Source organism: Mycolicibacterium sp. XJ879 (assembly GCF_053483935.1).
Map to the genome: position 1 here is coordinate 1 of NZ_JBEFTH010000016.1, position 56,282 is coordinate 56,282.

The 56,282-nt window shown below is 67.7% G+C and carries 52 protein-coding genes, 1 tRNA gene and 3 pseudogenes (1 of these 56 running past the window's edge); 27 read left to right on the forward strand and 29 right to left on the reverse strand.

The features are described from left to right. Positions 1–452: 452 nt before the first annotated feature. A complete protein-coding gene (locus ABQF13_RS23285) occupies positions 453–1,139 on the reverse strand; it encodes an envelope biogenesis lipoprotein LpqN (protein WP_448395169.1) in 687 nt (228 codons plus the stop codon). 62 nt (positions 1,140–1,201) lie between these two features. Further along, positions 1,202–1,459 (reverse strand): helix-turn-helix domain-containing protein, encoded by a 258-nt coding sequence (locus ABQF13_RS23290; protein ID WP_448395170.1) that lies wholly within the window; start codon positions 1,457–1,459, stop codon positions 1,202–1,204. Positions 1,460–1,553: 94 nt separating this feature from the next. On the opposite strand from ABQF13_RS23290, the pseudogene map reads away from it, so the two are divergent. After that, a pseudogene (map, locus tag ABQF13_RS23295) lies at positions 1,554–2,263 on the forward strand (type I methionyl aminopeptidase). On the opposite strand, the gene ABQF13_RS23300 reads toward map, so the two are convergent. Beyond that, positions 2,229–2,864, reverse strand: coding sequence for an SAM-dependent methyltransferase (locus ABQF13_RS23300; RefSeq protein ID WP_448395171.1), 636 nt, complete (start codon positions 2,862–2,864; stop codon positions 2,229–2,231). The pseudogene map and the gene ABQF13_RS23300 overlap by 35 nt on opposite strands. After that, positions 2,851–3,807 carry an NAD(P)/FAD-dependent oxidoreductase gene (locus ABQF13_RS23305; protein ID WP_448395172.1) on the reverse strand — a complete coding sequence of 319 codons (957 nt, stop codon included), beginning with the start codon at positions 3,805–3,807 and terminating at the stop codon, positions 2,851–2,853. The genes ABQF13_RS23300 and ABQF13_RS23305 overlap by 14 nt, the downstream gene beginning before the upstream one ends. Before the next feature lie 47 nt (positions 3,808–3,854). On the opposite strand from ABQF13_RS23305, the gene ABQF13_RS23310 reads away from it, so the two are divergent. Further along, positions 3,855–4,427: a type II toxin-antitoxin system RelB family anti-toxin gene (locus tag ABQF13_RS23310; protein WP_448395173.1), complete on the forward strand. Its 573-nt coding sequence runs from the start codon at positions 3,855–3,857 to the stop codon at positions 4,425–4,427. Here the strand turns inward: ABQF13_RS23310 and ABQF13_RS23315 are convergent. The 4 genes from ABQF13_RS23315 to cobC are packed head-to-tail and all read right to left on the reverse strand — an operon-like array spanning position 4,416 to position 8,329. Then, positions 4,416–5,513 (reverse strand): bifunctional RNase H/acid phosphatase, encoded by a 1,098-nt coding sequence (locus tag ABQF13_RS23315; protein ID WP_448395174.1) that lies wholly within the window; start codon positions 5,511–5,513, stop codon positions 4,416–4,418. The genes ABQF13_RS23310 and ABQF13_RS23315 overlap by 12 nt on opposite strands. Continuing rightward, positions 5,510–6,247, reverse strand: coding sequence for a zinc ribbon domain-containing protein (locus ABQF13_RS23320; protein ID WP_448395175.1), 738 nt, complete (start codon positions 6,245–6,247; stop codon positions 5,510–5,512). Before ABQF13_RS23320 ends, ABQF13_RS23315 begins: the two co-directional genes overlap by 4 nt. Then, positions 6,237–7,370: a Nif3-like dinuclear metal center hexameric protein gene (locus ABQF13_RS23325; protein ID WP_448395176.1), complete on the reverse strand. Its 1,134-nt coding sequence runs from the start codon at positions 7,368–7,370 to the stop codon at positions 6,237–6,239. The genes ABQF13_RS23320 and ABQF13_RS23325 overlap by 11 nt, the downstream gene beginning before the upstream one ends. Next, positions 7,367–8,329: an Rv2231c family histidinol phosphate aminotransferase CobC gene (gene cobC, locus ABQF13_RS23330; RefSeq protein WP_448395235.1), complete on the reverse strand. Its 963-nt coding sequence runs from the start codon at positions 8,327–8,329 to the stop codon at positions 7,367–7,369. The genes ABQF13_RS23325 and cobC overlap by 4 nt, the downstream gene beginning before the upstream one ends. 136 nt (positions 8,330–8,465) lie before the next feature. Between cobC and ABQF13_RS23335 the strand changes: the two genes are divergently transcribed. The 3 genes from ABQF13_RS23335 to ABQF13_RS23345 are packed head-to-tail and all read left to right on the forward strand — an operon-like array spanning position 8,466 to position 10,451. Then, positions 8,466–9,137, forward strand: a complete 672-nt coding sequence (locus ABQF13_RS23335; RefSeq protein WP_448395236.1) for an HAD-IA family hydrolase — start codon at positions 8,466–8,468, stop codon at positions 9,135–9,137. Beyond that, a complete protein-coding gene (locus ABQF13_RS23340) occupies positions 9,130–9,624 on the forward strand; it encodes a low molecular weight protein-tyrosine-phosphatase (RefSeq protein WP_448395177.1) in 495 nt (164 codons plus the stop codon). Before ABQF13_RS23335 ends, ABQF13_RS23340 begins: the two co-directional genes overlap by 8 nt. Further along, on the forward strand, positions 9,624–10,451 hold the full coding sequence (locus ABQF13_RS23345) for an SURF1 family cytochrome oxidase biogenesis protein (protein WP_448395178.1): 828 nt from the start codon (positions 9,624–9,626) through the stop codon (positions 10,449–10,451). Before ABQF13_RS23340 ends, ABQF13_RS23345 begins: the two co-directional genes overlap by 1 nt. Here ABQF13_RS23345 and ABQF13_RS23350 read toward each other — a convergent pair. Then, positions 10,433–11,389, reverse strand: a complete 957-nt coding sequence (locus ABQF13_RS23350) for a cobalamin biosynthesis protein (RefSeq protein WP_448395179.1) — start codon at positions 11,387–11,389, stop codon at positions 10,433–10,435. The two genes, ABQF13_RS23345 and ABQF13_RS23350, sit on opposite strands and share 19 nt — an antisense overlap. 36 nt (positions 11,390–11,425) lie before the next feature. Between ABQF13_RS23350 and ABQF13_RS23355 the strand changes: the two genes are divergently transcribed. Continuing rightward, positions 11,426–12,253 carry an oxygenase MpaB family protein gene (locus tag ABQF13_RS23355; protein ID WP_448395180.1) on the forward strand — a complete coding sequence of 276 codons (828 nt, stop codon included), beginning with the start codon at positions 11,426–11,428 and terminating at the stop codon, positions 12,251–12,253. A gap of 115 nt (positions 12,254–12,368) precedes the next feature. Beyond that, entirely contained in the window at positions 12,369–14,141 is a 1,773-nt protein-coding gene (locus ABQF13_RS23360; protein WP_448395181.1) for a M4 family metallopeptidase, read from the forward strand. Between the two features lie 13 nt (positions 14,142–14,154). On the opposite strand, the gene ABQF13_RS23365 is transcribed toward ABQF13_RS23360, so the two are convergent. From ABQF13_RS23365 to ABQF13_RS23380, 4 genes are all read right to left on the reverse strand, one after another. Beyond that, positions 14,155–14,229: transfer RNA gene (locus ABQF13_RS23365), tRNA-Val, on the reverse strand. Between the two features lie 42 nt (positions 14,230–14,271). Then, positions 14,272–14,736: a peroxiredoxin gene (locus ABQF13_RS23370; RefSeq protein ID WP_448395182.1), complete on the reverse strand. Its 465-nt coding sequence runs from the start codon at positions 14,734–14,736 to the stop codon at positions 14,272–14,274. A 2-nt stretch (positions 14,737–14,738) separates the two neighbouring features. After that, positions 14,739–15,164, reverse strand: coding sequence for a DUF3052 domain-containing protein (locus ABQF13_RS23375; RefSeq protein ID WP_448395183.1), 426 nt, complete (start codon positions 15,162–15,164; stop codon positions 14,739–14,741). Between the two features lie 115 nt (positions 15,165–15,279). Next, a complete protein-coding gene (locus tag ABQF13_RS23380; RefSeq protein ID WP_448395184.1) occupies positions 15,280–15,855 on the reverse strand; it encodes an Rv2240c family protein in 576 nt (191 codons plus the stop codon). A gap of 158 nt (positions 15,856–16,013) precedes the next feature. On the opposite strand from ABQF13_RS23380, the gene aceE reads away from it, so the two are divergent. The 7 genes from aceE to ABQF13_RS23415 all read left to right on the forward strand — a co-directional run bounded on the left by aceE (position 16,014) and on the right by ABQF13_RS23415 (position 25,599). After that, on the forward strand, positions 16,014–18,803 hold the full coding sequence (aceE, locus tag ABQF13_RS23385; protein ID WP_448395185.1) for a pyruvate dehydrogenase (acetyl-transferring), homodimeric type: 2,790 nt from the start codon (positions 16,014–16,016) through the stop codon (positions 18,801–18,803). 47 nt (positions 18,804–18,850) lie between these two features. Then, positions 18,851–20,128 (forward strand): PucR family transcriptional regulator, encoded by a 1,278-nt coding sequence (locus ABQF13_RS23390; RefSeq protein WP_448395186.1) that lies wholly within the window; start codon positions 18,851–18,853, stop codon positions 20,126–20,128. Positions 20,129–20,264: 136 nt separating this feature from the next. Then, positions 20,265–21,188 carry an ACP S-malonyltransferase gene (locus ABQF13_RS23395; protein WP_448395187.1) on the forward strand — a complete coding sequence of 308 codons (924 nt, stop codon included), beginning with the start codon at positions 20,265–20,267 and terminating at the stop codon, positions 21,186–21,188. A gap of 90 nt (positions 21,189–21,278) precedes the next feature. Next, positions 21,279–21,578, forward strand: a complete 300-nt coding sequence (acpM, locus tag ABQF13_RS23400) for a meromycolate extension acyl carrier protein AcpM (protein ID WP_069404904.1) — start codon at positions 21,279–21,281, stop codon at positions 21,576–21,578. After that, positions 21,575–22,825, forward strand: coding sequence for a 3-oxoacyl-ACP synthase KasA (gene kasA, locus ABQF13_RS23405; protein ID WP_448395188.1), 1,251 nt, complete (start codon positions 21,575–21,577; stop codon positions 22,823–22,825). Before acpM ends, kasA begins: the two co-directional genes overlap by 4 nt. 27 nt (positions 22,826–22,852) lie before the next feature. Beyond that, positions 22,853–24,124, forward strand: a complete 1,272-nt coding sequence (gene kasB / locus ABQF13_RS23410; protein WP_448395189.1) for a 3-oxoacyl-ACP synthase KasB — start codon at positions 22,853–22,855, stop codon at positions 24,122–24,124. Between the two features lie 53 nt (positions 24,125–24,177). Then, on the forward strand, positions 24,178–25,599 hold the full coding sequence (locus ABQF13_RS23415; protein WP_448395190.1) for an acyl-CoA carboxylase subunit beta: 1,422 nt from the start codon (positions 24,178–24,180) through the stop codon (positions 25,597–25,599). 39 nt (positions 25,600–25,638) lie between these two features. Here the strand turns inward: ABQF13_RS23415 and ABQF13_RS23420 are convergent, their stop codons facing one another. Together ABQF13_RS23420 and ABQF13_RS23425 are read right to left on the reverse strand one after the other, a co-directional pair. Beyond that, positions 25,639–27,189 (reverse strand): glycerol-3-phosphate dehydrogenase/oxidase, encoded by a 1,551-nt coding sequence (locus ABQF13_RS23420; protein ID WP_448395191.1) that lies wholly within the window; start codon positions 27,187–27,189, stop codon positions 25,639–25,641. Further along, a complete protein-coding gene (locus ABQF13_RS23425) occupies positions 27,186–27,755 on the reverse strand; it encodes a TetR/AcrR family transcriptional regulator (protein WP_448395192.1) in 570 nt (189 codons plus the stop codon). Before ABQF13_RS23425 ends, ABQF13_RS23420 begins: the two co-directional genes overlap by 4 nt. A gap of 50 nt (positions 27,756–27,805) precedes the next feature. On the opposite strand from ABQF13_RS23425, the gene ABQF13_RS23430 reads away from it, so the two are divergent. After that, positions 27,806–29,386 carry an FAD-binding oxidoreductase gene (locus ABQF13_RS23430; RefSeq protein WP_448395237.1) on the forward strand — a complete coding sequence of 527 codons (1,581 nt, stop codon included), beginning with the start codon at positions 27,806–27,808 and terminating at the stop codon, positions 29,384–29,386. After that, positions 29,383–30,282: a diacylglycerol kinase gene (locus ABQF13_RS23435; RefSeq protein WP_448395193.1), complete on the forward strand. Its 900-nt coding sequence runs from the start codon at positions 29,383–29,385 to the stop codon at positions 30,280–30,282. Before ABQF13_RS23430 ends, ABQF13_RS23435 begins: the two co-directional genes overlap by 4 nt. 13 nt (positions 30,283–30,295) lie before the next feature. Here ABQF13_RS23435 and ABQF13_RS23440 read toward each other — a convergent pair whose 3' ends face one another. From ABQF13_RS23440 to ABQF13_RS23465, 6 genes are all read right to left on the reverse strand, one after another. Next, on the reverse strand, positions 30,296–30,808 hold the full coding sequence (locus ABQF13_RS23440; protein WP_448395194.1) for a DUF3145 domain-containing protein: 513 nt from the start codon (positions 30,806–30,808) through the stop codon (positions 30,296–30,298). A 118-nt stretch (positions 30,809–30,926) separates the two neighbouring features. Beyond that, a complete protein-coding gene (locus ABQF13_RS23445) occupies positions 30,927–31,751 on the reverse strand; it encodes a serine hydrolase domain-containing protein (RefSeq protein ID WP_448395195.1) in 825 nt (274 codons plus the stop codon). A 10-nt stretch (positions 31,752–31,761) separates the two neighbouring features. Further along, positions 31,762–32,697 (reverse strand): homocysteine S-methyltransferase family protein, encoded by a 936-nt coding sequence (locus tag ABQF13_RS23450; protein WP_448395196.1) that lies wholly within the window; start codon positions 32,695–32,697, stop codon positions 31,762–31,764. Next, positions 32,694–33,770 carry a methyltransferase domain-containing protein gene (locus ABQF13_RS23455; protein WP_448395197.1) on the reverse strand — a complete coding sequence of 359 codons (1,077 nt, stop codon included), beginning with the start codon at positions 33,768–33,770 and terminating at the stop codon, positions 32,694–32,696. The genes ABQF13_RS23450 and ABQF13_RS23455 overlap by 4 nt, the downstream gene beginning before the upstream one ends. Positions 33,771–33,859: 89 nt before the next feature. Continuing rightward, entirely contained in the window at positions 33,860–35,479 is a 1,620-nt protein-coding gene (locus tag ABQF13_RS23460; protein WP_448395198.1) for a LuxR C-terminal-related transcriptional regulator, read from the reverse strand. Between the two features lie 25 nt (positions 35,480–35,504). Beyond that, positions 35,505–36,125: a dioxygenase family protein gene (locus ABQF13_RS23465; RefSeq protein ID WP_448395238.1), complete on the reverse strand. Its 621-nt coding sequence runs from the start codon at positions 36,123–36,125 to the stop codon at positions 35,505–35,507. Positions 36,126–36,194: 69 nt separating this feature from the next. Here ABQF13_RS23465 and ABQF13_RS23470 point away from each other — a divergent pair, with 69 nt between their 5' ends. Next, entirely contained in the window at positions 36,195–37,286 is a 1,092-nt protein-coding gene (locus ABQF13_RS23470) for an S-(hydroxymethyl)mycothiol dehydrogenase (RefSeq protein ID WP_448395199.1), read from the forward strand. A 25-nt stretch (positions 37,287–37,311) separates the two neighbouring features. Continuing rightward, complete coding sequence (locus tag ABQF13_RS23475) at positions 37,312–37,941, forward strand: MBL fold metallo-hydrolase (RefSeq protein WP_448395200.1); 630 nt, start codon at positions 37,312–37,314, stop codon at positions 37,939–37,941. On the opposite strand, the gene ABQF13_RS23480 is transcribed toward ABQF13_RS23475, so the two are convergent. Further along, positions 37,938–38,540 carry an SHOCT domain-containing protein gene (locus ABQF13_RS23480; protein ID WP_448395201.1) on the reverse strand — a complete coding sequence of 201 codons (603 nt, stop codon included), beginning with the start codon at positions 38,538–38,540 and terminating at the stop codon, positions 37,938–37,940. The genes ABQF13_RS23475 and ABQF13_RS23480 overlap by 4 nt on opposite strands. 76 nt (positions 38,541–38,616) lie before the next feature. Between ABQF13_RS23480 and ABQF13_RS23485 the strand changes: the two genes are divergently transcribed. Then, the gene (locus ABQF13_RS23485) at positions 38,617–39,705 is read left to right on the forward strand and encodes a class I SAM-dependent methyltransferase (RefSeq protein ID WP_448395239.1); all 1,089 of its coding nucleotides are present in this window, start codon (positions 38,617–38,619) and stop codon (positions 39,703–39,705) included. A 3-nt stretch (positions 39,706–39,708) separates the two neighbouring features. Here ABQF13_RS23485 and ABQF13_RS23490 read toward each other — a convergent pair whose 3' ends face one another. The 3 genes from ABQF13_RS23490 to ABQF13_RS23500 all read right to left on the reverse strand — a co-directional run bounded on the left by ABQF13_RS23490 (position 39,709) and on the right by ABQF13_RS23500 (position 43,251). Then, complete coding sequence (locus ABQF13_RS23490; protein WP_448395202.1) at positions 39,709–41,487, reverse strand: Hsp70 family protein; 1,779 nt, start codon at positions 41,485–41,487, stop codon at positions 39,709–39,711. 95 nt (positions 41,488–41,582) lie between these two features. Next, complete coding sequence (locus tag ABQF13_RS23495) at positions 41,583–42,671, reverse strand: glycoside hydrolase family 183 protein (RefSeq protein ID WP_448395240.1); 1,089 nt, start codon at positions 42,669–42,671, stop codon at positions 41,583–41,585. Between the two features lie 43 nt (positions 42,672–42,714). Further along, positions 42,715–43,251 (reverse strand): hypothetical protein, encoded by a 537-nt coding sequence (locus tag ABQF13_RS23500; RefSeq protein WP_448395203.1) that lies wholly within the window; start codon positions 43,249–43,251, stop codon positions 42,715–42,717. 110 nt (positions 43,252–43,361) lie between these two features. Between ABQF13_RS23500 and ABQF13_RS23505 the strand changes: the two genes are divergently transcribed. Genes ABQF13_RS23505 through ABQF13_RS23525 form a run of 5 tightly spaced genes read left to right on the forward strand, consistent with a single transcriptional unit; the run spans position 43,362 to position 49,097 of the window. Next, positions 43,362–44,891 (forward strand): ABC transporter substrate-binding protein, encoded by a 1,530-nt coding sequence (locus tag ABQF13_RS23505; RefSeq protein ID WP_448395204.1) that lies wholly within the window; start codon positions 43,362–43,364, stop codon positions 44,889–44,891. Next, complete coding sequence (locus ABQF13_RS23510) at positions 44,888–45,844, forward strand: ABC transporter permease (protein ID WP_448395205.1); 957 nt, start codon at positions 44,888–44,890, stop codon at positions 45,842–45,844. The genes ABQF13_RS23505 and ABQF13_RS23510 overlap by 4 nt, the downstream gene beginning before the upstream one ends. Then, complete coding sequence (locus tag ABQF13_RS23515; RefSeq protein ID WP_448395206.1) at positions 45,841–46,716, forward strand: ABC transporter permease; 876 nt, start codon at positions 45,841–45,843, stop codon at positions 46,714–46,716. Before ABQF13_RS23510 ends, ABQF13_RS23515 begins: the two co-directional genes overlap by 4 nt. Further along, positions 46,713–48,332, forward strand: coding sequence for a dipeptide ABC transporter ATP-binding protein (locus ABQF13_RS23520; RefSeq protein ID WP_448395207.1), 1,620 nt, complete (start codon positions 46,713–46,715; stop codon positions 48,330–48,332). The genes ABQF13_RS23515 and ABQF13_RS23520 overlap by 4 nt, the downstream gene beginning before the upstream one ends. Before the next feature lie 24 nt (positions 48,333–48,356). Continuing rightward, on the forward strand, positions 48,357–49,097 hold the full coding sequence (locus ABQF13_RS23525) for an SDR family NAD(P)-dependent oxidoreductase (protein WP_448395208.1): 741 nt from the start codon (positions 48,357–48,359) through the stop codon (positions 49,095–49,097). A gap of 59 nt (positions 49,098–49,156) precedes the next feature. On the opposite strand, the gene ABQF13_RS23530 is transcribed toward ABQF13_RS23525, so the two are convergent. The 4 genes from ABQF13_RS23530 to ABQF13_RS23545 form a co-directional block, all read right to left on the reverse strand. Beyond that, positions 49,157–50,800, reverse strand: coding sequence for a DUF7800 domain-containing protein (locus ABQF13_RS23530; protein WP_448395209.1), 1,644 nt, complete (start codon positions 50,798–50,800; stop codon positions 49,157–49,159). Between the two features lie 49 nt (positions 50,801–50,849). Continuing rightward, positions 50,850–52,490, reverse strand: coding sequence for a hypothetical protein (locus ABQF13_RS23535; RefSeq protein ID WP_448395210.1), 1,641 nt, complete (start codon positions 52,488–52,490; stop codon positions 50,850–50,852). Positions 52,491–52,693: 203 nt separating this feature from the next. After that, positions 52,694–52,879 (reverse strand): hypothetical protein, encoded by a 186-nt coding sequence (locus tag ABQF13_RS23540; protein WP_448395211.1) that lies wholly within the window; start codon positions 52,877–52,879, stop codon positions 52,694–52,696. A gap of 93 nt (positions 52,880–52,972) precedes the next feature. Then, on the reverse strand, positions 52,973–54,253 hold the full coding sequence (locus tag ABQF13_RS23545; RefSeq protein ID WP_448395212.1) for an acyl-CoA dehydrogenase family protein: 1,281 nt from the start codon (positions 54,251–54,253) through the stop codon (positions 52,973–52,975). 100 nt (positions 54,254–54,353) lie between these two features. Here ABQF13_RS23545 and ABQF13_RS23550 point away from each other — a divergent pair, with 100 nt between their 5' ends. The 3 genes and pseudogenes from ABQF13_RS23550 to ABQF13_RS23560 all read left to right on the forward strand — a co-directional run. Next, on the forward strand, positions 54,354–54,656 hold the full coding sequence (locus tag ABQF13_RS23550; protein WP_448395213.1) for a DUF732 domain-containing protein: 303 nt from the start codon (positions 54,354–54,356) through the stop codon (positions 54,654–54,656). Positions 54,657–54,736: 80 nt separating this feature from the next. Next, positions 54,737–55,597: pseudogene (locus ABQF13_RS23555) on the forward strand (transglycosylase SLT domain-containing protein); the annotation flags it as partial. Positions 55,598–55,714: 117 nt separating this feature from the next. Then, a pseudogene (locus tag ABQF13_RS23560) lies at positions 55,715–56,282 on the forward strand (DUF1460 domain-containing protein); its annotated part runs 44 nt beyond the window's last position; the annotation flags it as partial.

Below are 56,282 nucleotides of genomic sequence, written 5' to 3' on the forward strand. Positions count from 1 at the left end.
CCCGAAGCGAACATACGTTCGATCATGCCAGCGGCCTACGACGAATTTGCGGCCAAGATCGATGCGTCGGCGAGTGCAGCCGGGGTCAGCCGCGAGGCCAAGTCGAGCGCGGCGCAGGCCCCGGCGGAGGAGTGGGCTCGAGCGCTGCCCCCGGGCGAACCGAGTTCTCCCAGGCCGCGATGCATAGTCCGATCCTGCCCGGCTTACACCAGCCACCCGTCCCAGTAACGCCAAGTGTGTCCTGTGAATGCGGCCAGCAGATCCGGGTGCGCGGATCCCACTGCTCACCAGCCGTACACTGCGCTTGCGCGGCTGGCGCAGTGAGCAGAGACGATGCCATCAGCACGGCACTGCACACCGAGGCCAGCAGGAACCCTGCAGCCGTGGCTCGGATTTTCATATTGATGCTTCTCCATCGGTAAAGCGCGCCGCGTCGGTTCGGTGGTCGGCGGTCATTGCGGCAAGGTGATGGTCGTCTGTTCATTGATCACATCCGCGGCGTCGAGCACCACGTTCTGTTCGCTCGCGAGGCTGTCGCCATTCAGCTGCAGGACGAAAAGACCATCGGCTGCCGGCATGACGACCGTCTTTTGGGCGACGAATCGCTCCTGACCGTCGTTCATATAGGTGCCGGCGAATGAAATGGCGTCAAAGCCACCCAAAGCAGTTTTCTCCGGTTCTCCCAATGGCTTGAATTCGGCCATCTCCCGCAGCTGTTGAGGGGCGAGCTCGAGGATCTTCGCCGCGTCGACGTCTCCGGTGAGCTTGGAGGCAATCGCATACAAATCGGGCGGATTGTTGGGATCCGTCGGATGGTCGTAGAGGATGGCACCGTAGGCCCAGTCCGGCGTCGCGTCGCCGGCGTCGCGCCATTGCGGCGGAAGCGGGAAATCGACGTTCGGGGTTCCCGGCTCCCCAGGCTTGATCGGCGTTTCGGCAATATCGTTCTCGACGATGTAGTCGTTGATTGTGTCCGGCTCGTCGGCTGCTGGAGTCGTTGTGGTTGTAGCAGCAGTGGTTTCGGCCGACGTCGGCGTCGTCGTGGCTGCGGTGTCGGTGCTGGAACCACAGCCCACGAGCCCAAGGCTCAGAGTGACGGCAAAAAGTCCCGCCGTCGTCCCTATCGGTGGTTTCTTCATCGGCTCGCAATCTCCTACGGTCGCTTTGGCAAAACAAGGGAAACCAGAGTCTCGAGGTGAGCCTAAGGGCTGGGGCGCCGTTCGGCGGCTACATCGGCGAGCTCGTCCAGCGACAACGGAAGTACGCGGGCCAGGGCCGCGATGGTGGTGAACGCCGGCGTCGGCAGCCGGCCCGTCTCGATCTTGCGCAGTGTTTCCGGTGAAATCGCCGCCGCCTCAGCCACTTCCGCTAAGGTGCGATCGCCGCGGGCCTGCCGGAGCCGCTCGCCGATGCGCTTGCCGGCGGCCAGCTGCTCTGCGGTCAACGGGACACGGACCATGGGGCCAGCTTACCGCCTCCCCGGTATGAAAATACCGGCCACTCCCGCTAGGCTGGTATTTTCATACCGCTTACCTTGCAGAGGAGGGCCGCCGATGGTCGAGTTGAAGACACCGCGCGAAGTGGAAGCGATGGCCGTCACCGGCGCCTTCCTCGCCGAGCTGCTCGACGAACTCTCCGATCGCGCTCGCCCCGGCGTCAACCTGCTCGAGCTGGAAGACCGCGCACGAGCACTGATGGCCTATCGGTCAACGACGCTGTGCTGCACGGGCTGCCACACGATTACGTGCTGGCCGACGGTGACCTGCTCAGCATGGACATCGCGGTATCCATCGACGGCTGGGTCACCGACTGCGCGCGCAGCATCATCGTCGGCACTTCCCGACCCGAGGACCAACGACTCATCGAGGCCACCGAACAGGCCCTCTCGGCGGGTATCGCGGCGGCACTGCCCGGAAACCGGTTGGGCGACATCTCCGCGGCGATCGGTTCCGTGGCAGCAGATTACGGCTACCGCGTGAACACCGACTTCGGCGGCCACGGGCTCGGCCGCACCATGCACGAAGATCCGCATGTGCCCAACGTCGGTCGCGCGGGCCGTGGGCTCAAACTGCGTCCCGGCCTCACGCTCGCCGTCGAGCCGTGGTTCGCCGCCGGCACCGACAAGATCATCTACGACGCCGACGGTTGGACCCTGCGATCAGCCGATGGATCGCGCACCGCCCACAGCGAACACACCGTCGCGATCACCGACGGTCAACCGCTCGTCCTCACGCGTCGGAAGCGCGTCGCCGCAGCAGGATGATGTTGTCGACCAACGTGCCCGTTTCGCCGCTGGGACCCGACGCCTCCCGCTCGGCCGATTCAACCCGTAGCGACTCCCACTGCGCCTCAGGCAGATTCAGCGATGCGAACACCTCTTTGGCGCTGGGGAAGTCGTGGTGATGGTGCAGTTTCGACGCCCAGGGCGGCGGGCCGCCGTGGTCGACGATCAGCAGCAGTCCCTCGGGGCGGATCGCATCAGCCGCCCGTCGAAAGATCCGAGGACGATCGAGCGGGAGCGTGGAGTGCAGGAACTGCGCCGACACCAAATCGAATGTGCCGTCCGGAAACTGTTCCGGCAGGTCGGCTTGACGGAACTCGACGCGATCGCTGACTCCCCGCTCCTCGGCGTCGGCTACCGCGCGTTGCAGCGCGGTTTCGGAGATATCGACGCCTACGACGCGCCAACCGCGTTCAGCCAGCCACAGCGCGTCGCCACCCTCACCGCAGCCCAGATCCAGGGCTCGGCCGGGCTTTAGCGATTCAGCGACCTCGACGAGGCGGGCGTTGGCCCGTCCACTCCAGACCCGGTTACGTTCGCCGTAGTGCTCTTCCCAATGGGTTTTTGCGTCAGGCGTTGACATGTTGACTCCCTCCTGGAACAGCCAGACCGTGCTGGTCGGCGACAAGACTTTGCACCACTGCAGCCGCCGCCAATGAACCGCTTGCCACCGCGGCGGCCACTTGCGGCATCTGTGCGCTCAGGTCACCCGCCGCGAACACACCGGGTGCGGTGGTGCGGTACAACGCGTCCACCGCAACGGGATCGACAGAAATCGGTGTGGGGCCGCCGAATTCGACGCCCAATTGTTCAGCCAGCGCTGAGCGCTGATGAAGCGTCGTGGCCACCAGCATGCCCCTGCGCGCCAGCCGGGATCCGTCGGTGAATACGACGGCTGTCAATTCGCCGTTCTCCGAGGCGAGTTCGGCGACCCGCCGTTCGTCGACACCGACGTCGGCCGCGGACAGCCGAGTCTGGTCGGCGTCGTCGAGGTCGCTGGGCCCGTCGGTCAGCACCACGATATCGTCGCTCCAGCCGTGCAGCAGCAGCGCCGAATGGACCGCGCGTTCCCCGCGCCCCAACACCGCCAACGGCTGGTCCCGCACTTCCCAGCCGTGGCAGAACGGGCAGTGGAACACCGATCGTCCCCACAGTTGGGCCAGGCCGGGCAGATCGGGTGGGCGATAGTCCATGCCGCCGGCCAGCAGTATCCGACGCGCCCGTTCGCGTCGACCGTCAGCGAGTTGCACAACGAACTGGTCGTCGACCCGCTGTGCCGCGGTGACCTCACCGTCGCGAAGCTCGACGCTCGGATAGGCCGAGAGTTCACCGCGGCCCATGGCGTACAGCTCAGCAGGTGGGCGTCCGTCGTGGCCCAGCAGGCCTCCAATTCCGTGCGCGGGCAGATTGCTCTGAGACCCGGCGTCCACCAACAGCGTGCGCCGACGCGCCCGGCCAAGCACCAAACCGGCGCTCAGGCCGGCCGATCCGCCGCCCACGATCACGCAGTCCCATGTCGTATCCATGAAAACCACCTTGCAGACCTGCGGCCATAATGCCAAGCTCGTTTGCTATGGAGGCAAAAGTGGAGGAAAGCGTCGACGTCCGGGTACGACGCCGGCTGCGCGAACTGCGGACACAGCACGGGCTGACACTCGAAGACGTCGCTACCCGGTCCAATATCGACGTGTCGACGCTGAGCCGGCTGGAGTCGGGTAAGCGGCGGTTGGCGCTCGACCATCTCCCCCGCCTGGCCGCGGCGCTCTCGGTGAGTACCGACGAACTACTGCGCGAGCCCGAGGCGCCCGATCCGCGCGTACGGACCAGTTCTCACACCCACCACAACATCACATACTGGCCGCTGACCCGCCAGGCCGCGGGCGGCCTGCACGCCTACAAGATTCGGATCAGCGGGCGGCGCCGCACACCGCCCGACGAACTGCCCGTGCACGAAGGCCAGGATTGGATGTACGTGCTATCCGGGGAGCTGCGCTTGATCCTGGGTGCTCGTGATTTCATAGTCAAACCCGGTGAGGCAGTGGAATTCTCGACGTGGACACCGCACTGGTTCGGCGTGGTCGACGGACCCGTGGAAGCCATCACCATCTTCGGCCTGCACGGCGAACGTCTGCACCTACACGAGTGAGGTCAGATAGTCCGTCTGGTTGACCAGTCGTACGGATGCCGCACCGTCGGGATAGAACTCGGCCATCGACAACGACGCCAAATCCAGGTGCAGCCGGTAAAGGATGCTGGGTCCGGCATCCAGCGCCATCCGCAGCAGCGTCTTGATCGGTGTCACATGCGACACCACCAGCAGGGTCTGTCCGCCGTTCTCGGCGACGAGGCGGTTCTGGGCGCGGTGCACGCGTTGGGCCACGTTGTCGAAGCTCTCCCCGTCGGGCGGTGTCGCCGAGGTGTCCCGCAACCATCGCCGGTGAAGCTCCGGATCGCGCTGCGACGCTTCGACGAACGTCAGCCCTTCCCACGCGCCGAAGTCGGTTTCGATCAGGTCGTCGTCGACGACGACATCGAGGCCGAGGGCTTTGGCCGCCGCCGCTGCGGTGTCGTACGCACGTTGCAGCGGCGAGGTGACGACGGCGTCGACACCGCCTTTGTTCGCCAGGTACTGCGCGGCGAGTTCGGCCTGCCGGCGCCCGGCCTGGGTCAGCGCCGGGTTGCCGCGCCCGGAATAGCGTCGCTGCGCAGAGAAATCGGTCTGGCCGTGCCGAAGCAGCAGAAGCCGGGTCGGCTCACCGCGCGCACCGGTCCAACCTGCCGGGGACGTCTGCGTCGCGACGTTGGCTGGCGCCGTAGGGTTTTCGATTCCTGAGGCGGCATCCATCGCTTGGTTGGCCAACCGGTCGGCGTGTGAATTTTTCGCCCGCGGAATCCACTCGTAGCTGACGCGGTCGAACTGGGTCGACAGCGCCGTGGCCTGCTGGTGTAGCGGCGCCAGATCAGGATGCTTGACGCGCCACCGGCCCGCCATCTGCTCGACCACCAGCTTGGAGTCCATGTGGACCTCGACCTCGGAAGCGCCGAGTTCCGCAGCCTTCTCCAGACCCGCGATCAGCCCCCGGTACTCGGCGACGTTGTTGGTGGCGTGGCCGATCGCTTGCTTGCTTTCGGCGAGCATCGTGGCGCGGTCCTGCGACCACACGACCGTTCCGTAGCCCGCGGGTCCGGGGTTGCCGCGGGACCCGCCGTCGGCCTCGACGATGACCTTCACGCGCTCGTTCCGTTGAGCCGCAACAGGATCGCTCCGCACTCCGGGCAGCGCAGCACGTCATCTTCTGCTGCGGCGGAAATGCGTGCCAGTTCACCCTTGTCGATCTCGATCCGGCAGGCGCCGCAACGACGTCCCTGCAGAGGACCGGCGCCCGAGCCGCTGCGCTCCCGTTGGCGCTCGTACAACGCGGCCAGATCGGGATCCAACTGCGCGAGCAGTTCGTCTCGGCGCGAAAGGCTCTGGTGGCGCTGCTGGTCGATCTCGGTGCGGGCGTCGTCGCAGGCTTTCTGCACATCGCTTCGCTCGCTTTGCAGCTCATCGATCCTTGCCAGCGCGGCCGCCTGGTCGCGCTGCAGTTCTTCGCGCCGTTCCATCACTTCCAGCAGGGAGTCCTCCAGCGCGGTCTGCCGGCGCTCCAACGTCTGCAACTCGTGCTGCAACTCGGTGAGCTGTTTGGCGTCCACGCTGCCGTCGGCGAGCAGGCGGCGGTCGCGGTCCTCGCGCTGACGCACGCCGTCGATCTCGGTTTCGAACTTTGCGATCTGCTCGTCGAGGTCGTCGATCGCCAGCTGCAGCGCGGCGAGGGCGTCGTTGGCCTCCTGCAGCGTCGTCTGGACCTCTTCGAGGCGCTGCTGCTCGGCCAGATTCTTGGCCCGGTGCTCGATCCGGTTCAGCCCGGCGTCGAGCTCGGCCAATTCAAGCAACGAACGTTGTTGCGCTACTTCAGCTTTCATGACTCGTTCTCTCGACATTCCACGGATCGGTTCGGATCGCCGACACGCGCACTGCGAGCGCGTCGCCGAATTGGTCACGCAACAGCGCTGCGGCCTGACGGCACCAGGGGTACTCACTGGCCCAGTGCGCCACGTCGACGAGCGCCACATCGGATGCGCGCTGGTGTTCGTCGGCGGGGTGATGGCGCAGATCGGAGGTGACATAGGCCTGCACGTCGGCGCCTGCGACGACGTCGAGCAGCGAGTCGCCCGCTCCCCCGCACACCGCCACCCGTGACACCTGCGTGTCTGAATCGCCGCAGGCGCGGATGCCCCACGACGTGGCGGGCAGCGCCTCGCGCACCCGAGAAAAGAACGCCGACAACGGCTCCGGCTTCGGCAACACCCCGATCCGACCCAGGCCGACGTTGCCCGGAATGGGCGCGAGGGTGAAGATGTCGAACGCCGGCTCCTCATAGGGGTGGGCTGAGCGCAGCGCGGCGAGGATGTCGGCGCGACGCGCGGCAGGCGCGATCACCTCGACCCGGTCCTCGGAAACGCGTTCGACGGTGCCCACGCTGCCGATCGCCGGCGACGCGCCGTCGTGCGGCAGGAACTGGCCGGTGCCCGCCACACTCCAACTGCAGTGCGAGTAATCGCCGATCCGTCCGGCGCCGGCGTCGAACATCGCCAGGCGCACCGCGTCGGCATCGTCGACGGGGACGAACACCACCCACTTGTCCAGGTCGGGCCCGGTGGAGGTGGGCGCGAGGACCTGCTCGACGGTCAGGCCCAGCACCTCCGCAAGCGCGTCGGAGACCCCCGGTGACGCCGCGTCGGCGTTGGTGTGCGCGGTGAACAGCGCCCGGCGGGTCCGGATCATCTGGTGAATCAGGGCGCCTTTGGCAGTGCTGGCGGCCACGGTGTCGACCCCGCGCAGCAACAGCGGGTGGTGCGCGACCAGCAGGCCGTCCTCGGGCACCTCGGCGACGACGGCGGCGGTCGCGTCGACCGCGACGGTGACCGCCTCGACCGACTCGGCCGGATCACCACTCACCAGACCCACCGAATCCCAGTCCTGCGCCAACGATGGCGGATAGGCCGCGTCGAGCACGTCGATGATGTCGGCCAGGCGCACGCTCACCGCAGCACCTCAGCCATCGCGTCGACCAGCACCGGCCATTCGGGACGCACCGCCACGCGCAGGTACTGACCATCCAAACCGACGAACGTGTCACAGCGGCGCACGGCAATTCCTTTGCTGTACAGGTGTTTTCGCGTCAACGCTGCATCACCGACCGAGACCAGGACGAACGGGGCGCATCCGTCGACGACATCAACGCCGATGCTAGCCAAGCCGGTCACCATCTCGGCGCGCAGCCCGACCAGCCGGCGGGCCCCACGTTGCGCCTCAGCCACCGCCTCCGGCGCGCTGCACGCGGTGATGGCCTCCAGTTGCAGCGTGCCCAGCGGCCAGTGCGGCCGTCGTGCGGCCATCCGGTCGAGCACGTCGGGCGCGCCCAACGCATAGCCGACCCGCAGCCCTGCCAAAGCCCACGTCTTGGTCAGGCTGCGCAGCACCACCACATCGGGCAGCGACTGGCCTGCCAGCGACGCCGGCTCGCCGGGGACCGCGTCGGCGAACGCCTCGTCGACCACGAGGATCCGGCCCGGGCGCCGCAGCGCCAGCACCCGCTCGCGGGTATGCAGCACCGACGTGGGATTGGTCGGGTTGCCCACGATGACGAGGTCGGCCTCGTCGGGCACCAGGCCGTCGGACAGGTGAAACGGCGGCGCGAGCACGACGTGCTCGAACGGCAGGCCGGCTGCGGCCAACGCGGCTTCGGGTCCGGTGAACGACGGCTGGATCAGCGCGGTCAGCCGCGGCCGCAGGTTCGCTAATAGCGCAAATCCCTCGGCCGCCCCGGAAAGCAGCGCGACCTCGTCGGCGCTGCGCCCGTGCCTAGCGGCGACGGCGGTGACTGCGCGCTGCTCGTCGGCGGTGCTCGGATAGCGGCCGAGATCGGGCAACCGAGCCGCCAGGCGGTCAACGAGCCAGGTCGGAGGCTCGTCGGTGCGGACGTTGACGGCGAAGTCGAGCATGCCGGGGGCCGCGGCCTGATCGCCGTGGTAGCGGGCGCCCGCACGCGTCGCACCCGGATATGGACTCGCCACAACACGACCCTAGTGCGCCGGGCAGCGTACTTCTGTGATCGGGGAGAATGGTGCCGTGACCGACATGTTGGACCACACTGCTGCGGCGACCCGCCCGCATCTGGTGATCTTCGATCTCGACGGGACCCTGACCGATTCGGCGAAGGGCATCGTCTCGAGCTTCCGCCATGCGCTTGGCTCGGTCGGCGCCGTCGTACCCGACGGAGACCTGGCCAGCATGGTGGTGGGCCCGCCGATGCACCACACGCTGCGGGAACTGGGTCTCGGCGACCAGACCGACGCTGCGATCTCGGCCTACCGCTCCGATTACCGGAACCGGGGGTGGGCGATCAACCGGGTGTTCGACGGCATTCCCGCGCTGCTGGCCGATCTGCAGGCCGCCGGCGTGCGCATGGCGGTGGCCACCTCCAAGGCCGAACCGACGGCGCAACGCATCCTCGCCCACTTCGGCCTCGACGACCACTTCGAGGTGATCGCCGGCGCCAGCGTCGACGGCTCCCGGGCGACCAAGGCCGATGTGGTCGCGCACGCGGTGGCCCAACTGACCCCACTGCCCGAGCGTGTCGTGATGGTCGGCGACCGGTCCCACGACGTCGAAGGCGCCGCCGAACACGGCATCGACACCGTGGTGGTCGGATGGGGTTACGGCCGCGGGGATTTCGACGGCCCCGAGAGCCCGGCCGCGCGGGCCCACGTCTCCAACGTCGACGAGTTGCGCGAGGTGTTGGGTGTCTGACCTGCTGCACGTGACGTTCGTCTGTTCCGGCAACATCTGCCGGTCGCCGATGGCGGAGAAGATGTTCGCCCACCAGATCAGCGAACGCGGCGTGTCCGAGGCGGTTCGGGTGACCAGCGCGGGGACCGGCGGCTGGCACGCGGGTGCGCCGGCGGACCGCCGGGCTAGCCATGTGCTGCGCAACCACGGCTATCCGACGGCGCATCGCGCCGCCCAGGTCGACGACGACCACATGTCGGCCGATCTGGTCATCGCGCTGGGCCGTAACCACGTGCGCATCCTCAGAGAACTCGGCGTGCCCGAGGAGCGGATCCGGATGTTGCGCTCGTTCGATCCGCGTTCGGGTGCCCATGCCCTCGACGTGGAAGATCCCTACTACGGCGACCATGACGACTTCGAAGAGGTGTTCCGCGTGATCGAGTCGTCGTTGCCGGGCCTGCACGCGTGGGTGGACGAACAACTGACCGCTCGGGGGATCGCAAGCTGATGCGACGCTGGGCGTTTTTGTTGCGGCCGCAGTGGCTGGCGTTGTTCGTCGTGGTGATCGCGTTCGCTTACCTGTGCTTCACGGTGCTCGCGCCGTGGCAACTGGGCAAGAACACCCAGACGTCACGCGAGAACGCCCAGATTGCCCAGTCGTTGAAGGCCGATCCGGTGCCGGTGACATCGCTTCTGCCGGACCAGGATTCGGCGGCTCCCGACGAGCAATGGCGTCTGGTCACGGCCACCGGACGATATCTGCCCGAGGCACAGGTGTTGGCGCGGTTGCGGGTGGTCGAGGGCGAGCCGGCGTTCGAGGTGTTGGTGCCCTTCGCCGTCGCCGACGGCCCGACCGTGCTGGTCAACCGGGGCTACGTGCGGCCGGTCGAGGCGTCTGGGGTGCCGGAGATCCCGCCGGTTCCCGGTGACGAGGTGACGATCGTCGCGCGGTTGCGTGACTCCGAGGGGTTGGCCCGCGGCAAGGAACCCATGCGTCAAGACGGGACGCAGCAGGTGTATTCGATCAATATCGACCAGATCTCGCGTCTCACCGGTGTTCCGTTGACCGGTTCGTACCTGCAGCTCACCGGGGATCAGCCGGGCGGGCTCGGGGAACTGGCTCTGCCGCACCTGGATGCCGGACCGTTCCTGTCCTACGGCATCCAGTGGATCACGTTCGGCATCATTGCCCCGATCGGGCTGGGTTATTTCGTGTATGCCGAAGTGCGGCAACGCAGGCGGGAGAAGGAGGTGCGCGACGCTGTGGCAGCAGCGCCGGATGCGCCCGTCAGCACGGAGGACAAGCTCGCCGACCGCTATGGCCGACGGCGCTGAACGCGCTGGCCGACGGCGCTGAACGCGAACGCGATACCTGCGGCGGCGACCTGCACGGCCCGCGACAACCGCACCGCCCGCGCGAGGTCGCTGACCTGGGGCGCAGGGCCCTCCCCGAGCGTCGGGCGGATCTCCAACTCGTAGGCGTACTGCGTCGGACCGCCCAACTGTACGCCGAGCGCGCCGGCGAACGCTGCCTCGACCACGCCCGCGTTCGGGCTGGGATGCCGCGCCGCGTCACGCCGCCAACTGCGCACCGCGCCGACGGGTGAGCCGCCCACCACCGGCGCGCACACCGCGACCAGCGCTGCCGTCGCACGTGCGGCCTGGTAGTTGATCAGATCGTCGAATCGCGCTGCCGCCCAACCGAACCGGGCATATCGAGCAGACCGGTTGCCGATCATGGCGTCGAGCGTGTTGGCCCCACGGTAGACCAGCACCGCCGGCACCCCGCCGATCGCGGCCCACCACAGCGGCGCGACATGGGCGTCGGAGGTGTTCTCGGCGACCGACTCCAACGCCGCCCGGGTCAGCCCGGAGGCGTCGAGGACGGCCGGGTCACGGCCGCACAGCGACGGCAGCAGCCGCCGGGCCGCATCCAGATCGCCGCCCTGCAGGTGATCCGCCATGGTGCGACCGGTGCGGGTCAGCGACGTGCCGCCGAGCGCGACGAACACCGCAGCCGCCGTCACCGCGGCGCGGCCGAGCGGGCCCCGACGCGCGCCTGCGCGGTCGACGGCCAAACCCAGTACGCCGAGCATGCCCAGCAGCGCGCCGGTGTGAAGGGTGCCGGCGGTTCGGGAGTCGGCATATGTTGTGCGCTCCAAAGCCGCTGCGCCGCGGCCGAACAACGCCACCGGATGGCCACGGCGCGGGTCAGCCAGCAGCCGATCGGCGATACAGCCCGCCGCGAGCCCCCATGTCGTCGACGCAAACACTTCGGGAGCGTCTCACAAAGTGGTTCACTCGAAGGCGTGAGGCTGGGACCACCGCGGCGACCGACGCGTGTCATCGATCTGATCAATCCGGCGGCGGCATTGCTGCCTGCGGCGAACGTGATCATGCAATTGGCGCTGCCGGGGGTGGGGTACGGGGTGTTGGAAAGCCCGGTGGACAGCGGCAACGTATACAAGCGTCCGTTCAAACGGGCACGCACGACCGGGACGTACCTGGCGGTGGCGACGATGGGCACGAAGGCCGACCGCGAGTTGATCCGCCGGGAGGTCGACCGTGTGCATGCGATGGTGCGGTCGACGAAATCAAGTCCGGTGTCGTACCGGGCGTTCGACCCGCGGCTGCAGCTGTGGGTGGCGGCCTGTCTGTACCGCTACTACGTCGACCAGCACGAGTTTCTGTACGGGCCGCTCGACGACGACGCCGCGGACGCCGTGTACCGCGACGCCAGAAAGCTCGGCACGACGCTGCAGGTCGGCGCGGACATGTGGCCGCCGGACCGGGCCGCCTTCGAGGAGTACTGGAAGCGGTCGTTGGACGAACTGCGCATCGACGAGCCGGTGCGCGAGCACCTGCACGGCGTCGCGGCGATGGCGATGCTGCCCGCGCCGCTGCGGTTGCTCGCCGGGAAGTTCAACCTATTCGCGACGACGGGGTTTTTGCCCGCGGAGTTCCGCGAGCACATGCAGCTGCGCTGGACGGCCGGTCAGCAACGCCGGTTCGAAAAGCTGCTTACCCTGCTTCGGATCACGGATCGGGTGGTGCCGCGCGAGGTGTGGCTGCTGGGCTACCAGCTGTACCTGTGGGATATGCGGATGCGGGCGCGCAACGGACGCCGGGTGGTGTAGCGCCGCACGGAACGCATTGCAGCAAATTAGCGAACGCGTCAGCCAATCGCCCCGCCGGCCTGCGCCCGGTGTTACCGTCTTTGCTGGCGGACAGTCGAAGGGGCGGGGAAGCAAGATGGTCGACGAGCAGCACCGTGGGTGGGTCCGCGTCGGCGCGGCGACGGCAGGGCTGAGCGTAGCGCTGATGTTCGGGCCGGGCGTGGCAGTGGCCGCACCGGACAACTCGACCGATACCGGAACCTCGAGCAGCGACACCAACACCGACACCGACACCGGCGCCGACACTGACTCCGGTTTCGATGAGGCGGCCGCGACACCGGACGTCGCAGAGGTACCCGACGCCGAGTCGCTCACCGAGACCCTCACGCTGCCCGCGTCGGCCGCCGTGTCCGACGACACTACCGAGCCCATCGACGACACTACTGAGCCCATCGACGACGACACGGAGTTCGAAACCGAGGCCGAGGCTCCGGCGGCCGAGGCCGTCGAACCGGCGGCAACCGCGCGTCGCGACTCGTCGCTGCCGCTGGCCGCCGCATCGACGACGCGCGCACTGGCGGTGCCGCCCGCCCCGTCCGAGGACAGCGACGAGACTCCGCCGTCGACCGAAACCGACTCGGCCGTCGTCACCGGGGCCGAGGTCACCGACGCCGAGCCCGTCGCACTGGCCGACCCCGAGCCGGTCACGCTGGTCGTCGATGTCATCACCGAGCGCACGGTGCGCCCCAACGTGTTCCGGACCGTGACGCTGGGCGTGTTGGGCCTGTTCGGGTTCAACCCGGACGCCGCCGGTTCCTCGCCCAACCCGTTGGTCCCGGCACTGGATGCGATCTGGGGTCTGTACCGGCGCATCGAGACCGGCGTCGCCAATGTCCTTGATCGCGTCGGCCTTCCGGCCTTCCAGACCACCACCACCTACGTGACCACGCTGATCATCCCGACCGTCTACACCGCGGCCGACCTGCACGGCGTGCCCCGCGTGTTCGCCGGCGGATACAGCGCCGAGCTCGACGAGCATTTCCTGACCGATACGACCCGCGAGATCACCACCTACACCGCGGTCACCTATTTGTCCGGCAACGTGCACTATCCGGTCGACCCGCCCGGCGACATCGTGGTGCTGGCGTCGGGATGGGATCCGTCGGCGGTGTCCGCGCACGCCAACATGGCCGTGGTGTACGACTTCTATGTCGGCACGCTGGAACACCACTCGTTCGACGACACCGGCGCGCCGGTCGCCGTCACGGTCATCTCCCATGTCTTCAACAATGCGTACTGGTATCGGACGCACGAGGTGTTCGTGTTCGGACACGACTTCGAAGGCGCGCTGGACATCGTCGGGCACGAGTACACCCACGCCGTCATCGACAGCGTCGTCAAGGGCCGGCACGGCGAGATTCTCGGCCAGGACGCACAGTCATTGGCGCTGGAGGAGGCCTACTCCGACATCCTGGGCACTCTGATCGAGGGCAAAGCCGGCCCGGAGCGATGGCTGATCGCCGAGGATTACGGGTGCGCGTCACCGCGGACACACGGATGCGCGATCCGCAACCTCGCCGATCCGCAATCGTTGGGCGGCACCGCGCATTTCAGCGAGTTCGTGCCAGGCGGCAGCGCGCACCGCAACAGCACGATCTTCAGCCACGCGGCGTATCGGATGATGACCGACGTCGACACCGCCGACGTGTCAGATGAGGTCTGGGCTCGGGTGTTCTACGGCTCGCTGTACCGGCTCACCCCGGGTGCGTCGTTCACCCAGGCGGCGACAGCCGTGGTCGCCGAGGCCGAAGCGCTCGGGTTCGACGCCGACGAACTGGCCGCGGTTCGGCGGGCCTACAGCGACGTCGGTCTCACCGTGCCCGATGCCGTCGGGGCGATCGCGGTCTGATCCCGTCGAGACCTGGTGGGCGCGGACGGTATCGAACCGCCGACCGCTGGTGTGTAAAACCAGAGCTCTACCACTGAGCTACGCGCCCCTGCGAAGGCAAGCTACACGCCGACCTCGCGCGACAGGAAATTCAGCCGGCCCGCAACGAGGTCAGCGCCTCGGTCCACACCGACTGGTCACGCGGCTCTCCCGGCTCCTTCATCTCGGCGAACCGGATGACGCCGGAACGGTCCACCACGAACGTGCCGCGGTTGGGGAAACCCGCGTCGTCGTTGAAGACGCCGTAGGCCTGCGCCACCGCGCCGTGCGGCCAGAAGTCCGAGAGCACCGGGAACAGGAAACCGCTTTGCGTCGCCCAGATCTTGTGGGTGGGCGGCGGGCCGACGGAGATCGCCAACACCGCGGTGTCGTCGTTCTCGTATTTGGGCAGGTTATCCCGGATCTCGTCCAGTTCGCCCTGACAGATGCCGGTGAACGCCAACGGGAAGAACACCAGCACCACGTCTTTTTCGCCCCGGAAGCTGCTCAGCGTGACGGACTGACCGTTCTGGTCTTTCAGCGTGAAGTCCGGCGCCTCGGTGCCAACCTCCAGCATCGTCACCTCCGACCGGCGGCTTTGGACTTCGGCTGCACCAACCGGGTGGCGATCCAGTTGCCGAGGTTGGCCGACGACGTCTGCATCAGCCCCGCCGTGGGCGCGGACTCGGCGATGTCGGCAGGCTGCACATGGCCAGGCTTACCCGTCTTGGGCGTGACCACCCAGATGACGCCGTCGTCGGCCAGCGGGGTGATGGCGTCCATCAACCGGTCCACGAGGTCGCCGTCATCGTTGCGCCACCACAGCAGCACGACATCGATGACCTCATCGGCGTCCTCATCGAGCAGCTCGCTACCGCACGCCTCTTCGATGTCGGCCCGGATGTCGTCGTCGGTGTCTTCGTCCCAGCCCAACTCCTGCACAACCTGATCTTTTTGGATGCCCAGTCTGCGGGCGTAGCTCGAGGCGTTGTCCGCCGCGACCACCGTGGTCCTCCTTCAGCCAACTCGGGCGCGCCATGCGCATTCGACCTATCGTCGCACGGCGGGCTGCGTTTGCAGGCGCGTGGCGTCACTTTCGTCGAATCCGCACCGTATTGCGTCAGTATGCGGCATCGCACAGGTTCAGCGCCGAGGTCTTCGTATCGTTGAGCCGGGTGATCGCCGCGTTGAACTCGACGGGCCCGTAATTGCCCTCAATCGCGGTGGCCACACCCCTTGCCGCGTCCACCCACGCGTGCAGCGCGTCCTTCAACTCCGGGGTCAACGGGTCGGACACGCTGCGCGCGACCAGGTCGGCGCTGTGGTTGAGTGCGTCGATCGCCGGTGCGGTCTTGACGATGACGTCGGCGGAGTTCTGGTTGAACGCGTCGACGTAGTCGTTGACCGCGGTGACCGCATCGACGCTGCTCGAGCTCAGCGCTTCGCAGGAGGAGCGGACGGCCGCCCTGGTCAGCGACGTCTGACGCGCCGATTCCTGCGCGCGTGAACTCGAGACCGACTCTTCGATCGAGGCCGACACCGACGCCCGGTAGACCGGCGCTTCGCCCGCGTCGACGCGTGCGGTGCCTTCGGTGACGCTGCTGCAGCCCACGATGCCCATCGCGACGGCAGCCAGGCTGCCCAACGCCAGAGCGGCAATCCGCAGCCGCTGCTGCAACAGCCCACCGATCTGCACGGTCTGCAGACGTTACCGGTTCGAATCCGCGACCGCCGCTTCATTCGGTTCACACCCCCGGCGGTGCGCCTGGGGCAGGATGGGACGAAGATAGATGACGCGCAGAAAACATCTGCGCACATCGGTAAACACCTATACCGCCTAACAAGGAGCGGAAGTTGACCACCGAGTTCGCGCGCCAGGACCTGGCCCAAAACTCCACCACCCCAGCCGAACCCGACCGAGTTCGGGTGATCCGCGAAGGGGTGGCGTCGTATCTGCCCGACATCGATCCGGAAGAGACCGGCGAATGGCTCGAGTCGTTCGACCAGATGGTGGAACGCGCGGGACCGGCACGGGCCCGCTACCTGATGTTGCGCCTGTTGGAGCGCTCCCGCGAGAAGCGCGTTGCCATTCCGGCGTTGACGTCCACCGACTACGTCAACACGATCCCCACCGAATCCGAGCCGTGGTTCCCCGGTGACGAAGAGGTCGAACGCCGCTTCCGGACCTGGATCCGCTGGAACGCCGCCGTCATGGTGCATCGCGCGCAGCGGCCGGGAGTCGGTGTGGGAGGCCATATTTCGACATATGCGTCCTCGGCGGCACTGTACGAAGTGGGCTTCAACCACCTTTTCCGGGGCAAATCGCATCCCGGCGGCGGGGACCACATCTTCGTGCAGGGCCACGCCTCGCCGGGCATCTACGCCCGTGCGTTCCTGGAAGGCCGGCTGACCGCAGACGACCTCGACGGTTTCCGGCAGGAACACAGCCATCCCGGCGGTGGCCTGCCGTCATACCCGCACCCGCGGCTGATGCCGGACTTCTGGGAGTTCCCCACCGTGTCGATGGGGCTGGGCCCGATGAACGCCATCTACCAGGCCCGCTTCAACCGCTACCTGCACAATCGCGGCATCAAGGACACCTCCGACCAACACGTGTGGGCGTTTCTGGGCGACGGTGAGATGGACGAGCCGGAAAGCCGCGGGCTGGCCCACGTGGCGGCGCTGGAGGGCCTGGACAACCTGACGTTCGTCGTCAACTGCAACCTGCAGCGCCTGGACGGCCCGGTGCGCGGCAACGGCAAGATCATCCAGGAACTGGAGTCGTTCTTCCGCGGCGCGGGCTGGAACGTCATCAAGGTGGTGTGGGGCCGCGAGTGGGATGCGCTGCTGCACGCCGACAAGGACGGCGCACTGGTGAACCTGATGAACGTCACCCCCGACGGCGACTACCAGACCTACAAGGCCAACGACGGCGGCTATGTGCGTGAGCACTTCTTCAACCGCGACCCTCGCACCAAGCAATTGGTGCAGCACCTGTCCGATCAGGAGATCTGGAACCTCAAGCGCGGCGGCCACGACTACCGCAAGGTCTACGCCGCCTACCGCGCCGCGTTGGATCACAAGGGCCAACCGACGGTCATCCTGGCCAAGACCATCAAGGGTTACTCGCTGGGCGCCCACTTCCAGGGCCGCAACGCCACTCACCAGATGAAAAAGCTTGCGCTGGAAGACCTCAAGTACTTCCGCGATGCGATGCGGGTACCCATCAGCGACGACCAACTCGAAGCGGACCCGTACCTGCCGCCGTACTACCACCCGGGGCCGGAAGCGCCAGAGATCCGCTATCTGCTCGAGCGCCGACGCGCGCTGGGCGGGTTCATCCCGGAGCGACGCACCAAGGGCAAGGTGCTGACCCTGCCTGGCCGCGACACCTACAAATCCCTGAAGAAGGGGTCGGGCAACCAGGAGGTGGCCACCACCATGGCCACCGTGCGTACGTTCAAGGAAGTGTTGCGCGACAGGGAGATCGGCTGGCGCATCGTGCCGATCATCCCCGACGAGGCCCGCACGTTCGGGATGGACTCGTGGTTTCCCAACCTCAAGATCTACAACCCCAACGGGCAGCTGTACACGTCGGTGGACGCCGAGTTGATGCTGGCCTACAAGGAAAGCGACGTCGGCCAGATCCTGCACGAGGGTATCAACGAGGCCGGATCGTCGGGCAGCTTCATCGCGGCCGGCACGTCGTACTCGACGCACAACGAGCCGATGATCCCGGTCTACATCTTCTATTCGATGTTCGGCTTCCAGCGCACCGGCGACAACCTGTGGGCCGCCGGTGACCAGATGGCCCGCGGGTTCCTGCTGGGCGCGACGGCGGGGCGCACCACGCTGGTCGGCGAGGGTCTGCAGCACGCGGACGGGCACTCGGTGCTGCTGGCGTCGACGAACCCCGCGGTGGTGGCCTACGACCCGGCGTTCGCCTACGAGATCGCCTACATCATCGAAAGCGGCCTGGAGCGGATGTACGGCGAGAGCCAGGAGAACGTGTTCTTCTACATCACCATCTACAACGAGCCCTACAAGCAGCCACCCGAACCGGAGAATCTCGACGTCGACGGCCTGCTGCGCGGTATCTACCGGTACCGCCCGGCGCCGGAGAAGCGGTCGCACGTCGGGCAGATCCTCGCCTCGGGTGTCGCCATGCCCGACGCCCTGCGCGCGGCCGAACTGCTGGCCAACGACTGGGACGTCGCCGCCGACGTCTGGTCGGTCACCAGCTGGGGTGAGCTCAACCGCGACGGCATCCGGGTCGAGAAGCAGCGGCTGCGCCACCCCGACCGTCCGGCCGAAACGCCTTATGTCACCGCGGCGCTCGCCGACGTAGCCGGGCCCGTGGTCGCGGTCAGCGACTGGATGCGCGGCGTGCCCGAACAGATCCGGCCGTGGGTGCCGGGCACCTACATCACCCTGGGCACCGACGGCTATGGGTTCTCCGACACCCGTCCCGCCGCGCGCCGCTACTTCAACACCGACGCGGAGTCGATCGCCGTCGCGGTGCTCGAGGGTCTGGCCCGCGACGGAAACATCGACATGTCGGTCGCCGTCGACGCCGCGAACCGGTACCAGATCGACGATGTGCTGGCCGCGCCCGAGCAGACCTCGGACCCCGGGGTGGCCTGAAAGGCGCCTTGGAGGAAACCTCCATAGGTTTGGCGTAGCCTTTATAGGTGCCCGACAATCGGTACGTTCCGCCGAAGTCCACCGTCGAGGTGCTCGAGACGGTGCCCGACTCGGTGCTGCGCCGGTTGCAGCAGTATTCGGGCCGGCTGTCCACACAAGCGGTACGCGCGTTGGAAGAACGGCTGCCGTTCTTCGCCGAGCTCGAGGCGTCGCAGCGGGCCAGCGTCCAGTTGGTGGTGCAGACCGCGATCGTCAACTTCGTCGAGTGGATGCGCAATCCGCAGAGCAACGTCAGCTACACCGCCGAGGCGTTCGAGGTGGTCCCCCAGGATCTGCGGCGGCGAATCGCGCTGCGTCAGTCGGTTGAGATGGTGCGCACCACCATGGAGTTCTTCGAAGAGGCGGTGCCGCTACTGGCGCGTTCCGAGGAGCAGCTGACCGCGCTTACCGCCGGAATCCTGCGCTACAGCCGTGATCTCGCATTCGCCGCGGCCAGCGCCTACGCCGATCAGGCCGAGGCCCGCGGCGCATGGGACACCCGGATGGAGGCCAACGTCGTCGACGCCGTCGTCCGCGGGGACACCGGACCCGAGCTGCAGTCGCAGGCCGCCGCGCTCAACTGGGACGCCACCGCGCCGGCGACCGTCATCGTGGGACTGCCCCAACCCGACCGCATCGACCTGGCCAGCGACGACATCCACGACATCGTCAGCCGCAACGGCCGCGCGGCGCTCTCCGACGTCCACGGCGCCTGGCTGGTCGCCATCGTCTCCGGCGCGCTGTCGCCGACCGACCGGTTCCTCACCGAGGTGGTGTCGGTGTTCGCCGAGGGACCCGTGGTGGTCGGGCCGACCGCGCCCACCTTGAGCGCGGCCCATCGCAGCGCCACCGAGGCGATCGCCGGAATGAACGCCGTCGCGGGCTGGACCGGTGCGCCGCGGCCCGTCGCCGCCCGCGAACTGCTGCCCGAGCGCGCGTTGCTCGGCGACGCGACGGCGATCGCGGCGTTGGAGACCGAGGTTCTGCGGCCGCTGTCCGACGCGGGGCCTGCGCTGACCGAGACCCTGGAGGCGTATCTGGACTCCGGGGGTGCTATCGAAGCGTGCGCTCGCAAATTGTTCGTTCATCCAAATACCGTCCGCTACCGGCTCAAACGGATCGGCGACTTCACCGGGCGCGACCCCACCGTCCCGCGTGATGCGTATGTGCTCCGCGTGGCCTCGAGCTTGGGCAGGCTCGGCCGCCAGACATACCAATCGAGCACGCCAAACACCCCTGTCGTGGTGCGCCCCGTGTTGCGTCCGGCATCGTCGACGGGCCATTAAGCGAAGCGGTGGGTCGCGAACCGATATCGATGGAGTCGCATCACATGCGTTTTTGTGGAGGTTCCACAAAAACCTAAGACGAGGTTCATAATCTCTTACACCGCGCAAACCCGTCTTCACAGTGTTTTCTTAATTCGTGCCTCATAGAACTGCGCTTGCCTTGCTTGCGCCCGGACAGGGCTCCCAAACTCCCGGCATGCTCGCCGAATGGCTCGAGCTGCCGGGTGCTGTCGAGCGCATTGCGGCGTGGTCAGAGATCAGCGGTCTCGACCTGGCCCGCCTGGGCACCACCGCGACCGCTGAGGAGATTACCGACACCGCGGTGACCCAGCCGCTGGTCGTGGCCGCGACGCTGTTGGCCCATGAGGAACTGGCCAAACGCGGGCTGCTCGCGGGCCGGGACAGCCTGGTGGCCGGCCATTCGGTCGGCGAGATCGCCGCCTACGCCATCGCCGGCGTCATCTCCGCCGACGACGCGGTCAAGCTGGCCGCCACCCGCGGCGCCGAAATGGCCAAGGCCTGCGCGCTCGAGCCGACCGGTATGGCCGCGGTGCTCGGCGGTGACGAGACCGAGGTGCTCGCGCGTCTCGAGGCCCTCGACCTGGTCCCGGCCAACCGCAACGCTGCGGGGCAAATCGTGGCCGCCGGCGCGGTGGCCGCACTCGACAAGCTGGTCGAGGATCCGCCGGAAAAGGCGCGCGTGCGCAAGCTGGCCACCGCGGGCGCCTTCCACACCCAGTACATGGCCTCGGCGCTCGACGGTTACGCCGCCGCGGCCGAAGGTGTAACGACCGGCGAGCCGAACACGACGCTATTGTCGAACGCCGACGGTCAGCCGGTGACCTCGGCCGCCGATGCGATGACCAAGTTGGTGGCGCAGATGACCCGCCCGGTGCGGTGGGATCTGTGCACCGCGACCATGCGGGACAAGCACGTCACGGCCATCGTCGAGTTCCCACCCGCCGGGACGCTGGCCGGCATCGCCAAACGCGAACTTCGGGGAGTGCCGACGCGCGCCGTCAAATCCCCCGCTGACCTGGACGGGCTTGCAGAGCTCTGACGGGCGCCGTTTCCGGCTCGCCGGAAAGTACAACCGCATACCGCACGTTCAACAAAAAGAAGCAGTACCAACCAATTAGAAGGAGCCACCGTGCCCGCTACGCAAGAAGAAATCATTGCCGGTCTCGCCGAGATCATCGAAGAGGTCACCGGCATCGAGCCGTCCGAGGTCACCCCGGAGAAGTCGTTCGTCGACGACCTGGACATCGACTCGCTGTCGATGGTCGAGATCGCCGTTCAGACCGAGGACAAGTACGGCGTGAAGATCCCCGACGAGGATCTGGCCGGCCTGCGCACCGTCGGTGACGTGGTCGCCTACATCCAGAAGCTCGAGGAAGAGAACCCCGAGGCCGCTGCGGCCATTCGGGCGCAGATCGCGGATAACAAGTGACCAGACCTTCCACTGCTAACGGCGGTTTCCCCAATGTTGTGGTAACCGCCGTAACGGCGACGACGTCGATCGCGGCGGACATCGAGAGCACGTGGAAGGGTCTGCTGGCAGGCGAGAGCGGAATCCGCATACTCGAAGACGAGTTCGTCACGAAGTGGGACCTCCAGGTCAGAATCGGTGGACACCTCAAGGAGCCGATCGACCCGCAGATGAGCCGGCTCGATATGCGCCGGATGTCCTACGTCCAGCGGATGGCCAAGCTGCTCAGCGGCCAACTGTGGGAGACCGCGGGTAGCCCCGAGGTCGACCCGGACCGCTTCACCGTGGTCATCGGCACGGGTCTGGGCGGCGGCGAGAAGATCGTCGAAACCTACGACGCGATGAACGAGGGCGGCCCCCGCAAGGTGTCGCCGCTGGCCGTTCAGATGATCATGCCCAACGGTGCGGCTGCGGTCGTCGGGCTGCAACTGGGCGCCCGCGCCGGGGTGATCACCCCGGTGTCGGCCTGCTCATCCGGCTCGGAGGCCATCGCCCACGGCTGGCGCCAGATCGTCATGGGTGACGCCGACATCGCCGTCGTCGGCGGTGTCGAGGGTGGCATCGAGGCGCTGCCGATCGCGGCGTTCTCGATGATGCGCGCGATGTCGACCAACAACGACGACCCCGCGGGTGCGTCGCGGCCCTTCGACAAGAACCGCGACGGGTTCGTGTTCGGCGAAGCCGGCGCGATGATGGTCATCGAGACCGAAGAGCACGCCAAGGCGCGCGGTGCCAAGCCGCTGGCCAGGCTGTTGGGCGCGGGCATCACCTCGGATGCGTTCCACATGGTGGCGCCGGCTTCTGACGGGCTGCGGGCCGGGCACGCGATGAAGCGTGCGATGGAGACCGCGGGCCTGGAGCCCAAGGACATTCAGCATGTCAACGCCCACGCCACGGCCACGTCGATCGGCGACATCGCCGAGGCCAACGCGATCCGCGTCGCGGGCGTCGAACACGCTGCGGTGTACGCGCCTAAGTCGGCGCTCGGCCACTCCATCGGGGCGGTCGGCGCGCTGGAGTCGTTGTTGACCGTGCTCACGCTGCGCGACGGCGTCATCCCGCCGACGCTCAACTACGAAACCCCTGATCCCGAGGTCGATCTCGATGTCGTTGCGGGCGAGCCTCGATATGGCGACTACCAGTACGCCATCAACAACTCGTTCGGGTTCGGTGGGCACAATGTCGCCCTGGCATTCGGGCGCTACTGAGCTACGAAAGGAACATTCGGAGCTGCAATGGCAGGGCAGGAACGGTTAGCTCGGCTTTCCACGGGGGCAGGATTCCCCGACGTCGTCGTCACCGGCATCGCGATGACGACGTCCGTGGCGACCGACGCCGAGGGCACCTGGAAGGCGTTGCTGGAAGGGCGAAGCGGGATCCGTAAGCTCGAGGATCCCTTCGTCGAACAGTACGACCTTCCGGTGCGTATCGGCGGCCACCTGCTCGAGGATTTCGACTCCGAGTTGACCAAGGTCGAACTGCGTCGGCTGTCGTATCTGCAGAAGATGTCCACGGTGCTGAGCCGACGGGCGTGGGAACACGCCGGCTCACCCGAGGTCGACACCAGGCGGTTGATGGTGTCGATCGGCACGGGCATGGGTTCGGCCGAAGAGCTCGTCTTCGCCTACGACGACATGCGCGCCAAGGGGATGCGGGCGGTGTCGCCGCTGGCGGTGCAGAAGTACATGCCCAACTCCCCTGCCGCCGCGGTGGGCTTGGAACGCGGCGCCAAAGCCGGTGTCGTCACGCCGGTTTCGGCGTGCGCGTCCGGATCCGAAGGTATTGCGCACGCGTGGCGCAACATCGTTCTCGGGGAAGCCGACATCGCGATTTGCGGTGGCGTCGAATCCAAGATCGAGGCGGTGCCGATCGCCGGTTTCGCTCAGATGCGCATCGTGCTGTCCAACACCAACGACGACCCGCCGGGCGCCTGCCGTCCGTTCGACAAGGACCGCAACGGTTTCGTGTTCGGTGAGGGCGGCGCGCTGTTGGTCATCGAGACCGAGGAGCACGCCAAGGCCCGCGGGGCGCGGATCCTGGCCCGCATCATGGGCGCCAGCGTCACATCCGACGGCTACCACATGGTCGCGCCGGACCCCAACGGTGAGCAGGCCGGCCACGCGATGACCCGCGCGATCCAGCTGGCCGGTCTGTCCCCGACCGACGTCGACCACGTCAACGCGCACGCCACCGGCACCTCGGTCGGTGACGTCGCCGAGGGGGTGGCGATCAACAACGCGCTGGGCTCGCACCGGCCCGCGGTGTACGCACCCAAGTCGGCGCTTGGCCACTCGGTCGGCGCGGTCGGCGCGGTGGAGTCCATCCTCACCGTGTTGGCGTTGCGCGACGGCATCATCCCGCCGACGCTGAACCTGAAGAACCAAGACCCCGAGATCGACCTGGATGTCGTTGCAGGTGGCGCTCGGCCCGGAAATTACAAGTACGCGATCAACAACTCGTTCGGATTCGGTGGGCACAACGTCGCGCTCGCCTTCGGGAAGTACTGACAACTACAACTCGAGGGCGCATGCCGACATCCGCTGCGCTACAGGAGGTTTCGATGACGATTATGGCGCCAGAGGCGGTCGGCGAATCGTTGGACCCACGTGATCCGCTGTTGCGGCTGAGCACGTTCTTCGACGACGGCACCGTTGAGCTGCTGCACGAACGCGACCGCTCCGGTGTGCTGGCCGCCGCGGGCGAGGTCAACGGTGTGCGCACCGTGGCCTTCTGCACCGACGGCACCGTGATGGGTGGCGCCATGGGCATGGAGGGCTGCACCCACATCGTCAACGCCTATGACACCGCCATCGCGGAGCAGAGCCCGATCGTCGGCATCTGGCACTCCGGTGGCGCCCGGCTCGCCGAGGGCGTCAAGGCACTGCACGCGGTCGGCCTGGTCTTCGAGGCGATGATCCGGGCCTCGGGCTACATCCCGCAGATCTCGATCGTCGTCGGCTTCGCGGCCGGCGGCGCGGCCTACGGGCCCGCGCTGACCGACGTCGTCATCATGGCGCAGGAGGGCCGCGTGTTCGTCACCGGCCCCGACGTGGTCCGCAGCGTCACGGGCGAGGACGTCGACATGGCGTCGCTGGGCGGCCCCGACACCCACCACAAGAAGTCCGGTGTGTGCCATATCGTCGCCGACGATGAGCTCGATGCCTACGAGCGCGGCCGCCGGCTCGTCGGATTGTTCTGCCAGCAGGGTCATTTCGACCGCGCCAAGGCCGAAGCCGGCGACATCGACCTGCACGCGCTGCTGCCCGACTCCCCGCGGCGCGCCTACGACGTGCACCCGATCGTCGAGGCGCTGTTGGATGACGATGCGCCGTTCGACGAGTTCCAGGGCAAGTGGGCGCCGTCGATCGTCATCGGTCTGGGCCGGCTATCGGGCCGCACGGTCGGCGTGATCGCCAACAACCCGCTGCGCCTCGGCGGCTGCCTGAACTCCGAGAGCGCGGAGAAGGCGGCCCGTTTCGTGCGGCTGTGCGACGCGTTCGGCATCCCGATCGTCAACGTGGTCGACGTGCCCGGCTACCTGCCCGGTGTGGATCAGGAGTGGGGCGGTGTCGTGCGGCGCGGCGCGAAGCTGCTGCACGCGTTCGGCGAGTGCTCGGTTCCGCGGGTCACGCTGGTGACGCGAAAGATCTACGGCGGCGCCTACATCGCGATGAACTCACGGTCGCTGGGCGCGACGAAGGTGTTCGCCTGGCCCGACGCGGAGGTCGCGGTGATGGGCGCGAAGGCCGCGGTCGGCATCCTGCACAAGAAGAAGTTGGCCGCCGCACCTGAGGATGAGCGCGAGGCGCTGCACGAGGAGTTGGCCGCCGAGCACGAGCGGATCGCCGGTGGTGTGGATTCGGCGATCGAGATCGGCGTCGTCGACGAGAAGATCGACCCGGCCCGGACCCGCAGCAAGTTGACGCAGGCGTTGGCCGAAGCCCCCACACGCCGCGGCCGGCACAAGAACATCCCGCTGTAGAGCAGCGATTTCGGCGCGCCTACGTCCGCTGAGGGTGCGTTAGCGCGCCGAAATCACGAACTCGTCGGCGACGGCTTCGGCGCGGTCGCGGTCAGCCTGCACCAACCCGATGCGGGTGCGACGGTCGAGGATGTCGCCGGCGGTCAATGCACCTTCGTGTGTCACCGCATATTCGAACTCCGCGCGGATGACGTCGATCCCGTCGGCCACCGGATCGGTCGGCCGGTCGCAACTGGCGGCCGCGATCACGTTCGGGGCCTCGGCGCCGTAACGGGCGACCAGCGAACTCGGGATCTCGGCCGGCGCACGCAGCGTCGCAGTGATGGTGTGGCTGGGATTCGACGGCGCGCCGACCAGCGGCAGGTTGCGGGTGCGGCACCGCGACGCGGTCAACCCCCGCAACGCGATCGCCCGGTCGAGGACATCCTCGGCCATGAACCGGTATTCGGTCAGCTTGCCGCCGATGATGCTGATGACGCCCGACGGCGACTCCACCACCGCATGCTCGCGCGACACGTCGGCCGTGCGGCCCGCGCCCGTGTCGATCAGTGGCCGCAGACCCGCGTACGCACCGATCACATCCGAGGGCCCCACCGCGACGTCCAACGCCGTGTTCACCGTGTCGAGCAGGAAGGAGATCTCCTGCGGAGTCGGTTCCGGCACATCGGGAATCGGGCCGGGCGCATCCTCGTCGGTGAGCCCGAGATAGATCCGACCCAGCTGTTCGGGCATTGCGAACACGAAGCGGTTGATCTCGCCGGGAATCGGAACCGTCAGCGCCGCAGTGGGATTGCCGAACGCGGAAGCGTCGAACACCAGATGCGTTCCGCGGCTTGGCCGCAACCTGATCGACGGGTCCACGTCGCCGGCCCAGACCCCTGCCGCGTTGATCACCGCCCGGGCGCCGACGTCGAAGGACTCCCCCGACAGCTGATCCGTCAGCGTCGCCGTCGTACCCGTGGCCGCCGAAGCCGCCACCCGGGTCAGGATGCGCGCGCCGTGCTGGGCCGCCGTACGCACCACCGCGGTGACCAGGCGGGCGTCGTCGATCAACTGCCCGTCGTAAGCGAGCAGGGCGCCGTCCAACCCGTCGCGGCGCACCGTCGGGGACAACTCGACGGCGCGCCGCGCATCGATGCGCCGCGACCGCGGCAGCGTGGAACCCGGGGTGCCCGCCAGCTTGCGCAGCCCGTCACCGGCGAGAAAGCCTACCCGAACCAACGCCCGCGACGCGGTGTTCATCGACGGCAGCAGCGGAACGAGTTGGGGCATGGCGTTGACGAGATGAGGGGCGTTGCGGGTCATCAGGATTCCGCGTTCGGCCGCGCTGCGCCGCGCGATGCCCACATTGCCAGTCGCCAGGTACCGCAGGCCGCCGTGCACCAGCTTGGAACTCCACCGGCTGGTTCCGAAAGCCAGGTCGTGCTTTTCAACCAGCGCGACGCTCAGGCCCCGCGTCGCCGCGTCCAGCGCGATACCCGCACCGGTGATGCCGCCGCCGATCACCAGGACGTCGACGGGCTTTCCCTCGGCCAGTGCGGTCAGCTCGGCGGTGCGTCGGTTGGCGTTCAGAGCCGTTGAGCCAGTCACGATTTGAGGTATCCGTTCAGCGAGTGGGCCAGTTCGACAGCCAACGCGTCGGCGTCGAGGATGGGTTCGACTATCTGGGCGGACTGGATCGCAGACTGGGTGATCAACAGGCACATCGCCGCGAGCTGACGCGAATCGCCGTCACGGACGCTGCCCTCGTCCTGCGCCAGCTTGATCTCGCCCGCCACCGCGTCCAGCAGGATCTGCTGGCTGGTGCCGAGCCGTTCGGCGATGTAGACCATCGCCAGTTCCGGAGAGCTGAGAAGCGACATCACCACGTCGTCCTCGCGCAGGCGCTGCGCGACGGCGACGATGCGGTTGACCAGCGCCGCACGCCCCGCCTCTTGGGCGGGCGCATCGTCGAGCACCGCGACGATGCGCGACGTCAGCAGCGCTGCCATGATCGAGCGGGTGTCGGGCCAGCGCCGATACACCGTCGGCCTGCTCACCCGCGCCCGGCGCGCGATCTCGGCCAGGGTCACCCGGTCGATCCCATAGGCCGTCACGCAGTACGCCGCGGCCTCGAGGATCCGGTCCCCGATCGTTTCGTTACTTCTTGACATCATGTGTAATACTGTAACGCATGACTCGTCGTGATGACCACCTGCTCCCTCCGATGAAGTGGAACGCCTGGGGTGATCCGGATGCGGCCAAACCGCTCTCGGATGGCATCCGGTCGCTGTTGGAGCAGGCCCTCGAGGTCACGACATCGACGGCGACGGAGCTGTCGGCAGACGAGGTGCGGTTGCGGCCGTCGGCGCTCTCCGATTCCGACCGCGACGGCCTGGCCGCCATCGTCGGCGCCGAGTACTGCAGCGTCGACGACCGCGGACGCCTGCTGCGCGCCGGCGGTAAGTCGACGCTGGATCTGTTGCGCCGCAAAGACTCCGGCGATCAGGACGCTCCGGATGCGGTGCTGATCCCGGGTTCCGAGGACGAGATCGCCGCGATACTGCAATTCTGTACCGAGCGCGGCATCGCGATCGTGCCGTTCGGCGGCGGCACCAGCGTGGTCGGCGGCCTCGATCCCCTCCGCGGCGACTTCGCCGCCGTCGTCTCGCTGGACCTGCGGCGGCTGAACCAGCTGCATTCCCTCGACGAGATCTCCGGCGAGGCCGAGCTGGGCGCGGGGCTGACCGGCCCGGATGCCGAACGCCTGCTCGGCGAGCGCGGGTTCTCGCTCGGGCACTTCCCGCAGAGCTTCGAGTACGCCACCATCGGCGGGTTCGCGGCGACCCGCTCGTCCGGGCAGGGCTCGGCGGGCTACGGCCGGTTCAACGACATGGTCCGGGGGTTGCGCCTCATCACGCCGGTCGGCACGTTCGAGCCGGGCCGCGCGCCGGAATCAGCGGCCGGTCCCGACCTGCGCCAGCTGCTGATCGGCTCCGAGGGCGCATTCGGCATCATCACCCGCGTGCGCGTGCGGGTGCATCCCGTTCCGACTGCCACCCGCTACGAGGCGTGGTCGTTTCCCGACTTCGCGGCCGGCGCCGACGCACTGCGCGCGGTTGTGCAGACCGGCACCGGGCCCACCGTGATCCGGTTGTCCGATGAGGCCGAAACCGGCGTCAACCTCGCGACCACCGAGCAGATCGGCGAACAACAGATCACCGGCGGCTGCCTGGCCATCACGTTGTTCGAGGGAACCGAGGCCCACGTCACGAGCCGCCACGCCGAGACGCGCGCCGTGCTGGAAGCCGCAGGCGGCACCTCGTTGGGCGAGGAACCGGCCCGGGCCTGGGAGCACGGCCGGTTCGGCGCACCGTACTTGCGCGACTCGCTACTGGCCGCGGGTGCCTTGTGCGAGACGCTGGAGACGGCCACGAACTGGTCGAATGTATTGGCGCTCAAAGCCGCGGTCACCGATGCACTGACGGCCTCGCTCGCGGAATCCGGCACACCCGCGCTGGTGCTGTGCCACATTTCGCATGTGTACCCCACCGGAGCGTCGCTGTACTTCACCGTCGTTGCCGCACAACGCGGCAACCCGATCGAACAATGGCGCAAGGCCAAAGCCGCCGCCTCGGACGCGATGATGCGCACCGGCGGCACGATCACCCATCACCACGCCGTCGGCGCCGACCACCGGCCGTGGATGCGTGACGAGGTCGGCGAACTGGGCGTCGCGGTGCTGCGCGCGGTCAAGGCCACGCTGGATCCGGCGGGAATCCTCAACCCGGGCAAGCTGATTCCATGAGCGTCGCGCGCATCACGATGTTGACCAACCCGATGTCGGGGCACGGCAGCGCGTCACACGCCGCCGAGCGGGCGGCCGCCAGGTTCGCCAACCGCGGCGTCGACGTCGTCGCCATCGCGGGCCGCGACGCCGAGCACGCCCGCCGCCTCGTCGAAGGCGCCCTCGAACGCGATATGGGCGCGCTCGTGGTGGTCGGCGGCGACGGCATCATTTCCCTTGCGCTGCAAGTGCTTGCCAAGACCGACATACCGTTGGGCATCATCCCCGCCGGCACGGGTAACGACCACGCGCGTGAATTCGGCATCCCGCGAAAGGATCCCGAGTCCGCGGCCGATGTCGTCGTCGATGGTGTCACCAAGACCATCGACTTGGGTCGCATCAAATGCGCCGACGGCACCGACAAATGGTTCGGCACCGTGATGGCCGCCGGGTTCGACTCGCTGGTCACCGACCGGACCAACCGGATGACCTGGCCGCACGGCCGGATGCGCTACAACCTGGCGATCGTCGCCGAACTGTCGAAGCTGCGGCTGTTGCCGTTTCGGCTGTGCCTGGACGGGCGCGAGATGGACACCGAGTTGACGCTGGCCGCGTTCGGCAACACCAAGAGCTACGGCGGCGGGATGCTGATCTGTCCGGACGCCGACCCCACCGACGGCAAGCTCGACGTGACGATGGTGGCGTCGGACTCGCGCACCAAACTCATCCGGTTGTTTCCCACCGTGTTCAAGGGCACCCACGTGCACCTCGACGAGGTGAGCACCGCAAGGGCGCAGACCATCACCGTCGACTCGCCGGGGATCAACGCCTACGCCGACGGCGAGTACATGTGCCCGCTGCCGGTCGAGGTGTCGGCGGTGCCTGGCGCGCTGAAGATCCTGACGCCTGCTGCCTAGCGTCGAAGGCTGGTCACCCCACTCCGCGGGACAGCCAGCTGACCTCGGCGCCCTCACCGCCGTCGCGGTAGGGCTCGAGCGCCTCGTCCCACGCGGTGCCGAGCACCGAGTCGAGTTCGGCGGCGAGCATGTCGGCGCCCTCGGCCATCAGCGCACGCAACCGCATCTCCCCGACCATCACGTCACCGTTGGCGCTCATCGGTCCGCTCCACATGCCCAGCTGCGGGGTGTGGCACCAGCGGTGCCCGTCGACGCCGGCGCTGGGGTCCTCGGTCACCTCGAAGCGCAGCACCGACCACGAGCGCAGCGCACTGGCCAGCTGGGCGCCGGTGCCGACCGGGCCGACCCAGTTCGTCACCGCACGCAACTGGCCGGGCATGGCCGGTTGCGGGGTCCACTTGAGATTCGCCCTGGCTTGAAGGCTCGACGACAACGCCCACTCGACATGCGGGCACACCGCCGCGGGTGAGGCGTGGATGTACACCACGCCGGTCGTCGCGTCGGCGAACTGATTCGCTGCACGCATCTGCTGCTCCTTCGGCTCCACGAGGGACGTCTTCCCCAACGACCTGGCGAGAACCGAATGACTTGCAGATATGTATGTGTCGTGCGTGTCTATTGTGCCTTGTGTGGCCCCTGTTGCGCTAGTCTGCGCGAAATTCTCTCAGCACTTCATCAGAGAGGGCCGGCCACAGCTGGTACGCCCAGTCGCCGAAGTCGCGGTCGGCGAGCACCACCAGCGCCAGATCAACCGCCGGGTCGACCCACAAAAACGTCCCTGACTGGCCGAAATGGCCGTACGTGCGGTCCGAGTTGGCCGATCCGGTCCAGTGCGGCGACTTGTTTCCGCGGATCTCGAAACCCAGCCCCCAGTCGTTGGGCCGCTGAACTCCGAACCCGGGCAACACGCCGGTCAGATCAGGAAACTGCACGCTGGTGGCCTCGGCGTGCATCTGCCCCGACACGATTGACGGGCGCAGCAGGTCGCCGGCGAAGGCCGCGAGGTCGGCCACCGACGACGTCGCCCCGAACCCGGCGGCCGATGCGCCGCCGGTCAGCGACGTCGCGGCCATGCCCAGCGGCTGGAACACCGCCTCGGTGAGGTAGCGGCCGAACTCGATGCCCGACGCCTGCTCGAGCGTCTCGGCCAGCACCGTGAAGCCGTAGTTGGAGTACACGCGCCGGGTGCCCGGCTTGGCCATCAGCTCCGCCGAGTTCATCGAGTAGCCGGTCGCGTGGGCCAGCAGGTGCCGCACGGTCGAGCCCTCCGGGCCGGCCTCGGTGTCCAGCCCGAAGGCACCTTCTTCGACCGCGACGTGCGCGGCGCGGGCCACCAACGGTTTGGTGACCGACGCCAGCCGGAACCCGTGTGCGACGTCGCCGTGCTCGGCGAGCACACCCGAGGGACCGACCACCGCCGCGGCCGCCGTCGTCACCGGCCAGTCGGCAATAGCATCCAGCGCGCCCATCGCGCCGAGCTTAACTGGCCCGCCACGCCTCCGCGATCGCCGCCACGTGCCGAGTGTCCGTGCCGCAGCAGCCGCCGAGCACGGTGAGGGCGGGCAGCCGGTCTTGCAGCGCCGCGTGACGGGCACCGAGGTCCACCGGGTCTCCTTCGTCGAGTTCGGTGGCCTCGTCGAGCTCGGCATGACTCTTGGCCGACGCGTTCGACCGTAGGCCCATCACCCGATGCCGCCACGCGCCATCGTCCTCGAACACCTCGGCGAAATGTGTCGGGTGCGCGCAGTTCAGCATGAAATAGGCGGCAGCACCATCGGTTACCGAGTCCACATACTCGATCGCCTCAGCGAGCGGCTGACCGGTCGGCAGCCGCCCGTCGGTCTCCACGGTGAACGACACCGCCGCTGCGATACCCGCCGCCGAGGCGGCTCGCACGATGCCGATGGCCTCTTCGGTGTTGGTCATCGTGATCGCGGTGACCTGATCGGCCGAGGTGTCGGCGAAGGTTTGGATCTGTGCCGCATGGTATTTCTGGGCGTCGTCAACGCTCATCGCCTCGCCCGGGTCGTAGCCGTCGCCGCGCGGTCCTACACATCCGCTCACCACCGCGGTGATGCCGTCTGCGGTCGCGGCCGCGCGCACTTCCTCGGCGAGCGCCACCGCGGACCGGTTGACCGCGTCGAGCCGTTCCATGGAGTAGCCAAGCTGTTTCGCCCAGTCCGGGTTGGCGCGCCAGGTCGCGGTCTCGACGACGAAACCCGCGTGGTGCTGGCGGGCGATGGCCAGATAGCCGTCGTAGTAACGGCGCAGCCGTGCGCGTGCTTCCGGCTTCTCCACCAACGGAAACGCTGCGAAGCCCGGCAGATCGCGACCGTCGTGGAAGACCAGCTCGGTTTCGAGGCCGCCGTCCGTGACGAACATGCCATGGCCGCTCGTCTGCGGCAGGACCTTCATTTGCGGGCGATGTAGTAGAAGTTGATCGGGTCGGACTCGATCTCACGCACCTGCACCTGGGTGAAACCGGCGTCGGCGAGCATCGACTCGGCGAGCTGACGGCCCCAGCAGGTGCCCAACCCGTCGCCGTCGAGCCCCAGCGAGACGCTCATGCAGTGCATCGTCGACACCGTGTACATGTAGGTGCTGAACGGGACGCCGACGTTGTCCTCGAGCCTGCTCGACGATTTGATGTCGACCATCAAGAAGACGCCGCCGGGCCGCAACGCGCGGTAGATGTTCTCGAGCACCCGAGCCGGCGCGGCCTGGTCGTGGATTGCGTCGAACGCGGTGATGACGTCGTAGCTTTCGGTGTGGTCCAATTCGGCGACGTCGGCGGCCAAAAAGTTCGCGTTCGGTAGGCCGAGTTGCTGGGCTTCGGCGCGGCCGACGCCGAGTCCCTCGTCGGAGAAGTCGATTCCGGTGAACCGGCTGGCCGGGAACGCGCGTGCCATCACGTTGATGGCATGTCCGCTGCCGCAACCGATGTCGGCGACGTCGGCGCCCGCGCGCAGCCGCTCGGGCAGCCCCTCGACCAGCGGCAGAATGACGTCGACGAGCGCGGCGTCGAACACCTCGCCGCTCTCCTCGGCCATCAGCGTGTGGAAGCGCGGATATTCGCTGTAGGACAGGCCGCCGCCGGTGTGGAAGCACCTGATGATCTTTTGTTCCACCTCCCCCAGCAGCGGGATGAACTGCGCGACGCGGGCGAAGTTGTCGGGTCCCGCCGCGCGGGTCAGAACCCCCGCCCGGTGCCGCGGCAGCGTGAATGTCGCGGTAACCGGGTCGTAGTCGATCACCTGTGCGGTCGCCAGCCCCCCGAGCCATTCGCGCACGTAGCGTTCGTTGAGCCCCGCGGCGTCGGCGATCTGCACGCTGGTGGCCGGCGGCATCTCGGCCAGGGTGTCGAACAGCTTGGTCTGATGGCCGATCGACAGCAGGATGGCCAGGCTGGCGCTGTCGATCGCGCCCACGATGCGCTCTGCGAACTCTTCAGTGGTCTCGGCCACCGCGGTGTCGGGCAATGTCGTCATGTCCGAACAGTAGCCCGCACCAAGTGTCAAGCGCATCGGGGAAATCATGCAATTCCGCGACCGCGTGGTGCGGCAAATGATGCAGACGCCTACGGCAGCAGGTTGTGTTCGTGCGCCCACGCCAACGCCGCCGTGCGCGACGATACCCCGAGTTTGGCGTAGATGTTGGCCAAATGACGGCCGACGGTCTTCTCACTGATGCAAATCTGTTCGGCCACTTGCCTGTTGGTGGCGCCGCCCGCAATGGCCCGCAACACCTCGACCTCGCGTTTGGTCAACCCGCCGGGCGCGCTGGGCCCGCACGGTTCGACCGGTTCGACACCGAGCTGGCTGTAGATGTTCGCGGCGGTGGCCGAATCCGCCACGGCCATCTCATGATCGCCGCAACCCTGACGCGCCAACCCCATCCACTCATAGACCTGGGCGGTCTCGTAACGGCACTGCAGGGTGCGGTACTGCCGCAGCGCCTCCTCCAGCAGACCGAGCGCCTGCGCGTGTTGACCGCGCCGCACCAGCACGGCGCCGCGCGCATGCGCCGCCCACGCCCGGAAACCGGGCGTGTCAAACGCCACCGACCCGGATTCCAGTTCGCTACAAAGCTTTTCGGCCTCGTCGAGGTTGTCGCGGAGCAGCGCCACCTCGACGGCGCCGCGCAGCAGCGGCATCCGGTCCAGGCGGTCCAGTCCGGCCAGTGCCACCCGCAGATCGGTCCACGCGGTGTCGGCGTCGCCGACGCGGCAGCGCAGCAGCGCTTCGCCGGGTTGCGGTTCGACGCCGAACATCCGGGCCCTGGTGAACGCCGCGAACGCGCCGTCGGCGTCGCCGCGGCGCCGACGCACCTCGCCCAGTTGGTAGTAGCCCTCCCCGGCCGCCCAGCTGTTGACGTCCTCCAACAGGCGGCTGGTGTCGACGAGCCGTGTCTCCAGCAGGCGAAGGTCCTCGGTGGCGGCCTGCACCTGCAGCCGGTGCACATCGCAGACACCGCCGTAGGCGACCGACCCGGCGAACTCGTTGCACCACCGCTCCATCGACTGCGTCCACGCCCGCATCCGCGGCAAGTCGGCCAGCCGATGACAGTGGTGCAGCACGATGCAGTAGATGTCGCCGGCCCACTCCAGCGGCAGCTCGTCGGCCAGCACCGGCAGCATCGCTTCGTCGATGAGCCCGTAGGCCTCGGCCATGCGGCCGTCGAACATCGCCTCGAGCCCCTCGGCGACGTGGCACAGCGCGGTCACCGCAGGTGAGTCGAGCCGAGCGCACAGCTCCCGCAGCTTGCTCACCCGCGGCCCGATCAGCGCGGTGTCGCGGTTCATCAGCGCGACGACGGCGTCCAGGTACGCAAGATACCCGTGGGCCGGGCCGTCCGGCTCGCCGTCGAGCAGACGCCGCGCGCGGTTCATCCAGCCCTGGCCGATGTTGACGTCGCCGCGGGTCAGCCACGCCAGCGCGACGTCGACCGCCTTCATCGCCGCCGCCGGCGGATCCGTGCGCGCCAGCTGGGCGAAGACCCGCTCGGCGACCCGCAGCGACTCCTTGCCGTGGCCCAGACGCCACGCCGCCGCGGCCATCGCGTCGAGGTCGTCGACACCCAGCGAGGTGTTCTCGGCAACCTGCATGAACGCCTCGTAGGCGGCGTGCCAGTCGCGCCGCACGTGCGCGGACCTGGCCGCCAGCAGCAGCTCGGTGTGGGTGTCTATCGGGGTGGCCATATCAGTCGGTTCAACGGTATGCCGATCAGCTGAGTTCAATCGACCTTTTTGCCAGGCCCATCCAATAGCCGTCGATCGGTTGGCGCGGGGGCTGGCCGGCGTCGAAGGACGCGCCGAGCGCAACGAACAACGGCGAGGGGTCCTCGAGGAACGGCAGCCCGTGCGTGGTGCAGCCGGAACCGATGAGCAGCACACCGTCGTCGCGCAGCGGCCGCAGCCGCTCGCCGAGCGTCAGCAGCCGTTGCGGATTCAGCGTCGGCATCGAGATCTGCAGCACCGGAATGTCGGCGCCGGGGTACATCACCGTCAACGGCACGTAGGCGCCGTGGTCGAGGCGGCGGTGCGGATCGTGGCGCACCGGCTCGTCGGCGGGCATCGCGGCTTCCACGCGCGCGGCTACGTCGGCGGCGCCGGGGGCGTCGTAGGTGACTCCGTAGTAGCGCTGCGGAAATCCCCAGAAGTCATAGGTCAGCGGCGTCTGCGGCGACGTCGACCCGATGGTCAGCGGCGCGGATTCCCAGTGCGCGGAGACGACGAGGATCGCCGTCGGGCGCGGTAGTTGCGCGGCCCACGCCCGCAGCTGCGACACCCACAGCTCGTCGTCGACGAGCGGCGGTGCGCCGTGCGACAGATACAACGCGGGCATCACGCCCTCGAGCCTTGCACTTCGCGGCGCACTTCTCGCCGAAATTGCCCGTCAAGCTAGGTTGGAGGGATGAGTCAAACGGTGCGTGGGGTGATTTCGCGGAAGAAGGGTGAGCCGGTCGAGTTGGTGGATGTTGTCATCCCCGACCCCGGTCCGGGCGAGGTGGTGGTCGACATCAAAGCCTGCGGCGTCTGCCATACCGACCTGACCTACCGGGAGGGCGGGATCAACGACGACTACCCATTCCTGCTCGGCCATGAAGCCGCCGGCACCGTCGAGTCGGTCGGTGCGGGCGTGACCAACGTGGTGCCAGGCGATTTCGTAATCCTGAACTGGCGCGCGGTCTGCGGGCAGTGTCGGGCCTGTAAGCGTGGCCGCCCGCACCTGTGCTTCGACACCCACAACGCCGCGCAGAAGATGACGCTGAGCGACGGCACCGAATTGACGCCGGCGCTGGGCATCGGCGCATTCGCCGACAAGACGCTGGTGCACGAAGGTCAGTGCACCAAGGTCGATTCCGCCGCCGACCCGGCGGTGGCCGGCCTGCTGGGCTGCGGCGTGATGGCCGGAATCGGCGCCGCGATCAACACCGGCGCGGTCAACCGCGACGATACGGTGGCCGTCATCGGGTGCGGCGGGGTCGGTGACGCCGCGATCGCCGGCGCGGCACTGGTGGGCGCTCGGCGCATCATCGCCGTGGACACCGACGACAAGAAGTTGGACTGGGCGCGCGAGTTCGGCGCCACCCACACGATCAACGCGCGCGAACTCGACCCGGTCGAGACGATTCAAGACCTCACCGACGGGTTCGGCGCCGACGTGGTGATCGACGCGGTCGGACGCCCGGAGACCTGGAAGCAGGCCTTCTACGCGCGCGACCTGGCGGGCACCGTGGTGCTGGTCGGGGTGCCGACGCCGGATATGACGTTGGAGATGCCGCTGGTCGACTTCTTCTCCCGCGGCGGATCGTTGAAGTCGTCCTGGTACGGCGACTGCCTGCCCGAACGCGACTTCCCGCACCTGATCGACCTGCATATGCAGGGTCGGTTGCCGCTGGAGAAGTTCGTCACCGAGCGGATCGCACTCGACGAGGTGGAAGGAGCGTTCACGAAAATGCATGGTGGAGAGGTACTTCGGTCCGTGGTGGTGTTGGGCCGATGAGCGCTTGCGCGATGAGGAGAAGGCAATGAACGGCGGACCGATTCAACGGGTGGTTACCTCGGGCACGTTCGAACTCGACGGTGGCAGTTGGGAAGTCGACAACAACATCTGGCTCGTCGGCGACGAGAACGACGTGATCGTCTTCGACGCCGCACACGATGCCGAGCCGATCAAGGCCGCGGTCGGCGACCGCAATGTGGTGGCGATTGTGTGCACGCACGGGCACAACGACCACGTCACCGTCGCTCCCGAGCTGTCCGCGGCGCTGGATGCGCCGGTGTTGATGCACCCGGCCGATGATGTGCTGTGGCGGATGACTCACCCGGACTACGACTTTCGCACAGTCGACGACGGTGACACGCTGAGCGTCGCTGGTATCGACCTGCGTGCCCTGCACACGCCCGGCCACTCACCGGGCTCGGTGTGCTGGCACGCCCCCGAACTCAACGCGGTGTTCAGTGGCGATACCTTGTTCCAGGGCGGGCCGGGCGCGACCGGGCGGTCGTACTCCGACTTCCCGACGATTCTGGAGTCCATCTCGGGTCGGCTCGGGAAGCTGCCCGGCGAGACCGTCGTCTACACCGGCCACGGTGACTCCACCACGATCGGCGACGAACTGGTCAACTACGACGACTGGGTCGCGCGCGGGCACTAGCCCTGGTCGCTGGGTGCGTCGGAGTTGGGTGGCTCCTCGTCGGACGTCAACGGCCGGGCCCGTCGGGCCGCGCGGACCGACCAGATCACCGACGGGATCAGCAGCACTACGCCCGCGGCGGCGAGGCCGCCGAACGCCCACAGCAGCCAGCCGTGGCTGCTGCCGTGACCGAACGCCAGCCGCGGGCTGAGATAACCGTCGACGTCGCCGTCGGTGGTGACCCGATAGGTGCCGCCCGCGGCGATTTCGGCCATCCACACCCGCACGTGGGTGTCGCTGTTCACCGTGGTCGTGCTGCCGATGCTCTCGATGACCACCGGATCGGGGCTGCCGTCCGGCGGTTCGATGCTCACGCTGATCCGCGGAATGGGAAATTCACTCGTCGGGGGTCCGGTGATCGTCGTGTGGAAACTGACGGTGACGTCACCTGCGGGAAGCCGGATTTCGTCCGAACCCGGGATCGGCACCTCGCCGTAGGCGTCGTAGTCGTCGAGCACGTACACGTTGAGCACCAAGGTCGCGATGACGCCGACGGCGCCCGCGACCAGAGCCAGGGTGGATATGACGACAGCGAGGCGCGGGCCGAACCGTCCACTCATGGCCGAAGTCTGTCACGGCTGCGGCGGCAAAGACTACGGTCGTGGTGTGAAGCGTCCGCATGTCTTGAACGTCGCGGTGCCGGAGTCCAGCATCGTCGTACGTCCCGAACCGATGGAAAGCGAGTCCTACACCGCGAGTTCGCGTCTGCAGGCCGCGGGTTTGCGTCCGGCGATCGCGCTGTTCGAGAAGGCCGCCGCGGAAGTACCGGTGCCGACCGCGCCGCAACCGATCGTGCTGGCCGACTACGGCGCGGCCACCGGCCACAACTCGCTGCTGCCCATCTGCTCGGCCGTGCGTGCCATCCGCAAGCGGACCCGGCCCGATCACTCGGTTCTGGTCACCCACACCGATGTCCCCGACAACGACTTCTCGGCGCTGTTTCGCACGCTGACCGAGGATCCCGATAGCTACCTGCACGAAGACGCCAACACCTTTCCGACCGCCGTCGGCCGCTCGTTCTACGAGCAGATCCTGCCGACCAGCAGCGTGCATCTGGGTTGGAGTTCGTGGGCAGTGCAGTGGCTGCGCCGCGTTCCGGCGCCGATCCCCGACCACGTGCACATCGGCTGCAGCGCCAGCGCCGACGTGCGCGCCGCCTACACCAAGCAGGCCGCCGATGACTGGCTCGCGTTCATCGGGTGCCGCGGTAGGGAATTGCGCCGCGGCGGCCGCCTGGTGGTGATGACGATGGGTGTTGACGACGCCGGCGAGTTCGGCTACCGCCCCCTGCTCAAGGCGTTGATGGAAACACTCAACGAGCTGGCGGGCCAGCAGCTGCTCTCGGCCGACGAAGTGCACCGCATGTGCATCCCGATAGTGGGCCGCAGCAAGTTGGACTTCATGGCGCCGTTCGCACCCAAGGGCCGTTTCGAACAGCTCGAGATCGAGCATCTCGAGGTGTTCGACGCCGAGGACCGCTTCTGGAGCCAGTACCAAACCAACAAAGACACCGCGCTTTTCGGCAGACAGTGGGCCGCCTTCTTACGCGCGTCGGTGTTTCGGACGTTGGCCAGCGCACTCGACGGCGGCCTGGCCGATCACCGGACGGCGGACTTTTTCGACCGGCTGGAAACCGGCGTCGCCGAGCGGGTGGCTGCGGCGCCCGAACAGGTGCAGATCCCGATGGCGCACCTGGTGCTGGTCAAGCGGCCCAAGCTGCACTAGCCGCTACGGGCCCGGCTGCGGCAGCTGCGGCGCGGGTACCCACGGCAGCCCTGGGATCGTCGGATACGGCGGCGTCGGGCTCCACGGCGGTGGCTCCGACGTCGGCGGCGGTGGCTCCGACGTCGGCGGCGGCGGTTCCGACGTGGGCGGCGGCGGTTCGGGGGACGGTGGCGGTGGTTCCGGTGACGGCTCGGGTGGCGGCGGCGGCTCGGTGACCGTCTGCGTCACCGGCGGCGGTGCCTGCCGGGTGACGGTGCGCGGCGGGGGCGGCGCGGGTTGCGTCACAGGCGGCGGTTCACTGGTCGGCGACGGTGTGGTGGGCCGCGGCGTGGCGGTGATCGGTTCGGTGGTCGACGCGGGCGACTGAGTGGAATCGTCGCCGACGACGAACAGCATCGCCGCGGTCAGCGCGGCCAGCACCGCGATCACCCCGATGCCCAGCGCGACCGCGGGTTTGCGGTACCAGGGCAGCGGCGGCGGCGGAAGGTCGTCCCACGAGTCGTGGTCGAACTGCAGTTGCGGGCGGGGTTCGGCCGCGCGGCCGGCGACCACCGGATAGTCGTACGGGTCGGATACCGGCACGTCCGGGATGTCCTCGGCGTCCGACCACGCCAGCGCCCCGACCGCGCCCGGCTGCGCTGTGTCGTCGGGTTCGGGCGCCGCCTCGGGTGCCATCGCGGTCGCCGCGGCGGCGGCAGCAGCGACGCCCGGGGCGGCCGACATCGCCGTCGGGCCCTCCTCGACGGTCCCGCGCACCGCCGCCAGACCCCCGCCGATGGCGGCGGTCAGCCCGGGTCGGCCGGTCGTGACGACCGGGACCCGGAAGTGTTCGGACAGCGCGGTGGTGATGACCGGGATGCGCGCTCCCCCGCCCACCGAGGCCACCGCGGCAAGGTTGGCACTGTGAATTCCGTTGCGCTCCAACGTGTCCTGTAACACCGAGGTGAAGTCGGCGACCGGCTGGCGGATCGCTTCGTCGAGTTCGGTGCGGGTGACCCGCACCTCGCTGCGGTCCCCGGGCAGTTCAGCCACCAGCGTGGTGACGCTGTCGGTGGACAGGCGTTCCTTGGCGCCGCGGCACTGCGCGCGCAGCCGGGCCAGTGATCCGATCGCCGACGTCGAAGACAGGTCGATGGTGCCTGCCGCGGCGAGGTCCTCGATGACGTGGGTGAGCAACGCCTGGTCGATGAGGTCGCCGGAGAAGTCGGTGTGCCGCACCGTCGGCCCGACGGGCGTGTAGTTGTTCGCCGCGTCGACCAGGGTGATGCTGGTGCCGCTGCCGCCGAAGTCGCAGAGCGCAATCACCCCGCGGGTGGGCAACCCGGGATCGTCGCGCAGCGCGGTCAGCGCCGCCGTGGCGTCGGAGATCACCGGCACCGGCTTGGGTTGCTGAAACTCCGGCACCGCGTACAGCGCCGTACGCAGCGCGTCGACGGCGGCCGAACCCCAGTGCGCGGGGTGCGTCACAGTCACCGGCCCCGCAGGCACCCGGCCGCCGCCGAGCCCATAGAGCATGGCCCGCAACGCGTCGGCCAGGACGACGTCGGCGCGATGGGTGGTGCCGTCGCCGGCGACGATGCCGACGGGATCTCCGACCCTGTCGACGAAGTCGGTCAGGATCAGGCCGCGCTCGTTGAGCCGAGGGTTTTCGCTGGGTACGCCTACTTCGGGCGGCCGGTGGGGGTAGCGCGTCAGCACCGGTGTCCGCACCAGTGCGGTCCGGCCCACCACCACGGCCGCCAGGTTGGTGGCCCCAACCGACAGCCCTACGCCGTCCGACATGGTCTCCCGTCTCGTATCAACCCGTTGGTTAACGTCTCTCAACGGATCGTCCCCGCGCCGGGGATCAGAGGCAAATCCCGGCTCTGGCGCGTTGCTCACAGGTTGATCGGATCCGGCGGCGTCGTCTTGGTGGTGTCTTTCAGAGCAGCCTTGAACTGCATTGCGCGGTAAGGCCATCCGGTCGAGGTGTTCCACTGCGACACCACCAGCCCGAAACCGCCTTCGATGTCGAACCGCGAACCGGGCAGCACGTACCCGCCGTAGAGTTGGGCGACCTGGTTCTTCAGGTGGTTTTCGTCGGACCATGCCGAGCCGACGATCGGGGTCTGCACGGGCGTCGTGTGCATGTTGGCCACCGGTGAGTCGACGACCCGGTATCCGAGGGCGTACTTGGATGCCAGGAAGCCACCCAGCACCCATTTGCCTTGTCCGACGCGGCGAAACGTCAGCTCACCCCATTTCTCACCGGCCGGGGTGATCGGCGTCGCCACGGCGCCCCACCCCCAGCGGCCGTCGTCGAAACCCCAACTCACGTATCGCGATCGGTGCCCGATGTCCTCGGGCCGCACCCGCATCAAGATGATGCCTTTGTCGCGCTGAAACCCGGTGGCGACCACGTAGACCCAGCCGTCGTCGGGGTCCTGATCCCATGACCAACACTGGGCATGCCCACCGTGCAGGTCCGCGGGGAACTTGGCGTCCTCGCCCATGTGCGTCCAGCAGACGCCGCTGTCATCGGAGCGCCAGATCTCGGTCCAGACGACGGTGCCGAAGCCGCGATTGACGATGGCGTGCAAGTAAATTGAGTCACCCACCCGCAGCAGGTCGGACGGGATCACCGTGCTGATACCGCCGCGGCGCCACCCGCTGGCGACGTTGTCGTGTTCGTAGTGCCACAGTTGACGCGCGTAATCGGCGTCGTCTCCGCCGGCGCGCTCGTAGACGATTTCATGGTCGGCATCGCCCGTGCCGATCAGCACGACCGGCGACCGCCAATCGCCTTGGCCGACCGTGGTGCCCGAAAACGTGTCACCGAACACCGACACCAGCTTGCCGTTGGGGGCCACCACCGAGGCGCCGAGGTCGGTGCAGGTGACACCCCACCGATCGGTCAGCCCGGGACCCGTCAAGTCGACGACCTTGCCGTTGAGCAGCGGCACACGCGGGCGCTCGCGGCGCCGCAGACCATGTCCGGCGGCTCGACCGATCGACGGGTCGTCGGGCAAGTCAGAAGCAGCGGCGCAGGCCGCCCGGCTCACAGATCAGCGGGTACTGGTCGACGGGGATGACCAGCGGGCGGTTGAAGGACATGGTCAGCGGTACTTCGAACATCGCGGCCTGCTCACCGCACACGGCGCCGTGGATCACCTTCATGCTGCCTACCCACGTATAGGGGTCGAACGAATAGATCGTCTGCTGCGCAGCCGTACTGCCGTCCGGGCAGGTCTTACCGTCGATCGTGTCGTAATCGAACGTCCACCGGCCACCGATCATCACGGCTTCGGCGCCCGGCTGGCCCTTCGGGGTGACCTTCAGCTTGCAACCGACCGGCAGCAGCAGCGGTTCGCGCAGGTCGCCCACGACGGGAACGCATGACGGGAAGATCTCCCACTCGGTGGTGGCCTGCCCGTCGATGTTGACGTTGTAGACGCCCTCCGGAACGCCTGGAGCCTTGACGTCACCTTGTGCGTGTGCCGTCGCGGCCGCCCCGAGGGCCAGCGCGGCGCTGGCCAGGGCCACTCCGAGCGCTCGGAGAAGTCTCATGATGTGCACCCCTTCACCTCGAGCGTCTCGACGTCGAACCGCGTCGAGTATGTCAGTGTGGACACGACCCCGTCTAGAAACGGGGGCAGACGACTCCGGGGTGACGGCAGATGAAACGGCGGGCGGTGGCGGCGGCAGTCGCCGCCATCGCCGTCGTGCTCCTCGCCGTCACGGCGTGCTCACCCGGGCAGCGAGTCGACCTCGGCGACGACGTGTCGGGCAACCTCATCGCCGCCATCTCCGGTGAACCCGACCAACTCGACCCGCACAAGACCACCGCCTACTTCTCGTTCGAGGTGCTGGAGAACGTCTTCGACACGCTGGTCGAGCCCGACGAAAACCTCGAGATGCGCCCGGCGCTCGCCGAGTCCTGGGAGGTCAGCCCCGACCAGCTCACCTGGACCTTCCAGTTGCGCCGCGGGATCACCTTCCACGACGGCAGCCCGCTGCGCGCCGACGACGTCGTCTACTCCTACCGCCGGATCATGGACGAGAAGCTGGCCAACGTTGACAAATTCAGCGCCGTCGCCGACGTCACAGCACCCGACCCACACACCGTGGTCGTCCATTTGGACCGCCCGACCCCCAACCTGCTGACCAACCTGGGTGGCTTCAAAGGCATGGCGATCGTCTCGCCCGGCAACGTCGAAAGCGGTCAGATCGCCACCCACCCGATCGGCACCGGACCGTTCTCGTTCCTGGCCCACAACAGCGGCGACTCGATCACGCTGAAGGCCAACCCGTCGTATTGGGATGGGCCAGCGCCGATCTCGGGTGTCACCTTCAGGTTCATCTCCGAGCCGTCCACGGCGCTGTCGGCGCTGCAGGCCGGTGAAGTCGACTGGACCGATTCGGTTCCCACCCAACGCGTCGCGCAGTTGCGTGAGGACGACTCGATCAACTTGGCCGTCACCCCCAGTAACGACTACTGGTACCTGGCGCTCAATGAAGCCCGCCCGCCCTGGAACGACGTGCGAGCGCGCCAGGCGATCGCCTACGGCATCGACCGCGACGCGATCGTCGCGGCCACCAGCTACGGCACCGCAACCGCCAACCAACTTGCGATCCCCGAAGGCAACCCGTGGTACACGCCCTACGACCGTTACAGCTACGACATCGACACCGCACAGCGGCTGCTCGACGAGGCGGGTGTCGGCGACGTCGACCTCGACCTGCTGGTCACCAGCGAGTATCCGGAGACCGTGACCGCCGCGCAGATCATCGCCGATAACCTTGCGCCGCTTGGTATCACGGTGAGCATCCGCACCGTCGACTTCGCCACCTGGCTCGACGAACAGAACACCGGCAACTTCGACATGCTGATGATGGGTTGGCTGGGCAACATCGACCCCGACGACTTCTACTACGCCCAGCACCACTCGAACGGCACCAGCAACGCGCAGCAGTTCTCCGACCCCGAGGTGGACCGGCTGCTCGACGCCGGGCGCGTCGAGACCGACCGCCAAGCACGCGGCGCGCGGTACGACGAGGCGGCCACGCTGATCGCCGACAAGGTGAGCTACATCTTCTTGTACAACCCGTCGGTGATCCAGGCGTGGACCCCCGAGCTGACCGGCTATGAAGCCCGCCGCGACGCCGCAGTCCGTTTCCGCACAGCGGATTTGGGGCAAGGATCATGACACATCCCGTGCTGCGGTTCTTGGCGCGCCGGCTGCTGTATTCGGCGGTGGTGATGGTCGGGGTGGTCGTGGTGGTGTTCACCCTCGTGCACCTGGTGCCCGGCGATCCGGTCCGCATCGCGCTGGGCACCCGCTACACCCCGGAGGCCTATGACGCGCTGCGCCAGGCCAGCGGGCTGGACAAGCCGATGCTCGAACAGTTCTTCGGCTACCTCGGCTCGGCGCTGACCGGCGATCTCGGGGTGAGCTTTCGCAACGGTGATCCGGTGACGCTGATCCTGCTCGAAAGGCTGCCCGCGACGGTGTCGCTGGCCGTGGCCGGCGTCCTGCTCGCGTTGCTCATCGCGCTGCCCGCCGGGATCTGGTCGGCACTGCACGAGGGCCGGCTCAGCGACGCGATCGTGCGGGTGGGCAGCCAGTTCGGCGTGTCGATCCCCGACTTCTGGATGGGCATCCTGTTGATCGCACTGTTCGCGACGACGCTGGGCTGGCTGCCGACCTCGGGCTACCGGCCGCTGTTCGAGGACCCGGCGGGCTGGCTGCGCCACATCGTGTTGCCCGCGTTGACGGTCGGGCTCGTGGCCGCGGCGATCATGACCCGGTATGTGCGTTCGGCAGTGCTCGAGGTCGCCGCCACCGGCTATGTCCGCACCGCCAGATCGAAGGGGTTACCGCCTGCGGTGTTGACGTTTCGGCACACGGTGCGCAACGCGCTCATCCCGATTTTGACCATCACCGGCATTCAGCTGGCGACGATCCTGGGCGGGGTCATCGTGGTCGAGGTGGTGTTCGCCTGGCCGGGACTGGGCCGGTTGGTTTACAACGCCGTCGCGGCACGGGATTACCCGGTGATCCAGGGTGCGGTGCTGCTGATCGCCGCCCTGTTTCTGCTCGTCAACCTGATCGTGGATGCGTTGTACGCCGTCGTGGACCCGAGGATCCGGCTGTCATGAGCGCCGACACCGGAACTCGCGTGCCGTTCTGGCGGCTGCTGCTGGGAAACCCGGTCACGGCGGTCAGCGCGACGGTGCTCGCCGTCGTCGTGTCCGTCGCGATCGGCGCGGATTGGCTTGCCCCCTATGGCGTCAACGATGTCGATGTGCCCAACGCGCTGCAGCCGCCCGGTGCCGCGCACTGGTTCGGCACCGACGAGTTGGGCCGCGACGTATTGTCGCGGGTGCTGGTCGCGGTGCAGGCGTCGCTGCGGGTGGCGGTGGTCAGCGTGGCGTTCGCGGTGATCGTCGGTGTGACGGTCGGTGTCGTATCCGGTTACCGCGGCGGCTGGCTGGACGCGGTGTTGATGCGCGTCGTCGACGTGATGTTCGCCTTTCCGGTGCTGATTCTGGCGTTGGCCGTGGTGGCGATCCTGGGCCCGGGCGTGACGACCACCATGTTGGCGATCGGCATCGTGTACACCCCGATCTTCGCGCGGGTGGCCAGGGGCAGCACGTTGAGCGTGCGCACGGAGCCGTTCGTCGCGGCGTCACAGAGCATGGGCACCGGCAACCTCTACATCCTCGGCCGCCACATCCTGCCGAATATCGCTGGGCCGCTGGTGGTTCAGACATCGCTGTCGCTGGCGTTCGCCATCCTCGCCGAGGCTGCGTTGTCGTTTCTCGGGCTGGGCATCCAGCCGCCGCAGCCGTCGCTGGGCCGGATGATCTTCGATTCGCAGGGTTTCGTGACGCTGGCGTGGTGGATGGCGGTGGTGCCCGGCGCCGCGATCGTGGTCACGGTGCTGGCGTTCAACCTGCTCGGCGACGGTCTGCGTGATGTACTGGATCCCAAGCAGCGCACCATGATCGAGGCTCGAAGAAAGCAATGACGGACCCCACACTCAGCGTGCGCGACCTGCGGGTGGCCATCAGGCGACGCGAGATCGTGCGCGGTGTCTCGTTCGATGTGCACCCCGAACAGACGCTGGGCATCGTCGGCGAATCCGGTTCGGGCAAGACGATGACGGCGCTGGGGGCCACCGGGCTGCTCGACGCGCCCGGCGCCGTCGTCACCGGTAAAAGCGCGCTGGGCGCCACCGCGGACAAAGGTGCCGTTGAGCTCGTCGGCGCGTCGGCGCGGCTGCTACGCAGCGTGCACGGCGACCGCATCGGGTTCGTGTTCCAGGACCCCTCCACCTCGCTGAACCCCCTGCTGACCATCGAACGCCAGATCACCGAATCGATTGAGACCCATCGCCGTTCCACCCGACGGCAGGCACGCGCCCGGGCTCTGGAACTGTTGGAGGCGGTGGGTCTGCCCGAGCCCGAAGACCGGCTGGACAGCTATCCGCATCAGCTCTCGGGCGGGCAGCGGCAGCGGGTGATGATCGCGGTCGCGATGGCCTGCGACCCGCAACTGCTGATCGCCGACGAACCGACCACCGCGCTCGACGTCACGACGCAGGCGCAAATCGTCACGCTGGTAAGGGATTTGCAGCGCGACTTCGCCACCGCGGTGGTGTGGATCAGCCACGATCTCGGCGTGATCGGCCAAGTGGCCGACGACGTCACGGTGCTGCAGGAGGGCCAGGCCGTCGAACAGGCCACGATCACCGACGTCTTTGACCGTCCGCAACATGCCTACACCCGGGAGCTGTTGGCCGCGCGGCCGGTGATCGGCCATACCGGGCCGGAGCCGGTCTCCGGCGCCGAGGTGCTGCTCGACGTCGCCGGCCTCGATGTGCGGTACCGGGTGACGAGTGCCGGCGGCAAACGCACCGTAAATGCGGTGGATGACCTGTCGTTTCGTATCCGGCGCGGCACCACGCTGGGACTGGTCGGGGAATCCGGTTCGGGGAAGTCGACGGTGGCCGCGGCGCTGACCGGTCTGGTCGAACCCGATGCGGGCACCGCGACCATCGGTGGTGCTGACGTGATCGGCGTACGGCGCTCCGCGGTCAAGGCGGTGCGCCGACGGGTCAGCCTGGTGTTGCAGGATCCGTTCTCGTCGCTGAATCCGCGTGCGCGGGTGGGCACTTCTATCGGTGAACCGCTGATGGTGCACCGGCTCGCGCGGGGCAGGCAGGCCCGCCGGACCCGTGTCGATGAACTGCTCGACCTGGTAGGGCTGCCGACGTCGTTCGCCGGCCGGTATCCGCACGAGTTATCCGGCGGTGAACGGCAACGCGTGTCGATCGCGCGGGCCCTGGCCGTCGAACCCGATCTGGTGATCTTCGACGAAGCCACTGCGTCACTGGACGTTTCGGTGCAATCTCGGGTGCTCGACCTGTTGACCCGGCTGCAGCGTGAGCTGGGGTTGACCTACCTGTTCATCGCGCATGATCTCGCCGTCGTGCAGCAGATGAGCCATGACGTGCTGGTCATGCGCGACGGCGCCCGCATCGAGTACCGCCCGGCCGCCGACCTGTTCGCCGCGCCCGAGCACGACTACACCCGCGAGTTGCTGGCCGCCATACCACCGTCGCTCCCCTCCGCGCCGAAATAGCGGGTCGTGAGAAGGTCTTCAACCATGACGTCACTGAGCGGCAAGGTCACATTGGTCACAGGCGCGTCGGCGGGTTTGGGCGCCGCCGTCGCGCAACTGTTCGCCGAGCGCGGCGCGACGGTGTTCGGTATCGCGCGCGACGCCGAACGGATGGCGGAGGTCTTCGAGTCCATACCGGGCGGCAGCTACGCGTCGGTGGACGTCACCTCGTCGCAGGCGTGCCGTGCCGCGGTGGCACAGTGCGTGGCGGCCTTCGGCCGGCTCGACGTGTTGGTCAACGTCGCCGGCTTCCACCAGATGCGCCACACCACGACAATGAGCGACGAGGACTGGGACCGCGATCTCGCGGTGAACCTCAACGGGCCGTTCTACCTATGCCGCGCGGCGCTGCCGCACCTGCTGCAGGCCGGCGGCAACATCGTCAACGTCGCCTCGATCGCCGGCGTGGAGGGTGAGGTGTACTCGGCCGGCTACTGCGCAGCCAAACACGGACTCGTCGGCCTGACCCGCGCGCTGGCCGTCGAGTACACCAAGGAGAAGCTCCGCGTGAACGCCGTCTGTCCCGGCGGTATGCCCACCGCGCAGACCACCGAGTTCACCGCCCCCGATAACGCCGACTGGGATCTGATCATGCGGATCGCGTCACCGCGCGGCTTCATGCACACCGTCGACGTGGCCAAGGCGATCGCATTTCTGGCCAGCGACGACGCCGCCGCGATCCACGGCGCGGTGTATCGAGTCGACAACGGCAAGGGCGCGGGCTGAGGGGATTTCGGTGCGGTAACGTGCGGTGAGCGATGGTTAGCGCACCGAAATCGCCAACGCTAGAGCAGTTTGTGCTCGATCACGGTGGTCAGCTGTGGTTTGCGCCAGCCCCCGGTGACCTTCTCGATCCGCACACCCACCTCGCCGCCGGCGATCTCCAGAGTCCCGACCTGGTTGCGGAAGTGCGGCATCGTGACGGGTCGCCACCGGAGCCGCGGCATCCCCACCCTCGCGGTCCGCGCGAGCGCCTTGCCGACGGACTCGATGAACCGGGTGTGGCCGAGCCGCAGCACGACGCGTTCGGCCGCCGACGGCTCCTTGCGCAACCCGGAACACACCACCTGCCACACCTTGGTGCTCACCGCGGGGCCCGCGTCGGGCGTGTCGACCTCGGTCACCCAGCAGTGGTGCACGTCGCCGCCGAACAGCACCATCGTGTCGGGTGCCCGACCCCGCTTACCGCTCACCACGTCGATGACCAGATCCTCGAAGCGTCGATAGCTGTCCTGGAAGCAGGCCCAGTGGTCGAGGTTGGCGGTGATGCGCACCTTCTCCCCCAGTCCGGACAGCCGGTTGCCCCATGCGCCGTCGCTGACCGCCTCCGTCCATGCTTCGATGTGGTGCATGCCGTAGGGCAGCAGGATCGGCAGCGAGCTTGCGAACAGCAGATGTTCATAGGTGCCGTCGACGTTGGAGGTGATCCAGTCCCATTCCTCGTCGGTGGTGATCTGGCGGCGCCCCGGCTGTAGTTGACGTCCGGAGCGGGCGTCGACGACGATCAGGCGCGCCGAACCCAGGTCACGGCACATGCTGAAATGTGAGACGCCGTCGTCCTTTTCGGCCGTCTGCGCGAGCTCCCGGACCGCCTCGGTGCCCTGCCGGGTTTCGAGCACCCGCTGAAAAACTTGATCCTTGGCCAGCTCGGTGGGCGACATGTTGCCGAGGTGCTGATAGACCCAGTACGCCATCAGCCCGCCGATGATGCGGGTCTGATACCAGTCGGTTTTGCGTTTCTCCTCGAGCCAGGCCTGCGAGGTGTTCCACTTGTCGTTGATCTCGTGGTCGTCGAACATCATCGAGGTCGGGACGGTGGAGAGCATCCAGCGCACCACGGGCTCGCGCCAGGCGTCCCAGTAGCCGATGCAGAACTCCTCGAAGTCCTCGAGCACCTCGACGGGCCCGTCGGCATGCACCTCCCGGTCGGCGACCAGATCCTTGATCGTGTCGTTGACCTGGTCGGCGTAGAGCTGGTCGCCCATCATCAGCAGCGCGTCGGGCCACAGCGCCGACGGCTGGCGCAGCATCCGCATGCCGTATGTGCGCAGCACGTCGATGCCCTTGCCCTTTGGGTGCCACCAGTGCTGGTAGGTGTGTGGCGGGTGATGTGGGGCCGACGCGCGGCACGAGCCGAACAGCAGCCGCAGCCTGCCGTCGCGCGGCATCAGCCGGACCCGCGGTCGCGGATACTCGTAATCCGTTGGCGGCCAAGCTTTCCGACCGTCGAGGTGGACCTCGTAGGGGTGTTCGCGGTCCGGGTCCAGACCCGTCACGCAGACGATCGCGAAGTGGTGACCTTCGATCTCGAAGGTGTCCGCGCGGTGGCCCAGGACCTCGACCGCGCACGGTGTGTCCGTCTCGACCCAGATGGTCGCGTCGGTCTCACCGACGTGGCGGAGCAGCGGCCCCACGCGAACCTCGGGCATCGCCCCATCATGCATGACTTTCGACAGGACCGATGCCCGAGGCGCGCTCTCAGTGTTCGGGTCGGCGGCGCCCCAGGTAGAACGCCATACCGATGGCGCCGAAGCCCAGCGTGCCAATCACCCCGGCAGCGACCATCAGGAAGATGTCGCGTCCAGTCAGCCCGGCCGACGACGACTCGTCGGATGCCAGCCGCAACTGGTAGTCACCCGGCAGCGGACCCTCCTGGGGTTCCTCCAGACCCGGGAACTGCTGGGTCCGGTGCACCTCGAATTGCCGTTCGCCGCTTGGCGTCTGGGTCCAGACACCCCATGCCGGCGTCGCTCCGTCGAGCAGCACCTTGCGCTCACCGAAGCGGGCGTCCTCGCCGACGTCAACGATCCGGCGGACCCGGAAGGGTTCGTACACCGCATCCGAGTAGCGCACCTGGACGGGCACGTTGTCGTAGCGCAGCACCGGCGGCGGGGGCGGCGGCAACGGCAGCCCGGCGCCCGGGTAGTAGCCACCGCCGAAGAAGCTGCCCACCGCGATGTTGGTGATGTCTTGCATGGTGTCGATGGCCGCGTTGACCGGGTTGAGGATCGCCGCGGTGAAGCTGTAGGCGGCGAACCGGGCGGCCTCCAGCACGATCCGGGACAGCGGCGGGATGTACATGATGCGTGGCCGCATGTCGTAGACGTAGACGATACGCACCGGTGCCCGGAACGGGTTGGCGACGATCGGCCGGTAGTACTCGTCGTACTCGATCCATTCCGGCCGCCACTGGCGCACGTTGCTGACGTACTCGATTTCGCGACGCTCGACGCGGCGCTCGACGCCGAATTCGGTCTTGGCGCTCGCCCCGATGTCCAAGCCCGGGACCTTCAGGCTGGTTTCGATCGAGTTCGCGAACGCGGCGACGTCCTCCTCGGCGGCCGGTTCGGGCTGCTCTTCGAAGATCGGCTCGGCGCGCTTGGCCAACTGCACGTCCTCGGCCGGGGCCTCCAGTTTCTCGGGCTCCAGCATCTCGATCTGCTTGGCGGCCTGCGAGACCGACACCGTCGGCGTCTCGGATTCCTCGTCGCGGGTCTGGCTCTCGGTCTCCGAGGTGGCCGATTCGCTGGTTGGCGTCTCGCTGGTGGGCGCCTCGCTGGTTTCGGTCGCCGGCGCGAAGGCTTCCGACGGCGGCACCGACGTGCCCGACGTCTGTGGCGCATCGCTGTCGGCTTCCGTCGTGCGCGCGACCTTGCTTTCGCTGCTCGGCGCGACCTTGCTTTCGCTGCTGGCGGGTGTCCGCTCGGCGGTGGTCGACGGCTCTGGCTCGGGTGCGGGCGCCGGTTCGGTCGTCTGCTGCTGCACGGTCGTGCTGGCGGTCGTCTTCGGCGCCTGGGTCTTCGGCTCTTCCGGCTCAGGCTTCGGCTCGACGACGGTAGGCGCCTGCGTCTGCTGCGTCTGCGGGGCCTGCGTCTGCGGGGCCTGCGTCTGCGGGGCCTGCGTCTGCTGCGTCTGCGGGGCCTGCGTCGGCGTCTCTACCGCTGGGGCCTGCGTCTTCTGTTCCGGAGCCTCCCGCTTGGGAGCCTCCTCTTTGGCCTCGGGCGCGGTGCGCTTCGGCGTGGGCGTCACGATGGTGGTCGTCGGCCCACTCGAGTCGTCGGAACCGGGCTGGGCCAATGCCGGTGCCACGCCTCCGGTAAGGGCCGTCAGTGAGATCACAATTCCGGACGCCAGAACGGCGACCACGCCACGCTTTGAGCAAAATTCAAGGGGTGCACCCATCGTGCGTCTGCTCCTTCAAAACATGCGCGTCGACTCCCCCAACACTGGTGCCTGTTCCAGCAGTCGCGGCGCTCGACAGTTTCATCGCTCGTTCGGCCGTAGTAGTTACAGCACCGAGCGATGTGAAGAAAATTTCCGGTCTACGGCTTGCGGCGCAGCGCGCCGACCACCAATGCGATCCCGATTAGCGCGATGAGCGGGCCCAGGACGGACCAGGTCGTGGTGTTGCTCATCGGGCTGCCGCCCACCACGCCAAAACCCTGCAGCGCGAACAGCAGACCGAACAGCGCGACGATCACACCGACGATGGCGATGGCGATTCGCATGGCTTCACCCTAGGCGCAGCATCCGCGAGCGCACGCTTGTTATACGCAAACGCCGAGACCACGCGCGAACAACCGTGCGCTCGGCGAGAAGGTTCAGCGGCGCCGCGACAGGTACTTCTGGTAAGCCTCGGCGGCGGCGGCCAACTCCGGGCGCGCGTCGAGCACGGGTTGCAGTTTCCTGCGGGCGGCCTCGCGCTTGTACGGCAGGAACTCTGTCGGGAAGTTGCCCTCGTGGGGCTCGTAGTCACGCAGCACCCGGCGCGCGACGGTGGCCTTGTGCACCTCGTCGACGCCGTCGGCGATGCCCATCGTCGGCGCGCCGGCGTACATCGCCTGGATCGGGGTGAGGTCGGTGGTCCCGAGCGACCCGAGAATGTGCAGCGCGTTGAACGACACGTCCCGCAGCACCCGCGCCATCGTGAACTTGACCGCGGCGATGTCGGTGCGGGCCTCCTGGGTGGAGGTCTGGTCGATTTTCCACGCCGTCTCGAGCACGAACAGCCGCAGCATCTTGATCATCGCGTAGGACTCGGCGATTTTCTCCTGCACCATCTGGTGCTCCGAGATGACCTTGCCGTGCGATTCGCGGCTGAGCGCGCGCTCGCACATCATGTCGAACGCGAGGTTGCACTGCGCGATGGTGCGCATGGCGTGGTGGATGCGTCCGCCGCCAAGACGGCGCTGCGCGAGCACCCGTGCCCCGTCCTCCGGGCCGAGGAGATGATCGAGCGGCACCCGCACGTCGCGGTAGATGATGTGGTTGTGGTTGCGGGGCTCGGGCATGATCTCCACACCCGGCGTCTTGCGCGGTACCACGAACATTCCGTTCGTGCACATCACGAACAGGATGTCGGCGACGCGGCCCGCGGAGGTGAACCACTTCTCGCCGTTGATCACCCACTCGTCGCCGTCGCGGACGGCATGGGTCTTGAAGAGGCTCGGATCGCTGCCGCCCTGCGGTTCGGTCATCGAGTAGGCCGAGAACATGTCCTGGTTGAGCAGCGGCCCCAGCCAGCGTTCCTTCTGCTCCTCGGTGCCGTAGGCGGCGAGCATCTCCATGTTGCCGGTGTCGGGGGCCGACGCGCCGAACATGTGCGGGGCGCCGGCGTAGCGTCCGATGACCTCGTTGAGCAGGCCGAGCTTGAGCTGACCGAAGCCGGGACCGCCGAGGTCCTCGTCGAGAAAGATCGCCCACAGCCCCTGGTCTTTGACCTCCTGCTGCAGCTCACGCACATAGGCCTTGACCGCGGGATCCGGTGAACGCACCGCGTACGGAAACACGTGATCGAGCGGTTCGACCTGTTCCTCGCAGAACTGTTTGACCCAGTCGAGCTTGTCCTGAAATTCCGGTTCGGTGCTGAAATCCCACGCCATGGGTGCAGTCTGTCACCCGGTCACGCTCCTATCTCGATCTGCATCCAATCCCACCTCCCTCGATCCGAAGCGGGTAGTAAAGCGGTAGGAAAGACGTGATATGACGACGCTTGCGCGGCTCACCGCGCTGTTAGTGCTAGGAATCGGCTCGCTGATGGCCGCACCGCACGCCGCCGCATCACCCGACGACGATTTCTGCCGCAGCATGTCCTCGGTCGGTTTCACCGGCGACTGCGCGACCCTGAGCACCCTGGCCCGCGACGTGTGCGCTCAGCTCGCGCGCGGCACCGATGCGTCGGCGGTGGCCGAGAAGTTGGACATCACGACGAAAGACGAAACGCTGTCGAACTTCATCGTGGCCGGTGCTCGGCTGTACTTCTGCCCGGAGCCGTTGCAAACCTGAGCCGCTAAACTTCGACGGCAATGAATGCCGGTGGGCCCCGATCTGAAATCGCCAGGATTGTTGCTGTCGCGGGCATCGCCATGATGTTGTTTGCCCTCGTCGGATGCTCGACCTCGGACCGGCCGGAAACATCCGCCACGACGACAGCGGCGCCGACGAACCCCGCACCCGCAGCCGAGCCCCCGCACCGCGAACTCGCGTCCGACCCCGTCGACATCGCCGACGGCCTGGTCGCCGATGAACGTGCACTGCGCGACCCGGCGTCCTCGGAGGCGGTGCTGACGTCGGCGGCGCACCGGCAGCAAGCGGCCTACCGGACCATCGGACGGCACCCCGAGTGGGACCCGATCGTGCGCCCGCGGATCCCGCCCGAGTTGCTGAAGGTCTACGACCTCAATGTCGACGCGCGCCGGGAGCTCGGCGTGATGAGCCGGCCGAAAGACACCCTGCCGGCGTGGCGGATCGTCGCCCCGACACCGGCCGCCGAACTCATGGGTTACTACCGTGAGGCCGAAGCGGAGTTCGGTGTGGGCTGGAACTATTTGGCGGCGATCAACCTCGTCGAAACCGCGTTCGGCCGCGTCGCCGGGGTGAGCACCGCGGGCGCGCAGGGTCCGATGCAGTTCATGCCCTCCACGTTCGCCGCGTTCGGCGCGGGCGGGGACATCCACTCGCCCCGCGACAGCATCATGGCGGCAGGACGCTACCTGGCCGCCAACGGGTTCGCCGGAAACCGCGACTATGCGCTGTACCGGTACAACAACTCGAACAACTACGTGCGAGCCATCAACGACTACGCCGCCGCCATGTCCGCCGACCCCGCCGCATTCACCGGCTATCACCGGTGGGAGGTCTACTACCTGACGACATCCGGTGACGTGCTCCTGCCGGTCGGATACACCGAGCCTGCTCCGATTCCAGTCGCGAATTACCGTGGCGCGGTGACGAACACGACGCTCGAAGTCCAGGTCTCCGAACAGAGCGCACAGCTCCTCGAGAGGATGTTGACCGCCAGGAACGGTGCGGCCGGTGCAGATGCCGGCGCGATTTCACAGCAGTTCCTCGGAACACCTTATGGCGCAGACACTCTCGTCGGATCCGCGAACGCCCCGGAGAAGCTGGTGGTGGAGTTGGAGAAGGTGGACTGCTTCACCTATGCCGACTACGTCGAAGCGCTGAAGCGGGCGACCAACCGCGAGGAGTTCATCGACGCGCTCATCGAGGTGCGCTACAAGGACGGCGTCGTCGCCTTCCGGAACAGGAAACACTTCTTCACCGACTGGGCCGCCGCCACGCCGGCAGTGGCGACGGACATCACGGCGTCGCTGAGCCCCAATGCGGTTGCGGTGAACAAGAACCTCAACGCGAAGGACTCGGGTGGCCACTACCTGCCGGGGTTGCCGGTGGTGCCGCGGACGATGTCCTACATTCCGAGTTCCCAGATCGACGACGGTGTGCTGAGCCAACTGCGCACGGGTGACTACATCGGGGCGTTCGCCGAAGACGGCGGCCTCGACGTCACGCACGTCGGCATCTTCGTCGAGACACCCCACGGGCCGGTGTTTCGCAACGCCTCGTCGTTGCGCGCACACGAGAAGGTCATCGACCAGCAGCTGGCCGATTACC

Coding starts and splice junctions, on each gene's coding strand:
- ABQF13_RS23290 (WP_448395170.1), bottom strand. CDS start 1,459: ATGGTCCGTGTCCCGTTGACCGCAGAGCAGCTGGCCGCCGGCAAGCGC.
- cobC (WP_448395235.1), bottom strand. CDS start 8,329: ATGCTCGACTTCGCCGTCAACGTCCGCACCGACGAGCCTCCGACCTGG.
- ABQF13_RS23360 (WP_448395181.1), top strand. CDS start 12,369: ATGGTCGACGAGCAGCACCGTGGGTGGGTCCGCGTCGGCGCGGCGACG.
- ABQF13_RS23425 (WP_448395192.1), bottom strand. CDS start 27,755: ATGATGTCAAGAAGTAACGAAACGATCGGGGACCGGATCCTCGAGGCC.
- ABQF13_RS23415 (WP_448395190.1), top strand. CDS start 24,178: ATGACGATTATGGCGCCAGAGGCGGTCGGCGAATCGTTGGACCCACGT.
- ABQF13_RS23345 (WP_448395178.1), top strand. CDS start 9,624: ATGCGACGCTGGGCGTTTTTGTTGCGGCCGCAGTGGCTGGCGTTGTTC.
- ABQF13_RS23285 (WP_448395169.1), bottom strand. CDS start 1,139: ATGAAGAAACCACCGATAGGGACGACGGCGGGACTTTTTGCCGTCACT.
- kasB (WP_448395189.1), top strand. CDS start 22,853: ATGGCAGGGCAGGAACGGTTAGCTCGGCTTTCCACGGGGGCAGGATTC.
- ABQF13_RS23460 (WP_448395198.1), bottom strand. CDS start 35,479: ATGGCCACCCCGATAGACACCCACACCGAGCTGCTGCTGGCGGCCAGG.
- ABQF13_RS23455 (WP_448395197.1), bottom strand. CDS start 33,770: ATGACGACATTGCCCGACACCGCGGTGGCCGAGACCACTGAAGAGTTC.
- ABQF13_RS23480 (WP_448395201.1), bottom strand. CDS start 38,540: ATGAGTGGACGGTTCGGCCCGCGCCTCGCTGTCGTCATATCCACCCTG.
- ABQF13_RS23370 (WP_448395182.1), bottom strand. CDS start 14,736: ATGCTGGAGGTTGGCACCGAGGCGCCGGACTTCACGCTGAAAGACCAG.
- ABQF13_RS23510 (WP_448395205.1), top strand. CDS start 44,888: ATGACACATCCCGTGCTGCGGTTCTTGGCGCGCCGGCTGCTGTATTCG.
- ABQF13_RS23540 (WP_448395211.1), bottom strand. CDS start 52,879: ATGCGAATCGCCATCGCCATCGTCGGTGTGATCGTCGCGCTGTTCGGT.
- ABQF13_RS23475 (WP_448395200.1), top strand. CDS start 37,312: ATGAACGGCGGACCGATTCAACGGGTGGTTACCTCGGGCACGTTCGAA.
- ABQF13_RS23470 (WP_448395199.1), top strand. CDS start 36,195: ATGAGTCAAACGGTGCGTGGGGTGATTTCGCGGAAGAAGGGTGAGCCG.
- ABQF13_RS23515 (WP_448395206.1), top strand. CDS start 45,841: ATGAGCGCCGACACCGGAACTCGCGTGCCGTTCTGGCGGCTGCTGCTG.
- ABQF13_RS23435 (WP_448395193.1), top strand. CDS start 29,383: ATGAGCGTCGCGCGCATCACGATGTTGACCAACCCGATGTCGGGGCAC.
- ABQF13_RS23490 (WP_448395202.1), bottom strand. CDS start 41,487: ATGTCGGACGGCGTAGGGCTGTCGGTTGGGGCCACCAACCTGGCGGCC.
- ABQF13_RS23310 (WP_448395173.1), top strand. CDS start 3,855: ATGGAGGCAAAAGTGGAGGAAAGCGTCGACGTCCGGGTACGACGCCGG.
- ABQF13_RS23525 (WP_448395208.1), top strand. CDS start 48,357: ATGACGTCACTGAGCGGCAAGGTCACATTGGTCACAGGCGCGTCGGCG.
- ABQF13_RS23545 (WP_448395212.1), bottom strand. CDS start 54,253: ATGGCGTGGGATTTCAGCACCGAACCGGAATTTCAGGACAAGCTCGAC.
- ABQF13_RS23450 (WP_448395196.1), bottom strand. CDS start 32,697: ATGAAGGTCCTGCCGCAGACGAGCGGCCATGGCATGTTCGTCACGGAC.
- ABQF13_RS23305 (WP_448395172.1), bottom strand. CDS start 3,807: ATGGATACGACATGGGACTGCGTGATCGTGGGCGGCGGATCGGCCGGC.
- ABQF13_RS23320 (WP_448395175.1), bottom strand. CDS start 6,247: ATGAAAGCTGAAGTAGCGCAACAACGTTCGTTGCTTGAATTGGCCGAG.
- ABQF13_RS23440 (WP_448395194.1), bottom strand. CDS start 30,808: ATGCGTGCAGCGAATCAGTTCGCCGACGCGACGACCGGCGTGGTGTAC.
- ABQF13_RS23505 (WP_448395204.1), top strand. CDS start 43,362: ATGAAACGGCGGGCGGTGGCGGCGGCAGTCGCCGCCATCGCCGTCGTG.
- ABQF13_RS23500 (WP_448395203.1), bottom strand. CDS start 43,251: ATGAGACTTCTCCGAGCGCTCGGAGTGGCCCTGGCCAGCGCCGCGCTG.
- ABQF13_RS23300 (WP_448395171.1), bottom strand. CDS start 2,864: ATGTCAACGCCTGACGCAAAAACCCATTGGGAAGAGCACTACGGCGAA.
- ABQF13_RS23465 (WP_448395238.1), bottom strand. CDS start 36,125: ATGCCCGCGTTGTATCTGTCGCACGGCGCACCGCCGCTCGTCGACGAC.
- ABQF13_RS23550 (WP_448395213.1), top strand. CDS start 54,354: ATGACGACGCTTGCGCGGCTCACCGCGCTGTTAGTGCTAGGAATCGGC.
- ABQF13_RS23445 (WP_448395195.1), bottom strand. CDS start 31,751: ATGGGCGCGCTGGATGCTATTGCCGACTGGCCGGTGACGACGGCGGCC.
- ABQF13_RS23430 (WP_448395237.1), top strand. CDS start 27,806: ATGAAGTGGAACGCCTGGGGTGATCCGGATGCGGCCAAACCGCTCTCG.
- ABQF13_RS23530 (WP_448395209.1), bottom strand. CDS start 50,800: ATGCCCGAGGTTCGCGTGGGGCCGCTGCTCCGCCACGTCGGTGAGACC.
- ABQF13_RS23520 (WP_448395207.1), top strand. CDS start 46,713: ATGACGGACCCCACACTCAGCGTGCGCGACCTGCGGGTGGCCATCAGG.
- ABQF13_RS23335 (WP_448395236.1), top strand. CDS start 8,466: ATGTTGGACCACACTGCTGCGGCGACCCGCCCGCATCTGGTGATCTTC.